55 protein-coding genes (2 of these 55 running past the window's edge) are annotated in these 57,671 nt (G+C 47.0%); 23 read left to right on the top strand and 32 right to left on the bottom strand.

Annotated features, from left to right (window positions below):
• Both nifJ and BM114_RS02695 read left to right on the top strand, forming a co-directional pair.
• On the top strand, positions 1 to 156 hold the 3' portion of the coding sequence (nifJ, locus tag BM114_RS02700; protein ID WP_092110136.1) for a pyruvate:ferredoxin (flavodoxin) oxidoreductase. The gene continues 3,450 nt to the left of window position 1, outside the view; the window shows 156 of its 3,606 coding nt (coding positions 3,451–3,606); its start codon lies off the left edge, out of view; the stop codon is at positions 154 to 156.
• A 155-nt stretch (positions 157 to 311) separates the two neighbouring features.
• Complete coding sequence (locus BM114_RS02695) at positions 312 to 1,031, top strand: hypothetical protein (protein WP_092110133.1); 720 nt, start codon at positions 312 to 314, stop codon at positions 1,029 to 1,031.
• A gap of 294 nt (positions 1,032 to 1,325) precedes the next feature.
• Here BM114_RS02695 and BM114_RS02690 read toward each other — a convergent pair whose 3' ends face one another.
• The 3 genes from BM114_RS02690 to BM114_RS02680 are packed head-to-tail and all read right to left on the bottom strand — an operon-like array spanning position 1,326 to position 3,016.
• Positions 1,326 to 1,781 carry a DUF4293 domain-containing protein gene (locus BM114_RS02690; RefSeq protein WP_092110132.1) on the bottom strand — a complete coding sequence of 152 codons (456 nt, stop codon included), beginning with the start codon at positions 1,779 to 1,781 and terminating at the stop codon, positions 1,326 to 1,328.
• Positions 1,778 to 2,116 carry a DNA-directed RNA polymerase subunit omega gene (locus tag BM114_RS02685; protein ID WP_092110130.1) on the bottom strand — a complete coding sequence of 113 codons (339 nt, stop codon included), beginning with the start codon at positions 2,114 to 2,116 and terminating at the stop codon, positions 1,778 to 1,780. The genes BM114_RS02690 and BM114_RS02685 overlap by 4 nt, the downstream gene beginning before the upstream one ends.
• Before the next feature lie 24 nt (positions 2,117 to 2,140).
• Entirely contained in the window at positions 2,141 to 3,016 is an 876-nt protein-coding gene (locus BM114_RS02680; RefSeq protein WP_092110127.1) for an outer membrane protein assembly factor BamD, read from the bottom strand.
• Between the two features lie 125 nt (positions 3,017 to 3,141).
• Here BM114_RS02680 and uvrB point away from each other — a divergent pair, with 125 nt between their 5' ends.
• The 8 genes from uvrB to BM114_RS02640 all read left to right on the top strand — a co-directional run bounded on the left by uvrB (position 3,142) and on the right by BM114_RS02640 (position 13,209).
• Positions 3,142 to 5,175, top strand: a complete 2,034-nt coding sequence (gene uvrB / locus BM114_RS02675) for an excinuclease ABC subunit UvrB (protein WP_092110125.1) — start codon at positions 3,142 to 3,144, stop codon at positions 5,173 to 5,175.
• Between the two features lie 83 nt (positions 5,176 to 5,258).
• On the top strand, positions 5,259 to 6,353 hold the full coding sequence (locus tag BM114_RS02670) for a DUF4468 domain-containing protein (RefSeq protein ID WP_092110123.1): 1,095 nt from the start codon (positions 5,259 to 5,261) through the stop codon (positions 6,351 to 6,353).
• Positions 6,354 to 6,355: 2 nt separating this feature from the next.
• On the top strand, positions 6,356 to 6,574 hold the full coding sequence (locus BM114_RS14580) for a hypothetical protein (RefSeq protein ID WP_092110120.1): 219 nt from the start codon (positions 6,356 to 6,358) through the stop codon (positions 6,572 to 6,574).
• Positions 6,574 to 8,913 carry a putative porin gene (locus tag BM114_RS02660; protein ID WP_092110118.1) on the top strand — a complete coding sequence of 780 codons (2,340 nt, stop codon included), beginning with the start codon at positions 6,574 to 6,576 and terminating at the stop codon, positions 8,911 to 8,913. Before BM114_RS14580 ends, BM114_RS02660 begins: the two co-directional genes overlap by 1 nt.
• Positions 8,914 to 8,963: 50 nt before the next feature.
• Positions 8,964 to 9,905, top strand: coding sequence for a 1,4-dihydroxy-2-naphthoate octaprenyltransferase (menA, locus tag BM114_RS02655; protein ID WP_092110116.1), 942 nt, complete (start codon positions 8,964 to 8,966; stop codon positions 9,903 to 9,905).
• A gap of 4 nt (positions 9,906 to 9,909) precedes the next feature.
• Entirely contained in the window at positions 9,910 to 10,548 is a 639-nt protein-coding gene (locus BM114_RS02650) for an HD domain-containing protein (RefSeq protein ID WP_092110114.1), read from the top strand.
• A 486-nt stretch (positions 10,549 to 11,034) separates the two neighbouring features.
• The gene (locus tag BM114_RS02645) at positions 11,035 to 11,640 is read left to right on the top strand and encodes a riboflavin synthase (RefSeq protein ID WP_092110112.1); all 606 of its coding nucleotides are present in this window, start codon (positions 11,035 to 11,037) and stop codon (positions 11,638 to 11,640) included.
• Positions 11,641 to 11,865: 225 nt separating this feature from the next.
• Entirely contained in the window at positions 11,866 to 13,209 is a 1,344-nt protein-coding gene (locus BM114_RS02640) for a TolC family protein (RefSeq protein ID WP_092110110.1), read from the top strand.
• A 101-nt stretch (positions 13,210 to 13,310) separates the two neighbouring features.
• On the opposite strand, the gene BM114_RS02635 is transcribed toward BM114_RS02640, so the two are convergent.
• Positions 13,311 to 13,952 (bottom strand): HAD family hydrolase, encoded by a 642-nt coding sequence (locus tag BM114_RS02635; RefSeq protein WP_092110108.1) that lies wholly within the window; start codon positions 13,950 to 13,952, stop codon positions 13,311 to 13,313.
• 107 nt (positions 13,953 to 14,059) lie between these two features.
• Here BM114_RS02635 and mltG point away from each other — a divergent pair, with 107 nt between their 5' ends.
• The 5 genes from mltG (at position 14,060) to BM114_RS02610 (ending at position 19,934) form a co-directional block, all read left to right on the top strand.
• A complete protein-coding gene (mltG, locus tag BM114_RS02630; RefSeq protein WP_092110107.1) occupies positions 14,060 to 15,106 on the top strand; it encodes an endolytic transglycosylase MltG in 1,047 nt (348 codons plus the stop codon).
• 407 nt (positions 15,107 to 15,513) lie between these two features.
• Positions 15,514 to 16,044 (top strand): contact-dependent growth inhibition system immunity protein, encoded by a 531-nt coding sequence (locus BM114_RS02625; protein WP_092110105.1) that lies wholly within the window; start codon positions 15,514 to 15,516, stop codon positions 16,042 to 16,044.
• Positions 16,045 to 16,158: 114 nt separating this feature from the next.
• Positions 16,159 to 17,877 carry a glutamine--tRNA ligase/YqeY domain fusion protein gene (locus BM114_RS02620; RefSeq protein ID WP_092110103.1) on the top strand — a complete coding sequence of 573 codons (1,719 nt, stop codon included), beginning with the start codon at positions 16,159 to 16,161 and terminating at the stop codon, positions 17,875 to 17,877.
• Positions 17,878 to 19,296 (top strand): tetratricopeptide repeat protein, encoded by a 1,419-nt coding sequence (locus tag BM114_RS02615; RefSeq protein WP_092110101.1) that lies wholly within the window; start codon positions 17,878 to 17,880, stop codon positions 19,294 to 19,296. It abuts the gene before it with no gap.
• Entirely contained in the window at positions 19,293 to 19,934 is a 642-nt protein-coding gene (locus tag BM114_RS02610) for a DedA family protein (RefSeq protein ID WP_092110099.1), read from the top strand. Before BM114_RS02615 ends, BM114_RS02610 begins: the two co-directional genes overlap by 4 nt.
• 3 nt (positions 19,935 to 19,937) lie before the next feature.
• Here BM114_RS02610 and BM114_RS02605 read toward each other — a convergent pair whose 3' ends face one another.
• The 4 genes from BM114_RS02605 to aspS form a co-directional block, all read right to left on the bottom strand.
• Positions 19,938 to 21,005, bottom strand: coding sequence for a mannose-1-phosphate guanylyltransferase (locus BM114_RS02605; protein ID WP_092110097.1), 1,068 nt, complete (start codon positions 21,003 to 21,005; stop codon positions 19,938 to 19,940).
• Between the two features lie 67 nt (positions 21,006 to 21,072).
• Entirely contained in the window at positions 21,073 to 21,408 is a 336-nt protein-coding gene (locus tag BM114_RS02600; RefSeq protein ID WP_092110095.1) for a hypothetical protein, read from the bottom strand.
• A 70-nt stretch (positions 21,409 to 21,478) separates the two neighbouring features.
• Complete coding sequence (locus BM114_RS02595) at positions 21,479 to 21,811, bottom strand: winged helix-turn-helix domain-containing protein (RefSeq protein WP_092110093.1); 333 nt, start codon at positions 21,809 to 21,811, stop codon at positions 21,479 to 21,481.
• Between the two features lie 146 nt (positions 21,812 to 21,957).
• Positions 21,958 to 23,724, bottom strand: coding sequence for an aspartate--tRNA ligase (gene aspS, locus BM114_RS02590; RefSeq protein WP_092110091.1), 1,767 nt, complete (start codon positions 23,722 to 23,724; stop codon positions 21,958 to 21,960).
• 685 nt (positions 23,725 to 24,409) lie between these two features.
• On the opposite strand from aspS, the gene BM114_RS02585 reads away from it, so the two are divergent.
• Positions 24,410 to 24,799, top strand: coding sequence for a DUF1573 domain-containing protein (locus tag BM114_RS02585; protein ID WP_092110089.1), 390 nt, complete (start codon positions 24,410 to 24,412; stop codon positions 24,797 to 24,799).
• A gap of 147 nt (positions 24,800 to 24,946) precedes the next feature.
• On the opposite strand, the gene BM114_RS02580 is transcribed toward BM114_RS02585, so the two are convergent.
• Positions 24,947 to 25,585: an HAD family hydrolase gene (locus BM114_RS02580; RefSeq protein WP_092110086.1), complete on the bottom strand. Its 639-nt coding sequence runs from the start codon at positions 25,583 to 25,585 to the stop codon at positions 24,947 to 24,949.
• A 163-nt stretch (positions 25,586 to 25,748) separates the two neighbouring features.
• On the opposite strand from BM114_RS02580, the gene rsmG reads away from it, so the two are divergent.
• From rsmG to BM114_RS02560, 4 genes are read left to right on the top strand one after another with little or no spacing between them, the layout of a single operon-like run.
• Entirely contained in the window at positions 25,749 to 26,372 is a 624-nt protein-coding gene (gene rsmG / locus BM114_RS02575; protein ID WP_092110084.1) for a 16S rRNA (guanine(527)-N(7))-methyltransferase RsmG, read from the top strand.
• Positions 26,366 to 27,010, top strand: a complete 645-nt coding sequence (locus BM114_RS02570; RefSeq protein ID WP_092110082.1) for an MBL fold metallo-hydrolase — start codon at positions 26,366 to 26,368, stop codon at positions 27,008 to 27,010. The genes rsmG and BM114_RS02570 overlap by 7 nt, the downstream gene beginning before the upstream one ends.
• The gene (ruvC, locus tag BM114_RS02565) at positions 27,007 to 27,570 is read left to right on the top strand and encodes a crossover junction endodeoxyribonuclease RuvC (protein WP_092110080.1); all 564 of its coding nucleotides are present in this window, start codon (positions 27,007 to 27,009) and stop codon (positions 27,568 to 27,570) included. The genes BM114_RS02570 and ruvC overlap by 4 nt, the downstream gene beginning before the upstream one ends.
• Positions 27,571 to 27,588: 18 nt before the next feature.
• On the top strand, positions 27,589 to 28,083 hold the full coding sequence (locus BM114_RS02560) for a hypothetical protein (protein WP_255406403.1): 495 nt from the start codon (positions 27,589 to 27,591) through the stop codon (positions 28,081 to 28,083).
• Between the two features lie 68 nt (positions 28,084 to 28,151).
• Here BM114_RS02560 and BM114_RS02555 read toward each other — a convergent pair whose 3' ends face one another.
• From BM114_RS02555 to BM114_RS02540, 4 genes are read right to left on the bottom strand one after another with little or no spacing between them, the layout of a single operon-like run.
• Entirely contained in the window at positions 28,152 to 29,294 is a 1,143-nt protein-coding gene (locus BM114_RS02555) for a DUF6057 family protein (protein ID WP_092110078.1), read from the bottom strand.
• Positions 29,295 to 29,299: 5 nt separating this feature from the next.
• On the bottom strand, positions 29,300 to 31,351 hold the full coding sequence (locus BM114_RS02550; protein ID WP_092110076.1) for an alpha amylase C-terminal domain-containing protein: 2,052 nt from the start codon (positions 31,349 to 31,351) through the stop codon (positions 29,300 to 29,302).
• Between the two features lie 5 nt (positions 31,352 to 31,356).
• The gene (locus tag BM114_RS02545) at positions 31,357 to 31,800 is read right to left on the bottom strand and encodes a NanQ anomerase/TabA/YiaL family protein (protein ID WP_092110074.1); all 444 of its coding nucleotides are present in this window, start codon (positions 31,798 to 31,800) and stop codon (positions 31,357 to 31,359) included.
• A 16-nt stretch (positions 31,801 to 31,816) separates the two neighbouring features.
• Positions 31,817 to 32,929, bottom strand: coding sequence for an MORN repeat-containing protein (locus BM114_RS02540; RefSeq protein WP_092110072.1), 1,113 nt, complete (start codon positions 32,927 to 32,929; stop codon positions 31,817 to 31,819).
• A 106-nt stretch (positions 32,930 to 33,035) separates the two neighbouring features.
• Between BM114_RS02540 and kdsB the strand changes: the two genes are divergently transcribed.
• A complete protein-coding gene (kdsB, locus tag BM114_RS02535) occupies positions 33,036 to 33,791 on the top strand; it encodes a 3-deoxy-manno-octulosonate cytidylyltransferase (protein WP_092110070.1) in 756 nt (251 codons plus the stop codon).
• Positions 33,792 to 33,888: 97 nt separating this feature from the next.
• On the opposite strand, the gene BM114_RS02530 is transcribed toward kdsB, so the two are convergent.
• The 11 genes from BM114_RS02530 to BM114_RS02480 all read right to left on the bottom strand — a co-directional run bounded on the left by BM114_RS02530 (position 33,889) and on the right by BM114_RS02480 (position 45,976).
• Complete coding sequence (locus BM114_RS02530) at positions 33,889 to 35,817, bottom strand: NAD(+) synthase (protein ID WP_092110068.1); 1,929 nt, start codon at positions 35,815 to 35,817, stop codon at positions 33,889 to 33,891.
• 18 nt (positions 35,818 to 35,835) lie between these two features.
• Positions 35,836 to 36,954 (bottom strand): DUF2027 domain-containing protein, encoded by a 1,119-nt coding sequence (locus tag BM114_RS02525; protein WP_092110066.1) that lies wholly within the window; start codon positions 36,952 to 36,954, stop codon positions 35,836 to 35,838.
• Positions 36,955 to 37,326: 372 nt separating this feature from the next.
• Entirely contained in the window at positions 37,327 to 38,508 is a 1,182-nt protein-coding gene (locus BM114_RS02520; RefSeq protein WP_092110064.1) for an iron-containing alcohol dehydrogenase, read from the bottom strand.
• Between the two features lie 150 nt (positions 38,509 to 38,658).
• A complete protein-coding gene (locus BM114_RS02515; RefSeq protein ID WP_092110062.1) occupies positions 38,659 to 39,222 on the bottom strand; it encodes an anthranilate synthase component II in 564 nt (187 codons plus the stop codon).
• A complete protein-coding gene (locus BM114_RS02510; RefSeq protein WP_092110060.1) occupies positions 39,219 to 40,619 on the bottom strand; it encodes an anthranilate synthase component I family protein in 1,401 nt (466 codons plus the stop codon). The genes BM114_RS02515 and BM114_RS02510 overlap by 4 nt, the downstream gene beginning before the upstream one ends.
• 3 nt (positions 40,620 to 40,622) lie before the next feature.
• Positions 40,623 to 41,825, bottom strand: a complete 1,203-nt coding sequence (gene trpB / locus BM114_RS02505) for a tryptophan synthase subunit beta (protein ID WP_092110058.1) — start codon at positions 41,823 to 41,825, stop codon at positions 40,623 to 40,625.
• Positions 41,822 to 42,598 (bottom strand): tryptophan synthase subunit alpha, encoded by a 777-nt coding sequence (gene trpA / locus BM114_RS02500; protein WP_092110056.1) that lies wholly within the window; start codon positions 42,596 to 42,598, stop codon positions 41,822 to 41,824. The genes trpB and trpA overlap by 4 nt, the downstream gene beginning before the upstream one ends.
• A gap of 28 nt (positions 42,599 to 42,626) precedes the next feature.
• The gene (locus BM114_RS02495) at positions 42,627 to 43,331 is read right to left on the bottom strand and encodes a phosphoribosylanthranilate isomerase (protein WP_092110188.1); all 705 of its coding nucleotides are present in this window, start codon (positions 43,329 to 43,331) and stop codon (positions 42,627 to 42,629) included.
• Positions 43,332 to 43,389: 58 nt separating this feature from the next.
• Positions 43,390 to 44,184, bottom strand: a complete 795-nt coding sequence (gene trpC, locus BM114_RS02490) for an indole-3-glycerol phosphate synthase TrpC (protein ID WP_092110054.1) — start codon at positions 44,182 to 44,184, stop codon at positions 43,390 to 43,392.
• An 11-nt stretch (positions 44,185 to 44,195) separates the two neighbouring features.
• Positions 44,196 to 45,200: an anthranilate phosphoribosyltransferase gene (gene trpD / locus BM114_RS02485; RefSeq protein WP_092110052.1), complete on the bottom strand. Its 1,005-nt coding sequence runs from the start codon at positions 45,198 to 45,200 to the stop codon at positions 44,196 to 44,198.
• 338 nt (positions 45,201 to 45,538) lie between these two features.
• On the bottom strand, positions 45,539 to 45,976 hold the full coding sequence (locus BM114_RS02480) for a hypothetical protein (RefSeq protein ID WP_092110050.1): 438 nt from the start codon (positions 45,974 to 45,976) through the stop codon (positions 45,539 to 45,541).
• A 560-nt stretch (positions 45,977 to 46,536) separates the two neighbouring features.
• Between BM114_RS02480 and rpe the strand changes: the two genes are divergently transcribed.
• Positions 46,537 to 47,187 (top strand): ribulose-phosphate 3-epimerase, encoded by a 651-nt coding sequence (gene rpe, locus BM114_RS02475; RefSeq protein WP_092110048.1) that lies wholly within the window; start codon positions 46,537 to 46,539, stop codon positions 47,185 to 47,187.
• 2 nt (positions 47,188 to 47,189) lie between these two features.
• Here the strand turns inward: rpe and BM114_RS02470 are convergent, their stop codons facing one another.
• The 7 genes from BM114_RS02470 to gap all read right to left on the bottom strand — a co-directional run bounded on the left by BM114_RS02470 (position 47,190) and on the right by gap (position 56,247).
• A complete protein-coding gene (locus BM114_RS02470) occupies positions 47,190 to 47,786 on the bottom strand; it encodes an RNA polymerase sigma factor (protein WP_092110046.1) in 597 nt (198 codons plus the stop codon).
• Between the two features lie 343 nt (positions 47,787 to 48,129).
• On the bottom strand, positions 48,130 to 49,518 hold the full coding sequence (locus tag BM114_RS02465; protein ID WP_092110044.1) for a glycoside hydrolase family 57 protein: 1,389 nt from the start codon (positions 49,516 to 49,518) through the stop codon (positions 48,130 to 48,132).
• Positions 49,519 to 49,634: 116 nt separating this feature from the next.
• On the bottom strand, positions 49,635 to 50,903 hold the full coding sequence (locus tag BM114_RS02460; RefSeq protein WP_092110041.1) for a glycosyltransferase family 4 protein: 1,269 nt from the start codon (positions 50,901 to 50,903) through the stop codon (positions 49,635 to 49,637).
• Between the two features lie 15 nt (positions 50,904 to 50,918).
• A complete protein-coding gene (locus tag BM114_RS02455) occupies positions 50,919 to 52,865 on the bottom strand; it encodes a glycogen debranching enzyme N-terminal domain-containing protein (RefSeq protein ID WP_092110039.1) in 1,947 nt (648 codons plus the stop codon).
• A 328-nt stretch (positions 52,866 to 53,193) separates the two neighbouring features.
• The gene (locus BM114_RS02450; RefSeq protein WP_092110037.1) at positions 53,194 to 54,126 is read right to left on the bottom strand and encodes a diacylglycerol/lipid kinase family protein; all 933 of its coding nucleotides are present in this window, start codon (positions 54,124 to 54,126) and stop codon (positions 53,194 to 53,196) included.
• Entirely contained in the window at positions 54,117 to 55,034 is a 918-nt protein-coding gene (miaA, locus tag BM114_RS02445; protein ID WP_092110185.1) for a tRNA (adenosine(37)-N6)-dimethylallyltransferase MiaA, read from the bottom strand. The genes BM114_RS02450 and miaA overlap by 10 nt, the downstream gene beginning before the upstream one ends.
• A gap of 145 nt (positions 55,035 to 55,179) precedes the next feature.
• The gene (gene gap / locus BM114_RS02440) at positions 55,180 to 56,247 is read right to left on the bottom strand and encodes a type I glyceraldehyde-3-phosphate dehydrogenase (RefSeq protein ID WP_092110036.1); all 1,068 of its coding nucleotides are present in this window, start codon (positions 56,245 to 56,247) and stop codon (positions 55,180 to 55,182) included.
• 237 nt (positions 56,248 to 56,484) lie between these two features.
• On the opposite strand from gap, the gene mscL reads away from it, so the two are divergent.
• Positions 56,485 to 56,874: a large conductance mechanosensitive channel protein MscL gene (gene mscL, locus BM114_RS02435; RefSeq protein WP_092110034.1), complete on the top strand. Its 390-nt coding sequence runs from the start codon at positions 56,485 to 56,487 to the stop codon at positions 56,872 to 56,874.
• Positions 56,875 to 57,403: 529 nt separating this feature from the next.
• Here the strand turns inward: mscL and BM114_RS02425 are convergent.
• Positions 57,404 to 57,671, bottom strand: the 3' portion of a protein-coding gene (locus BM114_RS02425) for a rhodanese-like domain-containing protein (RefSeq protein WP_092110031.1). 122 nt of this gene lie beyond the right edge of the window; 268 of the gene's 390 nt are visible here — the last part of the coding sequence; the start codon falls outside the window, past its right edge; it ends in the stop codon at positions 57,404 to 57,406.

Genomic DNA, 57,671 nt, shown 5'->3' with positions numbered 1-57,671 from the left:
CGCGACTTCCTGTTGGGCGAAGTGCGCTACTCTTCTGTTGCCAAGGCCTATCCTGCAGAGGCTGAAGAACTCTTCTCTGCCGCTGAGCGCATGGCCAAGCTGCGCTACCAGACCTATGTCCGCAAGAGCCAGGAGGACTGGAGCGAGGTTATCTAAGCACAAACAAATAGAATAGTCTCTTTATAGAAGATGGCTTGCAGGCTTCTGCAAACCATCTTTTTTTATTTAAAAAATCATAACAAAAAGAACAACTTACTTTAAAAGACGCTATATTTGTCCACAATTATCAATTTATTTAAAACCTAAAGAATATGAAGAAAATTATTTTCATGGTTATTGCAGCTGTTGCAATCACCTTTGCAAGTTGTGGTAACAAGACGGCAACTCCGGTGGAGACTGCTGATTCCGACAGTGTTGCAGCACTCAGCGAAGAGTCGCAGACAACATTCAACAATCTCACAGCTGAGCTGCAGAAGGCACTCAAAGCCAACAATAGTGAGGGCACCATTGCTTCACTTGCCACCTTGCAGACCATCTACAAGAACCTCGTAGACAGCGGCAAGCTCGACCAGGCCCTCAGTTATGGCACGGCAATCAAGAACTTCATCAACGAGAATGCTGAAACCATTAAGAATGTTGCCTCGGGCAATGCTACCATCGCCAGTTTGGTAGAAGGCATCAAGAAGCTCCCGACAACTGCTGCAACAACTGCAGAGGAAGCCAAGAACGCCGTTGCTGCCGATGTAGTAAACCTAGCTTCACCAGCCGTAGCAAAAGGCGCTACTGCCATTGCAACAGCAGAGGCTGCCGCAGAGGCCATCAAGAATGCCCCTGCCACAGTGAAAGAAGCTGCCGCAACAGCTGCAAACAATGCTGTTGAGAATGCTAAGACTAATGTCGAAAACAAAGTGAATGAAAAAGTTACCGAAGCTCAGACCAAGGCTAATGACGCAGTGAACAAGGCTGCAGAAAAAGCCAACGAGAATGTTAATAAAGCCAAGGAAAAGGCTTTGAAGGGCTTAGGTCTCTAATATTTCATACTCAGGAGTTGCTTTTTTAACCCCAGGAATAGTTTTCCAAAGGTCGAAAAGTAACTCTTAACAAACAAGGAAGCCGTCCTCTGTTGAACAGAGAGCGGCTTCCTTTGCACATAGCAGCATTTGCCCCACATGGCAGAATCTGTATCTATCAATATTACAAGCGGCTTGTAACGCCATTACCAACGATTGGTAATAGTATTACCAGCAACTGGTAATCATGTTACTAACTGCTGGTAATACTGCAGGAATCCATCAACGCCTCTCCCTGCCACGCCTGAAAGCTCTTTACCTGATTCTCTCAGAAGACTTGATCAATTCTTCGTCTTTCATGATTCCCCGATGCGCAAAAGCATATAAAGCCATTGCGACAAATGGCAGACAAACCGCAAAAGCGGGATGATATGTACCCATCTGCTGGAAATTATTCAATACCATGAATGCATAATAGACATACCATGCCAGGCAAAAGACGATATTCCAATAGCAGAGCTTTGCCTGCAGCCGGCGCTTTTTATAGGCCATGATGGCTGCTATTGCCAGCGGACATGTAATCAACAACAACGCGAACAGGGGCCATACGGAAAAACTCACGGTGCCCTGCCCTGCCGTTACGAAAAGATTGAAGACTTCCACCTCGACTCCCATCCCCTTAGGGGCAATGCTGCCAATCGGCAGACATAGGCAAATAATGGTCGCCAAAAGTGCCAGTAACAGATAGACGGTCTGTACACGCTGAATCATGCTCCGAATTCCTCTTTATCTTTCGCGGGATCGCGCCAATAAACATTTCCCTCCATAAACTCCTGCGTAGCCAGCAATGTCGGCTTGGGGAGCTTCTCATAATAACGAGAAATCTCTATTTGCTCACGATTCTCGAAGACTTCTTCCAAAGAGTCATTGTATGAGGCGAATTCAGCAAGCTTCTTGTTCAAGTCGGCCTTTATCTCCATCGCAATCTGATTGCTGCGCTTTCCGATGATTGCGACACTCTCATAAATGTTACCGGTCTCCTTGCAGAGATCCATAATGTTGCGGGTTACTGTGTTTACCGGTGCCTTTGACTTTTTGTAATCCATTTCAATTATTTATAGTTTAATTTTCTAATTTCTGTTCATATCCCTGATGGAGCCCATGTCCTCGACATCATGCTCATGTGCCGCAATGTAACTCTTGCACTTCTCGATGTATCGCTCGGCGGACACTCTCTCCTTAGAATCCGGGTATTCGTTGATAAACCCATAACATTCATCCTGTGCATCCTGATATCTGTCAAGCTTCTTTGACTCCACACTCATCTGCGCAAGTTCGTATTTACTTTTCATAATGAGTATTGAGAAGTTCTCGCGATACTTACTATAGGGATAGTCTTTGAGAGCATTCTGAGCTGTGATAACACAGGATTCGTAGTTATTACCCCCGCTTGAGCAATTGCCGAAGTATGTGCCAATATCATAATAAAGCCGCGCATTGTAGAGCTCTTTCTCTACAAGCTTGTCCTGAAGGGCAAAAAGGCGTTGCTGAGCAGTAGACTTCAATCCGGAATTCGGATACAGATCCAAGAACTCCTGAAAAGCGGAAATGGCCGCTACAGTCTGACTCTGGTCGAGGCGAGGCTCTGGCGTACTCATGTAAAGGCTCTGCCCCACATAATATCTCGCCTGTTCGGAATAGGCACCCCGCGGATAAGAATTAGAATATCGCCTGAATGTTTCTGAGGCATTGGTGTAGTCCTTGTCATTATATTGAGCCATCCCCAACATATAGAGGCATTCTTCCGCCTTGTCCGTGCCTTTCATAAGAGTTATCAGCTCCGAGAGCAATGTCGTTGCCCGAGTATACTTGCCATTTGCAAAACATTCCTTTGCATACTCATATTTATACTGGTAATCACTGCTCTTGTAAACATTGTTGAATTCTTTTGCACAACTCGTTACAAGCAACAGGCCCGAAAACATTATAATGGGAAGTTTCTTCATACATTTCAGTTTGAGTTGCAAAGTTACATATATTTCCTCTATTTACAAAGTAAAAACTATATTTTTTAGCAAAAAATCACGAATAACAACGCAGCAAACCATATAATTTTAGTAAATTTGCACTTATGGATTTTAAGCTTACATCAAAATACAAACCAACAGGCGACCAACCAGAGGCGATAAGAGAACTTACAGAAGGCATTAGGCGCGGAGATCCCGCCCAGGTCTTACTTGGGGTTACCGGATCAGGAAAAACCTTTACCATTGCCAATGTAATAGCCAATATCAACAAGCCAACATTAGTGTTAAGCCACAACAAGACATTGGCTGCCCAACTCTATCAGGAGATGAAAGGCTTCTTCCCTGAGAATGCGGTCGAATACTATGTTTCTTATTATGACTATTATCAACCGGAAGCATATCTTCCGGCATCAGACACTTATATAGAGAAAGATCTCGCAATCAATGAAGCTATAGATAAACTGAGGCTTGGGGCGGTAAGTTCCTTGTTGTCAGGGCGAAAAGATGTAGTCGTTGTATCTTCCGTTTCTTGCATCTACGGCATGGGCGGACCAACGGCAATGGCAAATAGTGTGATAGCCATAAGGAAAGGACAAACACTTGACAGAAATCAGTTTCTCAGAAAACTTGTTGATGCCCTTTATATCCGAAACGATATCGACCTGCAACGAGGCAATTTCCGGGTAAAAGGCGACACGGTAGATATTGCTATGGCCTACAGCGACAATGTTCTACGCGTTACCTGGTGGGACGACGAAATAGATTCTATTGAAGAAGTCGACTCCGTTACATTCCACCAATTGGCTTCATTCCAAGAATATCAGATTTATCCTGCAAACCTCTTTGTTACCTCCAAGGAACAAACGGAGCTGGCTATTCGCGAGATACAGGACGACTTGGTAAAACAGGTGGACTTCTTCACGGGGCTTGGCGACAATATCAAGGCACAGCGCATCAAAGAGCGGGTGGAATACGATATGGAGATGATAAAGGAATTGGGCCATTGCTCCGGCATAGAAAACTATTCCCGCTATTTCGACGGCCGTCAACCTGGGGAAAAACCATATTGTCTGCTTGACTTCTTCCCGGCAGACTACCTTATGGTAATTGACGAGAGTCATGTAAGCGTACCCCAGATCAATGCCATGTTTGGCGGCGACAGGGCACGCAAGCAGAACCTGGTTGAATACGGATTCCGATTGCCGGCAGCCTTCGACAACCGTCCGCTGCGATTCGAAGAATTCCATGAAATGATTAATCAGGTGATTTATGTGTCTGCCACTCCTGCCGATTACGAGTTAGAAGAATCTGGAGGTGCAGTCGTAGAACAATTGATTCGTCCCACGGGACTCCTTGATCCTGAGATTGAAGTTCGTCCGAGTGAGAACCAAATAGATGACTTACTCGATGAAATCCTGACCCGAAGCCACAGAAGGGAACGCGTGCTGGTTACCACTCTGACCAAGAGAATGGCAGAAGAACTTACAGAATATTTGCTGAATCATGATGTAAGGGCCAACTATATCCATAGCGATGTGGCCACTCTTGACCGCGTGAAGATAATGAACAATCTCCGTTCTGGTGTCTTTGATGTCCTTGTTGGCGTAAATCTCCTTCGTGAAGGGCTCGACTTACCCGAAGTTTCTCTTGTTGCCATCCTGGACGCAGACAAAGAAGGATTCCTCCGCAGCCATCGCTCTCTGACCCAGACTGCCGGACGCGCAGCCCGAAATGTGAATGGAAAGGTAATCATGTATGCGGACACCATCACAGAAAGCATGCAGAAAACCATTGATGAGACTTACCGCAGGCGCATGAAACAGCTGAAATATAACGAGGAGCACCACATTACGCCTAAGCAAATAGTCAAAGATATTACAAACGCCCTTCCTACGACCAAGGACTTTACTGCCCCTTCTGTTCAGGCTACCCCGAATGCGTATATTTATATAGAACCTGACAGTGCTGCCTTTGCTGCAGATCCTATTGTTGAGCGCATGTCAAAAGAGCAATTAGAGAAGAGCATTGCTGATACGACAGCCCTGATGAAACAGGCCGCAAAACATCTTGATTTTATCCAGGCTGCCCAGTATCGAGACGAAATCGTCAGGCTTAAAGAACAATTGGATTTGAAATAATTAATGTTAAACATCAGTTTAAGCCATCGCTAATTCAAGAGATTTGATTACTTTTGTAGAACAAATATAATAATTACAAGATTATGAAGAAGGTTCTGATTGCATTATTTGCCATTATGCCATTTGTAAGCTTTGCACAAAGTAATACAACCCTGACTCCTGAACAACAGTTAGAAAAAGCGCAGCAGCAATTGGAGGCAGCCCAGAAAGCAGTAGCCGAAGCCAAGGCCAAAGCGGAAAGAGCACAAAAAGCCGCTGCAGAAGCAAAGGCCAAAGCCAAAGCCGAGGCTGATAGAAAAGCAAAAGAAGATGCCGCCAAAAAGGCCAAGGAGATTGCAGCGAAACAAGCTGCCATTCAAGAACAAATAAGAAAAGCACAAGAAGAGGCTGCCAGGCTGAATGCAGAAGCAGAGCGACTTAACAAGGAAGCCCAACAGACTGGCGTATTCCCATCGGCGACTGTGCCTGAGACAAAGAAAGAGGCTATGGCTCCCAACGGCAAGAAAGAACCAGCAAAGACGACAGAACCTCTGAAAAACAAAGATCCAGAGGGCAAATATTCAATGACTACTTCCACTTCTAAAGGAGACTGGAGTTCGCCTGCCACAACAGCAAATAAGACCAAGAAATATGTTAAGAGCAGCAAAAAAGACGACAATGACATCTCCGAATATCTTGAAGGAGCAGTTCCCGTAGTCGATGGTTCCGTAATATTCACGCTCGACCTTGATGTTCCCGGCAAGAGTGCGGAAGACATTTACCAGATTACCTATGAGTATATGAGCGAGTTGACAGAGGACGACAATCAGAAAACAGACGAGGCTGCCAAGAGTACTATAGCCTTAGTAAACGAGACCCGGCACCAGATTGCAGCGCGCATGTGTGAATGGCTGGTCTTCAACAGCAACTTCATCTCGCTCGACCGGTCGGAATTCAACTATACACTTGTTGCAAATTGTACGGACAATCACCTGAACATGACCCTGTCTCGCATAAACTACAGCTACGAGGAAAACCGTGATAGCGGCTTCAAGACGAAGGCAGAGGACTGGATTGTCGATGAGTTTGCCCTCAATAAGAATAAAAACAAGCTGAGCCGCCCATCCGGCAAGTTCCGCCGCGCAACGATTGATCGTAAGAATGAAATCTTCAATGGCATTGAGGAAGCCTTAAGATAATTATGGAAATAGGAAGCAATAGGCCCAGACACCATCGGCAGACGGAAGAGTCTGAAGATAAATATCTTCAAATCCGCAATATCCTCAACATCATATTCATGCTGGGAGCTATTGTCGGTGTCGCCATCTATTTTCTTGCAAATACAACAGTTGGCACTATCATAATTCTGGCAGCAATGGTTTTCAAAATCGTTGAATGCTGCCTCCGATTTATTCATTAATGAAGAGATTACTTATTTTGATATCCTTGCTTTCTGCCATTGCCCTGGGCAGCAAAGCACAAATTGACACATCTTCTGATTATAATCAGATCAATGAAGATGGCACCTTTACAACAAATAGAAATCAGAGAAAACAGCAAGACACCCTGGGCACAGACAAAGAGATTCCTATAGGACTGAAAACTTGGACCATCAACCGATTCGGCGACCGGACCTTCGCTGAGCCTGATACCATCTCCCATATGTACATGAACAGCATATTCACTACGGGCATGCGTGGTGAATACAATACATTGGGAAATCTGGGCTCCCCGCGTATTGCCCGCATATTCGTTGATCGACAGCAGATGCCGGAATTTCTCTTTTCCGCCCCCTACGATTTCTTCCTCACCAATATTGAAGAATTCCACTTCACAAACACTCTTTCACCGTTTACGAACCTCTCATTCAATACTTGTGGCAACAGAACCAACGGCGAAGACCATTTCACGGCTAAGTTCGGGATTAATGCCGGCAAACGAATCGGCGTGGGATTCAAGTTTGATTACATCTATGGGCGCGGCTATTATTCGAACCAAAGCACCTCGCACTTCAACTATACCATGTACGGCTCGTATCTGGGCGACCACTATCAGGCGCATCTGCTCCTGTCAACCAATCACCAGAAAGTGGCTGAGAACGGTGGCATCACCAACGACGATTATGTGGCACGCCCCGAGATTTTCAATGAAAGCTTTGAAACCACCGAGATTCCCACGACTCTGGAATCCAACTGGAACCGCTATGACAATCACCATATATTCCTGACTCATCGCTACAGTCTCGGCTTCAAACGCAAGGTGAAGATGACCGAAGAGGAAATCAAGGCCCGTAAGTTTGCCATGGAAGCCAAGAAAGACCAGAAAGCCCGAGAGGAGAAAGAGGAGGCGATGAAAAAGGCCCGTATGAACGGCGAAGACCTGGACGAGGCAGAATATGATAAAAATGCGGCAAACACCCCAACCTTCGGGGGGCGTCCGGACGATGCCAAAATAGCAGGCATGGAACCTGCGGACACGGCAAAACTGGCAAACAACCGCATTTCAATCAGCAACAAGGAACAACTGGACAGCGTTCTTGCCGCAGAGAGAAAAGCTGCCGAAGACACGATGTGGCTGAAAAACGAATATGTTCCGGTTACCAGCTTTATCCATACGGTTGAGTTCAATACGAACCGACGCATCTATCAAGCCTACCAGACCCCTGACGGCTTCTATCAGAACACTTATGATGTGGCGGAAAGGCTTTTGCCCGACTCCATCTTTGACAAAACCCGCTTCTATAATATCAAGAACACCTTTGCTATATCCCTGTTAGAAGGATTTAACAAATGGGCAAAAGCTGGGCTTAAGGCTTTTGCCAGCCATGAGATGCGGCACTATACACTGCCCGGCCAGATGGGACCTGCTACCTATAGGGAGAATGGTATTTTTGTCGGCGGGCAGCTCTCAAAGACAGAGGGGAAGACCCTGCATTACGATGTCTTAGGTGAATTCGGCGTAGCCGGGGATGATGCGGGAGCCGTTCATATCGACGCTGCTGCCGACCTGAACTTCAAGCTTTTCGGCGATACCGTAACATTGGCTGCAAGCGGTTTTTTTTACCGGGATTCGCCAAGTTTTTACTATCGGCACTATCAGGGCCGGCATTACATGTGGAATTTAGATGCCGACAACTTCATCCATAGCCGCATACAGGGCATTCTAAGCTGGGCTAAGACCCGTACAAGTCTGCGGATTGCCATAGACGAGATCAAGAATTACACTTATCTCGGACAGAGTTATGAGATTAACGAAAACCATAACCGGCTCAACAATCAAGTGATGGCCCGTCAGTGCGATGATGCCATCAGCCTGATTACGGCGCAAATAGCCCAGAATTTCACTTTCGGCCCGTTGAATTGGGAGACCGTTCTCACCTATCAGAAATCCAGCAAGGAGGATATTCTTGCCGTGCCCCAATTCAATGTCTACACCAATCTGTTCCTGAGATTCAAGATTGCCAAGGTTCTGAAGTGCGACTTCGGAGCCGACATGAGATACTTCACCAAATACTATGCGCCCGACTATGCCCCCGGGCTCGGGCAATTCACCGTGCAGGAAGGCAATAGCCGGACCAAGGTGGGCAACTATCCGGTGGTGAATGTATATGCGAATTTCCATCTGAAGCACACCCGCTTCTTCGTGATGATGAGCCATGTGAACGAGGGACTGGGCACCGGCAACTATTTCTTCACCCCCCACTATCCCCTGAACGCCCGCATCCTGAGATTCGGACTGAGCTGGAACTTCTTCAACTAAACATCTCGAAACCTCCTTTCATAGGAGAGTTCAGGAATAGAATCTCATACATGAACGAGAACAACATTCGTACAAATTCACCCAAATCGTGGCTGCTAGCAGCACGCCCAAGGACCTTGACGGGAGCGGCTGTACCCGTAATGATCGGCACGGCACTTGCTCTGAAGGATGCCGGCCTTGCCGGATTCAGACCGGTTCCCGCCATCCTTTGCTTCCTTTTTGCGTTCGTCATGCAGATAGATGCCAACTTCGTGAACGATTACTTCGACTATAAGCACGGCAATGACGACCGGGCAACCCGCCTCGGCCCCAAACGCGCATGCACCGAAGGCTGGATTACGCCCCGCGCCATGAAGAAAGGACTCGCTGTAACCACACTTCTCGCATGTGTCATCGGCCTGCCCCTCATTGCCTACGGAGGACTGCAGATGCTGCTCGTGGGCGTTGCCTGCGTGCTCTTCTGCTTCCTCTATACCACCACCCTGTCCTATCTGGGTATGGGCGATGTACTCGTTCTTTTGTTTTTCGGAATCGTTCCGGTCTGCTGCACCTACTATGTCATCCTGCCGGAGCATTTGCAAGGCATCACCCTTGAGGTCTTCCTGGCCTCCGTTGCCTGCGGACTTGTCATCGACACCTTATTATTAATAAATAACTATCGCGACCGCGACAACGACAAGCGGGACCATAAGATTACCCTCGTCGTAAGAATCGGATACCGGAATGCCGAGCGCCTCTATCTCTGGGTAGGCTTCATCGCCGTGCTCATCATGGCCGGCATCTACCTCTATGAGTTCAATCTGCAAGGCCGTCCGTCGGCATTCGCCGCCATGGCGCTACTTCTGCCCTACCTCATCTGGCATCAAGGCACACAACGGCAGATGTGCGAAATCCACGAAGGTCGCGAACTTAACCGAATCTTGGGGCAGACTGCACGCAATATGTTCGTTTACGGCATAGGCACAGCCCTCGGCATCATACCACTCTCATAACGATATGCAACAACAAATAGACTTGGAATTGATGGAATTTGTAGAAAAGCAGATTCTCCCCCGCTATGCTGAATTCGGCAGAAGCCATGGGCTCGGGCATGTCCAGCGCGTCATCAAAAACAGCCTCGAACTGGCTCGCCTCACGGGGGCCGACATCAATATGTGCTATGCGATAGCGGCCTACCACGACCTCGGCATGAGCGGTCCTCGGGCTATCCATCACATCACGGGGGGAAAGATTCTCACCGCCGACGCCCGCCTGAAGAAGTGGTTCTCGCCCGAACAGATAAAGATCATGAAGGAGGCCATCGAGGATCACCGTGCCTCGGCCAGCCACTCTCCTCGTTCCCTGTATGGGAAAATCGTTGCCGAGGCCGACCGCGACCTCGACCCCGAGACGGTATTCCGTCGTGCGGTACAATACGGATTAGAGAAAGAGCCAGCCTTGGATCGGACGGGACAATGGAACCGGTTCCAGAACCATATGCAGGAAAAGTATTCGCGAGCCGGATACATCCGCCTCTGGGTACACAATTCCCCGAATCAGGAACGCCTCTCGGCCATCCAGTCCATCATCGAAGACGCAGAAGAACTTCACCGATGGTTCGACAGACTCTACAATGAAGAAACCGGAAATGCCTAAGGACGCACATTCCTTGCCGTTCTCCCGTATTCCTCCAAGCCTGGTCTCTTAAGGCTAAATGCCGTCAACACAATGACAAAATCGGCGATTTTGTCCCATGATTTCGGCGATTTTGTCGTATAATCTCGCCGATTTTGTCAACCGAAAGACCGCATCCTCCAGTAAAACATCTCACAAAAAGACAGGCGGCTTAATATTTTTTAGAACTATTCATTTGACAGTATTAATTTAAATTACTATCTTTGCAATCAGAAAAGGAGAACCATCTCGGGGGTTGCACAGATTCGATCGGGATAGTCATCAAAATTAAAATAAGAACCGAGACAGCTTCTTTTGCTAATGGCGGGCCATATAAAGTTCCTCGGAACCTAAGCCGCAAGGCCGGTGGATTACAAAGGCGGAGAGCTCTCAAATCATATATACTCGGACTTATCATCACATCATCGTGCAGCCCCTTTTTATTTTATCCAACCTTCACCAAGTCATATGTTTAGCGGTATCGTAGAAGAAATGGCCACCGTCGTGGCAATCAGCAAAGAGCAGGGCAACATCGATTTCACCCTGAAGTGTTCTTTTGTGGACGAACTGAAGATAGACCAGAGTATCTCTCACAACGGCGTATGCCTCACCGTGGTGAGAATCGCGGGCGGCACCTATACCGTTACAGCCATGAAAGAGACCCTCGACCGCTCTAACCTGGGACTCGTCCAGATAGGAGACGCCGTCAATGTAGAGCGCTCCATGCTGATGAACGGGCGGCTGGACGGGCATATCGTCCAAGGTCATGTTGACGAGACCGCCTGCTGCGTCGGCATGCGCGATGCCGACGGAAGCACCTACTTCAAGTTCGAATACAAGCTCGATCCCGACATGGCACGGCGCGGATACTTCACGGTGGACAAGGGGTCGGTAACCGTAAACGGCGTTTCGCTTACGGTCTGCAATCCCACCGACAACACTTTCGAGGTGGCCATCATCCCTTACACCCGTGCAAACACCAATTTCCGTGATATAAAAGTGGGCACGGTAGTCAACCTTGAGTTTGACATCCTCGGGAAATACATTGCCCGGCTACAAGATTTCAATTCCTAATCAGGAGGAAATGTTCCTCTGATAAGACGATGATAACTGCAGATTTAATTGGCCTCAAGACAGAAAGATAAGCTTATCTACTCAAACCAATACAAATCTGCAGGCTCCCTATAGCGTAACAAACTCTTTTCATAAGTATTGTTAAAATCCAGACCTACATGTAAACTTGAAGAAGTTTTTTTGCGTCTAACAAAGTAAAATATTCTAAAAGATCAGTATTACGATATGAGACATTTTTGGAAACTCTCGCTGATAGGATTAGCGTTCCTGTCTTTTTCACAACAGATGGAAGCCCGCCGGTGGACACTTAGAGACTGCATCGACTACGCACTGCAGAATAACATCTCACTCCAGAAGACCCGTGTCCAAAAGTTGAGCGCCGAAGAGGATGTCAAGCAGAGTCAGGCCGCCCTGCTGCCCTCATTGGATTTTAGCACCAATCACAATGTGAGCTACAGCCCCTGGCCGGAATCCAACCGTACGATAGTGGCCAACGACCAGATACAGACGAGCGTGGACAAGGTTTACTATAACGGCACCTATGGTCTGAATGCCAACTGGACCGTATGGAACGGCAACCAGAATCACAATCAAGTCAAACTGAACAAGCTTGCCTCACAGCAGGCGGAACTGGATTCTGCCGTTTCGGCCAACAATGTTCAAGAGCAGATAGCCCAACTCTATGTACAGATACTTTACTCCACCGAAGCCATCAAAGTGAGTAAGAACGCCCTTGAAACAAGCAAGACGAACGAGGAGCGTGGCAAGACATTCGTTGAAGTGGGCAAGATGAGCAAGGCCGACTTGGCTCAGCTGACCGCCCAGAGGGCACAGGACGAATATAACATCGTGCAGGCAGAGAGCAATCTGAAAAACTACAAGCGACAGTTGAAACAACTCCTGCAAATCACTGACGACGAAGAGTTTGACATTGCAGTTCCGGAAACGACCGATGCAATGGCACTACAGGACATCCCGGGAATGCAGGCCGTCTATGCCTCAGCCTTAGACAGTCGTCCGGAAATCAAGAATGCGCAGCTCGGGATCGAGTCAAGCGATGTGCAGGTGAAACTTGCAAAAGCCTATCGTTATCCCACCGTCAGTCTCAACGCCGGAGTGGCGACCAGCCATAATTCCATGAGTGACTATGAATGGGGAAGGCAGATGAAGAATAACTTCAACATAGGAGGGGGTATCTCATTAAGCATTCCTATCTTCGATCATCGCCAGACCAAGACGGCGGTAAACAAGGCTATGCTTCAACGACAAAGCTACATGCTCGACCTGCGCGACCGGCAGACGACCCTCTACTCTACTATTGAGAACTATTGGTTGCAAGCCGTTACCAATCAGAACATGTTCAAGGCCGCGAAGGTCAGCACGGAAAGCGCCCAGACCAGCTACGATCTCCTGAGCGAGCAGTTCCGTCTTGGACTGAAGAACATCGTAGAGCTGATGACCGGTCGCGACAACCTGCTTCTGGCACAGCAAAACGAACTGCAAAGCAAGTATCTCACCATCCTCAACATCGACATGCTCAACTTCTATAAGAATGGGGAATTGAAATAACAAACAGGAAAATCATGCTATTTGAACGCCATTACCACTTATGGATGATGGCGTTACTAACCGCAAACGAATTCACGAAAAAGCCTCTGCCTGTTTCCAGTCTATAGCCGCAGCAGCTCTTCGGGACTGCTTACGAACCGCTCGCCACCATGCTCCACAAGGAATTCCCGGCTCCGGAATCCCCACAGGACGCTGATGCACGGCATGCCGCTGTTCCTCGCCGTCATGATGTCCACATCGCTGTCGCCTATATATACGGCATTGTCTGCACCCGTCCCCAACTGCCGCAGAGCCTCCAGAACCGTGTCCGGGGCGGGCTTTCTGCGGATGTTCTCCCGCTCGCCGATGGCCACCGACACATAATCACCGAAGAAATGGCGGCAAAGACTCTGGGTTGCCGTATAGAACTTGTTGCTCACGATGGCCAGGTTCTTGCCCTGCGATTTGAGTTCCGCAAGCATTCGCAGGACGCCGGGATAAGGAGCTGTCGTATCAAGATTATGCACCAGATAATGCTCCCGGAATGTTGCGAAAGTCTCCTCGAATCTTGGATTTTCCAAACCTTTCGGGACAGCTCTCTCCATCAGCTTCTTAACCCCGTTGCCCACGAAGCACCGAATTTCATCCAAAGTCCTCTCCGGCATTTCGTGCTGACGCAGGGCGTAGTTCGTGCTGGAATACAAATCTCCTAGGGAATCAAGCAATGTCCCGTCTAAGTCAAATATATAGGTATCATATCTCATATCGCCGTCTTCTAAATACAACACAAAATTAAGAAAAATATTCCACAATATTGAACAGAAATCGAAATTTTACCGTATCTTTGTAATCGTTTTTGATATACATCATCATGAAGAAAAACCAAAAGAAAAAATACCTCATACCGGCAACAGTCTGCCTGTTTATAATCGCCGGGCTCGTCTATTATTATTTCTTTTCTGCCATCAGCACGAAGCCCGATACGCAATATATATATGTGGATGCCGACGACAATATCGACTCCGTATACAATCATCTCGAATCTGTTGCATCCGCACATGGAATGAGAGCTTTCCGCATTCTTTCTCGCCACAGTCAATACGAGGACCATATTCGTACAGGAAGATATGAGGTGTCGACCTCCACGGGGGCTTTCCAGCTTTTCCGCCACATGAAAAACGGCATGCAGAAACCCGTAAACCTGACCATACCCTCGGTGCGCACGATGGACAAGCTGGCCGCGGAGCTCTCGAAGAGGCTGATGCTGGACAGCACCACCCTGTATAAAGCCTTCACCGACGACACTCTCCTCCAACGGCTGGGGTATACGAAGGAAACCATTCCCGCACTCTTCATCCCCAATACTTACGACATTTACTGGAACATCTCGCTCGAAAAGTTCCTGGAGAGAATGCAGAACGAGAACCGGAAGTTCTGGGACGACGGCCGCACGGCAAAGGCAAAGCAGCTCAAGCTCTCGCCCGTAGAAGTAATCACGCTGGCAAGCATCGTCGATGAGGAAACCACGAACGACTCAGAAAAGCCCAAAGTGGCAGGAATGTACTACAACCGACTGAACTTCCGCGACCAGGAATACCCGCAAGGAATGCCCCTGCAGGCCGACCCCACGATCAAGTTTGCCCTGGGCGACTTCGAACTGAGGCGCATCTACCACAATATGCTCACCATCAACAGCCCGTACAACACCTATAAAAACACCGGCTTGCCTCCCGGTCCTATCCGCATACCGACCGTCGCCGGCATCGATGCCGTATTGAATCTTGAACACCATAACTATCTCTACATGTGTGCAAAGGAAGACTTCAGCGGAACGCACAACTTTGCGCGCACCTACCAAGAACACTTGCAGAATGCGGCAAGATACTCTAAGGCACTAAACAACCGGGGCATAAAATAAGTTCATGCAGGCCTTCGGATACGCCATAATCTAACAAATTGCCAAGCCTTTAAAAATAAAAAAGTCCTCCACTTCTCAGAGGAGGCTTTTTGTTTCAATGGGTATCAGCTTCTTAAGGCAAAAAGATTGTATTCAGGATAATATGAACAAATTTATATACTTTCTGCTAATGATGCAAATAAAAAGAGATGTTTTTCAACTTTTTTTTCATTAAAAGTCCTCAACACGCCTATTTCCCAGCACAAAATTGTGCAATTCTCTCCCGCCAACCCTGTACTGACTGTCCTGCGAATTAAATCCAATAGATTTATTTTTCTCCACGAAGCCATAAACTTCTCGCAAAAAATAGCTATATTTGCACAATACTAACAAACTGGGAAAAACCAACCGAAGAACATAAACAAACGATGGCAAAAAGGAAGAAAACACCTAAATACTTACGAGACGAACAGGGGTTAGTCGGGAAAAAGGCCTGTCAATCAAATACATTGGCTGAACCTGCTATTCAATACTTAGAGCCACAAAGACTGCTGTCTGCAACCTTATCTTCACTATTAAAGGAGAGATGGGAAGGCGAAACCCCGTCTCCTGAAGACTCTTACCCTGTAAGGCATCTGTATGCTTTATACAATACAAGGATTTCCGAATACACGATAGAAGACTTCCGATTCCTCATCAATCAGAACATAGCATTGGAACATATCATGCCATTGGCATTGGAAATATTGACCAAAAACATCTTCGCCTCCGGCGATTTCTATGACGGCGACTTGCTGAATGCCGCCCTCACGGTACCAGATAGCTTCTGGAAGGAAAACCCATTGATGTATGCCTCTATGAAAGAACTATTGGAAAGGCAAAAAGACAGTCTTGACAGCAACATGGAAATCAAATCAGTTAGAAGAACAATCAGCGATTTTCTAAACACGAATAAATAGTATAGTGAAATACAAAATCCCCTCCCTTGCGATAATGCGTTAAACTTTCCGGTTTCTGCAGTTATTAAAATGATTTTATGTATCTTTGCAACAGAATTAAAACTGGTGTTGAATATGACAACAAAAGAAGAAAACTCAAGCGAAGAGAAGAGAAGCCTCAGCTTTGTAGAACAATTCGTTGAAGAGGACTTGGCCGAAGGCAAGAACGGAGGACGCATACAAACACGCTTTCCGCCAGAACCTAATGGCTATCTTCATATCGGTCATGCCAAAGCCATCTGCATGGACTTCGGGGTTGCGGAAAAATACAATGGCGTCTGCAATCTTCGTTTTGATGATACCAATCCCAGCAAGGAGAACACGGAATATGTAGAGAATATCCTGGAGGATATCAAATGGTTAGGTTTCAAGTGGGGTAACATCTACTTTGCTTCCGACTATTTCCAGAAGCTCTGGGACTTTGCAATTTGGATGATAAAGCAGGGCAATGCCTATGTAGATGAGCAGACCTCAGAACAAATCGCCCAGCAAAAAGGAACTCCCACAACTCCCGGGACGGCTTCGCCCTACCGCGACCGCCCCATTGAAGAGAATCTGGAACTCTTCAAAAAGATGAATACACCCGAGGCAGTAGAAGGCAGCATGGTATTGAGAGCAAAACTTGATATGACCAATCCAAACATGCACTTTCGGGATCCTATCATATACCGCATCATCCAAACACCGCATCACCGCACGGGAACCCAATGGCACGCATACCCAATGTATGACTTCGCACATGGGCAGAGCGACTATTTCGAGGGAGTAACCCACTCGATCTGCACCCTCGAATTCGTCCCCCATCGTCCCCTCTACGATAAATTTATAGACTATCTGAAAGAGATGGACGGAACAGCTGATCAGCTACATGACAACCGTCCACGACAAATAGAGTTCAACCGCCTGAACCTTACTTATACGGTAATGTCCAAACGCAAGCTCCATACGCTTGTAGATGAGCATTTGGTAAACGGGTGGGACGACCCTCGTATGCCCACCTTGTGCGGCATGCGCCGTCGGGGATACTCACCAGAATCCATCCGTGCCTTCATCGACAGCATCGGCTATACCAAGTTCGACGCGCTGAACGATGTAGCATTGCTCGAGGCTGCGGTAAGAGACGACCTGAACAAGAAGGCCTGCCGGGTCTCCGCAGTACTCGATCCAGTAAAGTTAGTTATTACAAACTATCCTGAAAACAAGGCCGAAGAGATGGGGGCCGTTAATAATCCGGAAAACGAGGCTGACGGCACTCACACCATCACCTTCTCCAGAAACTTGTGGATTGAGCGGGCCGATTTCATGGAAGATGCTCCCAAGAAGTTCTTTCGCCTAACCCCGGGCAAGGAAGTGCGCCTGAAAAATGCATACATTATTATGTGTACGGGTTGCACAAAAGACACAGCCGGCAACATAACCGAGATACAGGCAACATACGACCCGCAAAGCAAGAGCGGTCTTGAAGGTGCAAACCGCAAGGTAAAGGGCACCTTGCATTGGGTTTCAGCCGACCATTGCGTAAAGGCTGAAGTCCGTGAATACGATCGGCTCTTCTTTGTAGAAAACCCATCCGCTGACGAAAGGGACTTCCATGAGCTTCTGAATCCCGACTCCCTGCACATACATACCAACTGCTATGTCGAAAAATATGCTGCAAACAAGGTGTCCGGAGAATATCTCCAGTTCCAGCGCATCGGATACTTTACGGCAGATCCGGACTCAACGGCAGAGCATCCTATATACAACAAAACGGTTGGACTGAAAGATACTTGGGCCAAGCAGAATAAAGAATAAATGGCGTATAACGACAATTACTTCGATAGTAAGCTTTTCAAGGATATCTTGAACAGATATGAATCATCAGCCCTCACTGGTGATTCTATCTATTTAGAACCAGATGAATTCACGCATATTGCAGAATATTATCAAGAAAATGGCAATACGGAAAAGGCGAAAGAAGTGATCGAACAGGCCCTACGGCTATTTCCCGGGGCACTCGCCCCACTCCTTCTGCGCTCGCGCATAGCGTTGATTACCGAGCAGGACATCGAAAAAGCCAAGGAATATGCTGCCCAAATTGACGACAAGAGCGATCTTGACTATTATTATCTGTACGCAGAAATCATGCTTGCTGATGACCAGATAGAAAAGGCCGACGAATATCTTGAGTCTAAATATGCCGACATAGACGAAGAAGACAAGGAAGACTATGTCTTGGATGTCGCTAATCTCTATGCTGACTACGGCTATGCCAATGAGATGGAAAAATGGTTAGAAAGGTCGGAGGACCGGAATTCTACCGACTATCTTGAACTCAAAGCCCGCTTGGTTTTATCAGAAGAAGACTTTGAAGAGGCAGAAAGAATTTATCAGGAACTGACAGAGAAGGAACCCTTCTCATCCTATTATTGGAACCAACTGGCTACCACACAATTCATGCGCGGGAACATTAGCGACTCCATACAAAGCAGCGAATTTGCCATTGCCATTAATCCCAACGATACCGATGCCATTGTAAACAAAGCAAACGGGCTCTTCAGCATCCATAATTTAGAAGGCGCTTTAGAATACTATCAACGCTATACCAAGCTGCATCCGCAAGACCCTATGGGCGAAATGTTTGTTGGAACGATTCTCTTAAACCTCGGAAAGCCGGAGGAAACAATACCCCATTTCCAGAAAGCCATAGAACTGACAGAGGGAGACAATGCCCGACAAGCCGATATGTACAAGCAGTTGGCATTTACATATTCCAATCTCAATGAAATGGATAAGGCTTTGGGAACAATAGACAAGGCACTGGAAAAAGACGGGCTCGACGCTAACGAAGCCATGGTCATCAAAGGATACATGGAACTACAACGGCAGAATGTGAAACAGGCTGTAAAATTCTTTACCAATGCAATCACTAATTCTAAAGAAGATCCGGAAATTATTTTTCGCATAGCGGTTTCTGTTTTTGAAAACGGTTACCATGTGCTGTGCTATAGGCTGCTCTCACATCTGTTCACGATGGTACCTGATGACTGGGAAGACGGCTATGCCTATATGGCCTATTGTTGCAAGTCTTTAGGAAAACAAGAGGAATATGAGCTGTATCTTAAGATTGCCTGTGATAGAAATCCGTATGAAATAAGTATTGCGTTTGAAGACTTCTTGCCTGAAGACTTAGATATAAAAGACTATTATAACTATTTAAGAGAAAAGAAATGAACTGGCTATCAACCCTCCTGGGAAATCTGAACTATGGAACCATCTTCTTTCTGATGTTATTGGAAAGTACGGTTATCCCCGTCCCTTCAGAGTTCGTAGTGTCGCCGGCAGCCTATCATGCCGCCGGTGGAAACCTCAATATTTTCCTTGTCATTTTATTTGCGACAATCGGTGCGGATTGTGGCGCGACAATCAACTATCTTGCCGGATATTATCTCGGGCGCCCTATCATCTATAAGTTTGCAAACAGCCGGTGGGGACATATGTGCCTGCTGAATCAGGAAAAGGTAGAGAAGAGCGAGAAATACTTCTATGATCATGGCATTGCAGCAACCATTACTGGCCGACTTATACCGGGAATCCGCCATTTGATTTCCATTCCTGCAGGCTTGGCAAAGATGAAATATTGGCAATTCCTGCTGTATACCACCTTGGGGGCAGGCGTCTGGAACTGCATTCTTGCTGCCCTTGGCTGGTATCTCCACGCCATAGTTCCAGAAGATCAGCTGACAGATAAGATTATGGAATACAGCGAATACATCAAGGTTATTATCATGTCCTTGGTGGCAATAGCGTTCCTTTATTTCCTTGCGAAATGGTATATCAAGCGCAAACGAAACATCCGTGGAGAAGAATAATCGTCAGCCTTCTCCACTAAACTGCTTAATTCGCTGTTCCTCCGACAGGCTACATATCAATAAGGTGCCGTCTTTCTCTGCGACAATATAATTGTCAAGCCCCTGTATAACCACATGACTCTCCTGGGTAGTATGCACGATGCAGTTATGGCTGTCATACATTTCTATATTCTCTCCTATAAGGCTATTGCCATATAAGTCTTTCTTGGTCTGCATCAAGAGGCTGCCCCAGGTACCGAGGTCGCTCCAGCCGAATTCCGCCGGGCACACGAAGATTTCCTCTGCCCGTTCCATAATGGCATAATCTACCGAGATGCTGGCACACTCTGGATATCTACGATTAATTTCCTCCTGCTCCTGAGGCGTCCCGTAAATGGGCCGCAGACTTTCAAACACCTTTGCTATAGAAGGGGCATAGACGCGGAAGGCATTCACAATGGTACTTGCACTCCAGATAAAAATCCCCGCATTCCAGAAATAGTCATTATTCTTGATATACTGAATAGCGGTTTGCAAATCGGGTTTTTCACGGAAACTGTCTACCCGGAAGATTTCTTTCTGGCGGGGAGAGCTCAAGGATAGGTCGGCTTTAATGTATCCATATCCCGTCTCCGGACGATTAGGCTTCATGCCCAAGGTTACAATGGCGTCAGTTTCCCGCGTAAAATTCAGGCACAACTGAATGATTCGCCTGAATTCATTTTCATCCATAACGATGTGATCGCTGGGGGAAACCACAATATTCGCCTTATTGTCTTGCGATTTGATTCGCCAACTGACATAGGCAATGCAGGGAGCCGTATTACGACGGCACGGCTCAAGGAGAATTTGGTTTTCGGGCACTTCTGGCAACTGTTCCTTGACTATATCAACATATCTGGCATTGGTTACCACCCACACATTTTGTGGATTACAGACACCTTGAAAGCGCTGATAGGTAAGTTGAAGCAATGACCTTCCCACCCCCAACACATCGATGAACTGCTTAGGCTTGTCCGTGGTGCTCATGGGCCAGAACCTGCTACCCACTCCACCTGCCATAATGACCAGATGACTGTTAGTATTCTCCATAACATTTCGTATTACTGGCACAAATATAGGCAAAAAAAACCAGATTCTGAAATATTCGCCTGAATATTTACTCAAACAAGGAAGGGGCACTACCATTATCAACGCCAGACTCCTCTTCCTCTCGCTGATCATCCATTGCAAAGTCCAGCATTAACTGCTGTGCCTTTCCCGATTTCATATTCAAGCGGTAGCGTCCCCTGATCTTTGCTCTTTCTATGAGCGAGTCAGGATTTTTCGAATATCTTGCAAGAAACTTTGCCACATCTTTATGGACAGTCTTAAAGTCTTCTGGCTCAAAGAGTGAATTACAAGCATTGAACACATGACGGGCAATCTTCATAATCGAGATTCCCTCATCATCAACTTCCTGCAATATGCGAATAATCTCCTTGTCGTAATTCACTTCCTTCTACTCATAAAAAAAGCCGCACTCTCATCGAATCAGAGCACGGCTTTCTTGAAATATCGTCGATTTAAGCAAGGACAACCTTTGCGCCCTCATCCTTAATCTTGCCCTCTTTAAACAACCAGCCCATGCCGAGGAGAACTTCCTCTGTGCTGATCTTTGCTGCCTTAGCGATTTCTGCTACAGTAAGAGCTTTTTCTGCCGTTGCAAGTGCCTGGTATACATCACCGGCCTTAAAACCTACATTCAAAGCGTTGAGTGCTACTGCTGCCTTTGCCACAACTGCCTTCTTGGGAGCCTCAGCCTTCTTTGCCGGAGCAGCCTTTACAGTTGCTTCCTTTTTTACGGGAGCTGCCTTCTTTACTGCTGCAGCTGCCTGTGTTGCTTTCTTTTCTGCCATAATAACTTTTAATTTTAATTTAACCGTCTCTCAAAAATAACCAACGGTTTTACCCTTAAACGCCACAAAGTTAGCTATTTATCTTCAATACCTCCAAGATATATGACTAAAAAATGCTGTTTTTATTTGTTTTTTGTCAACTATTCTTATCTTTCTTGATTCAAATCAACTTTTATCCGGAGTTCGTCAAGTTGTTTCGAATCTAATTCCGAAGGAGCGTCGAGCATTACATCGCGGCCAGAATTGTTTTTCGGGAAAGCGATGCAATCACGGATAGAGTCAAGACCTGCCATGATGGAGACGAAGCGATCAAGGCCGAAAGCCAGCCCTGCATGAGGAGGGGCACCATACTTGAAGGCGTTCATCAGGAATCCAAACTGGGCTTCTGCACGCTCTTCTGTGAAACCGAGAATCTTGAACATTTTCTCCTGAAGCTGTGTGTCGTGGATACGAATTGAGCCCCCGCCCACCTCGATGCCGTTGCAGACAAAGTCGTAAGCCTTGGCCCTTACCTGTTCCGGATGTTCTTCCAGCAACGGGATATCGTCAGGATTCGGCATGGTAAACGGATGATGAGTGGCCATCAGGCGCTGTTCCTCGTCGCTCCATTCAAAGAGTGGGAAGTCGACAATCCAGAGGCACTTGAAAATATTTTTATCGCGAAAGCCCAGACGGTCGCCCATCTCCAGACGGAGTGCGCAAAGCTGTATGCGGGTCTTATTGACATTGTCGCCGCTCAGGATAAGTACGAGGTCGCCGTCCTTGGCACCCATTGCCTGTTTGATTTCCTGAAGCACCTCCTGGGTATAGAATTTATCGACCGAGCTCTTGATGGTTCCGTCGGCATTATACTTGATATAGACAAGTCCCTTGGCACCCACCTGAGGCCGCTTTACGAAGTCCGTCAGTTGGTCGAGCTGCTTGCGGGTGTAGTCAGCACATCCAGGCACACAGATACCACCGATATACTTGGCCTCATTGAATACGGGGAAATCGCCTTTCCCGCTGAAGGCCTCCTTCAGCTCCACGAACTCCATGCCGAAGCGGAGGTCGGGTTTGTCAGACCCAAAGCGACGCATCGCCTCGTGCCAAGTCATCTGCTCGAGCTTTTCCGGCAGTTCCACGCCTCGGATTTCCTTGAACAGCATGCGTGCCATATCCTCAAAGATGTTAATGACATCGTCCTGATCCACATAGCTCATCTCACAGTCTATCTGCGTAAATTCCGGCTGTCGGTCGGCACGCAAATCCTCGTCGCGGAAGCACTTGGCTATCTGGAAATAGCGGTCGAAGCCTGCCACCATGAGCAATTGCTTCAAGGTCTGGGGACTTTGAGGCAATGCATAGAACTGTCCGGGATTCATGCGAGAGGGCACCACGAAGTCGCGAGCCCCTTCGGGAGTGCTGCCTATCAGAATCGGCGTCTCCACTTCTATGAAGTCCTTGTTGTCCAAGAAGTTGCGAATGAGGATGGTCATGCGGTGGCGCAGCTCCAGATTCTTGCGCACAGAGGGGCGGCGCAAGTCGAGGTAACGATACTTCATGCGGAGATCATCTCCTCCGTCGGTGTTATCCTCTATCGTAAAGGGGGGCGTAAGGCTGGGGCTCAGGATGTTCAGCTCCCTTGACAGTATCTCGATCTCTCCCGTATCCATCTTCGGATTCTTGCTCTGCCGTTCATTGACAACACCCTTCACCTGAATGCAATATTCGCGCCCAAGCTTGTTTGCGGCGTCGCAGAGGTCTTGATTGTCAGACTCATTGAAGACCAGCTGGGTAAGTCCATAACGGTCGCGGAGGTCAACAAAGGTCATGCCGCCCATCTTCCTCACGCGCTGAACCCATCCTGCAAGTACAACTTCCTTGCCGGCATCGGAGAGACGAAGCTCCCCACAAGTATTCGTTCTATACATATAACTCCGTATTTATTACTGACTTGCAAAATTACAATATTTTGATGAGAGTGCAAAATAAATCTTTCATTAAATCTTGGAAAAGCCCTCTTGGCAATAGGAATCATCATCTTGCACTATAAAAACGCAGAAACAGGCGAAGCAGAGACCTGATACTTTTTTATTACAAACATCTCCAAAATAAGCCCCTTGAAATCAACGAGCACACGAGTGGCTGCAAAAGCAGGCCTAAATTTCAACTTTTCACAACTCGTTAGATATCAGAATATTACGAGAATCCATGAACTTTAAAGTCCAAAAAACGGAAGCAAAAAAAGTAAAAGGCCGCCTTTTTGACCCTAAAAGGCGGCAAACTGCGTTGCTTTTAACGGCTTCCGACCCTGCAAAAGGCCGCCTCCTTGAACATAGAGAGCAACCTTTTAGCCGTTTTTGAGGAGAAAAGTATACCAGAAACCGATGTTTTCTGGCTAACCAACCGTATTTACGAGCCTAAAATGCAGATTTCGTAAGACTCTTTTTTCGTTATGTTTTCTTTACAAAACAAGCCTTTCCATGTTTGCTGGTTTCACATTTAGCCGTAAAAAGAAACCGCTCCTCAAGGATTAATATTATATAAAAAAAGGAGAGAAACGCAACATCTATAAAAAGTTTTATTATCTTTGCATCGTTTTTAAGACAACTGAATATGAAAAAGATTTTAATGATAGCTATGTTGCTCGTGGGTTGTCTCTCGATGCAGGCGCAAAACAAACAGGCAGAAATCAGGTTCGATAAGATTACGCATAACTTCGGAACCTTCAGCGAGAAGGATGCCGTACAGACCGCAACCTTCACTTTCACCAATGTGGGCAGCGCACCGCTGATTATCAATCAGGCTGTTGCGAGCTGCGGATGCACCGTACCCACATTTACCAAGCAGCCAATCAAACCGGGCGAGAAGGGTGAAATCAAGGTGAAATACAACGGTGCCGGCAAGTTTCCCGGCCATTTCAAGAAGTCTATCACCATTCGTTCCAACGGCAAGATAGAGATGACCCGCCTTTATGTGGAAGGCAACATGGAGGAGGCAAAGTAGGCCATTGCATGAAAGGGCCTGATTCCGAAATGAAAGGCAAAACATAGAAAGACCTCCCTTGAGTTATATTCTCACAGGAGGTCTTTATTTTTCCGTCGGCCAAGCCATGACTGCCCCAAGCCGCATGAGCCAAATCGGGAAATACGGTCAGAGACCGAAAAGGTGCCCAATTTCCGCTTTCCAATTTCCATAGTCTTTTATCACGATGTCGGAATAGCCGCGAATGGATTCCTCAGAATTGGTAGTTGCCAGCCCTATCGTGAGCATATTAGCCGCCCGAACGGCCTTCAAGCCGTTGAAGCTGTCCTCAAACCCGACACACTCTTGAGGCTCAAAGCCAAAATATTCTGCACCCTTGAGATAGCAGTCTGGGTCTGGTTTGCTCTTGCTGAAATCCTCTGCAGTCAACACCTTGTCGACCAGAGACCTGAATTCCGGATGCGCTTGATAGACTTTCTGCATCTTCGACAGATCGCTACTTGTAACAATAGCGATTCTCAACCCCACTCTCCTGAGTTCAGAGGCGAATTCCGGGAATCCCGGGACATATTCAAAGCGCATATGACTCTCAAACTCATTGATGTGGTCTATTAGTTGTGGAACCTCGGCTTTAAAGTCCTGAAAATAGAGGTCGATTATCTCCACGAGTGTCTGCCCTTTTATCTTATGCGCAAAATCCGGTTCATCAGGGAAATAGTGCTTGCTTTCCTCATCCCAGAATTTCGTATACTGTGGCTCCGTATCAAATACCACCCCGTCTAAATCGAAAAGAGCTGCTTTTATCATTTTTACCTTAAATAATACTATATAGATACAAAGTTACGAATTTTTATCGTAACTTTGCACGAAATATATTACTTTTGAATGAGATAAAGATATTCCGACATCAAGGTGCCGACGAAGATACAGCAACAAGGATGTCTCATGAATATAGGACGGAAATGAAGAGATTATGCAGATAATAGACAAATACTTCCCAAATCTTACCGATGTACAGAAGCAGCAATTTGAGCAATTGGGAACTTTATACGGTGATTGGAATAGCAAGATAAATGTCATCTCCCGAAAGGACATCGACAATCTCTATGAGCATCATGTGCTCCATTCGCTGGCAATTGCCGAAGCCATTCGCTTCAAGGCCGGCACCCGGGTTCTCGATATCGGGACAGGAGGAGGCTTTCCCGGTATTCCGCTTGCCATCATGTTTCCCGACTGCCAGTTCAAACTCATTGACGGAACAGGCAAGAAAGTCCGTGTCGCACAGGAAGTAGCCAATGCCATCGGCCTCAAGAATGTGGTGGCAGAACATCTGAGGGGTGAAGACGAGAAGGAAAAATTCGACTTTGTGGTCAGCCGTGCAGTAATGCCCCTGCCCGACCTCATAAAGATGGTGTGCAAGAATATCAGTAAGGAGCAACGCAACGCCCTGCCCAATGGCATCATCACCCTCAAGGGCGGTAATCTGGACGACGAACTGAAATCCTTCAGGAAAATTGCCGATGTAATGCCCATAGCGGAGTGGTTTGACGAGGAATGGTTTAAGGAAAAGAATGTCATCTATATTCCATGCTGAAAATAGAACGCTTTACATGCAACATGCTGCAGGAAAACTGCTATGTGGTAAATGACGAAAGCAATGAGTGCATCATCATCGACTGCGGAGCTTTCCTGGAAGAAGAGCGAAAGGACATCGTGGATTACATCCATGAAAACAAACTTACTCCCAAACACCTGATTGCCACCCATGGGCACATAGACCACAACTTTGGCAACAACATCATCTATCAGGAATTCGGATTAAGGCCTGAAGTGCACAAAAATGATAAATATCTGATGGAGGAACTTCCCGAACAGGCTCAGGCAATTACGGGCGTCGTCATTGAATATGACATGCCGACCGTGGGAAAATACCTGGACTCAACGGACAAAATATTATTCGGGAACCATGTCTTCACGATAATCGAGACTCCCGGACACTCTCGCGGCAGCGTGTTTTTCTATTGCAAGGAAGAAAATGTGGCCTTTTCCGGAGACACTCTCTTCAGAGGCTCTATTGGAAGAACCGACTTTGCCGGCGGCTCGATGTTCCAGATTATACAGAGCCTAAGAATCATCGGACAGCTTCCCGACGAAACCAAGATTTATCCCGGGCATGGAAATCCAACGACAATAGGACTGGAGCTTGCCACTAATCCATATATGGACAGATGATAAAAGCGGAGAAAATCATACTCGGAATCGACCCTGGAACCAATGTCATGGGATATGGAGTCATCAAGGCGATAGGCAACAAGGCGGAAATGGTGGCCATGGGCGTAATCGATATGCGGAGGATGAGCGACCCCTATCTCAGATTAGGTAAGGTTTTCGACCGCGTTACAGGCATTATAGACGAGTTCCTGCCAGACGAGATGGCCATTGAAGCTCCATTCTTTGGGAAGAATGTACAGTCTATGTTGAAATTAGGAAGGGCTCAGGGGGTTGCCATTGCGGCTGCCATACACCATGACATCCCTATCCATGAATACGCCCCTCTGAAAATCAAGATGGCCATCACTGGAAACGGAAGAGCAAGTAAGGAGCAAGTTGCGGGCATGCTGAAGCGACTCCTGAAACTCGAGGAAAAGGAAATGCCGAAGTTCATGGATGCCACCGATGCTCTGGGGGCTGCCTACTGCCATTTCCTGCAAAGCAACGCCCCTCAATCGGAACACCACTATGGCAGCTGGAAGGACTTTGCAAAAAAGAATTCCGACAGAATTAAGCAATAAATAATAAATTAGAAAAATATGAGTTATAAGAACATGAAGAAAATTATTTTATCACTGATGCTGATGTTTGCATTCACGCTCACGGCATCGTCGCAAGAGATTTACAAGGAAGTAAGGCGCATCATGCAGCAGGAGGAAGCCATCAAGAATGATGTTTCCAAGAGTCTTGACGCACGGAAGGTTGCCACTTTCAAGTGGGATGCCATCTATTACATCATCATGAAAGCGGCTGAAAGCTCCGACTTTACTGCCTATCAGCTGGGGCAGCAGACGGATGCCATGATAGACTTTGTAAACCGCTACATCAATCGTCTCTCCAACGAGAAGAAAAAATCACAGCGGGAGATTATCATGGCCAGATATAAAAGCGCCACTACCCACAACGCCCTCTTCCACGATATGGACAAGGACATTATCTATGGATATGTAGACAACGACAAGTTCCTCACTCAGTTCTCGCTTGATACCGACTGGGTGAGTGCATTACAAGAGGTGAAGGACAACAATTACTAACCTGGTTCCCTTACCGGAATCATATCACGAGCCCTTCTTTGCAAAAAACAAAGGAGGGCTCGCTGCCTTTATTTATTAAGATAATAATACCAATAAGTATTTCCAAAGGTTCTTTTAAGCGTTGCCAGCCTTGCCGCCGGCTGCTTTTCAGAACGCGAGAGCCGCACAAAGTCCTTATAGTCAGCCTCTACCACAGTATTGTGATACTCCACATAAGGATTGGAGCGCATATGATTATATAACACCAGAGCCTCACTATAATGTACGGGAAGCTCTTTCGACACATCATAATACTGGGTAATGGCATGGGCAAAATCATCCAGACGGCGGTCTAAGAGATAACCCGTAAGAAGATAGTCTGCGGCCATCCGCGTTCCTAAATGATGCTTGTTGACAAACTCAAGATAACCCATGGCAGCCTTCTTGGGCATAAGCACTACTCCAAGACTTTTATAGAACTTGTCCTCGGGATAAAGCAACAGCTTGGTAGTAACCCCGTCCGGAAGCAATACCTTTGATGTGCCTATCAGCGAGTATTTAAAAAAACGACTTCCTAACAGCCCCTGCCGACCTAACGCATAAGCACGAATCATGGTAAGCGAAGAGTCTGTGGCCTGGGATTTCTGTCCCACCGATGAGGCCTCCTTGAAATCATCATGTAACATGGCATTCTCCGCATGCATGCGATAATGGAACACATCGTTATGGTTACTGACCAATCCGACAAGGAAAAACATGAACGCCATGGCGAGAACATTTATCCACATCATTCGCGAGAACAGGCCTGAAGAATTAGTATCCGGCTCATAAGGCTGGAACCGCCTTGACAACCATATCCATACCGCGTATAAAACGAGGAGAAGGGGAAATACCCAGAGCCAGACTCCCAGAGAAAGTCCGCGATCAATATCCGTGTTAATATCCGTGATTGTGGCAAGGATGAGCAATGAGGGGAAATAGGTCAATGCGTGGGTACGGCGCTCAAACTTCGTAAAGGAGTAGACGCCCAACTGCAAGAGATACAGCACGATGGTAATGAGCACGGCACCTATCGTACGGTCGTAATGAGTCTGTCCCTCGGAGAGCACATGCTGTCCAACGGTAAGGATGTCTGCCTGATAACAATAAAGGAAGCAGAATGTGAAAATCAAAAACAGAATAGCACACACGATCTTCATGAGCATGGTGCTATTCTTCGCTATTTTTACCATTTAACTTAATTCTTTTTTAAAACCACGGCAGACCGTGCAGGGATATACAATTTTAGCCATTCCTTACGGTCCTCCACATAAAGGGGGTCAAAGTTGGTAAAATGAGTTATGCTGTCATCCGACAGGCCGTTCCCTCCAAATTCCCTGGCATCAGTATTTAAGACCACATCATACGATCCCGTAGGCACCAAAAAGCCGTAATCCGTGAATGAGCGAGTCGGCGAGAAGTTGAACACAAAAATCAGCTCACCTCGCATAAAGGCAAGGACCTGGTCACTATCATTATGCCAGATTTCCACAACCGGCGTCTTGTTGAAATTCTTTTCACCCTTAAGGACCTTCAGCATTGCACGGTCAAAATCACCAAGATATTGATAGTCCAGATCCTTATTATCTACAAGATGCCATTGCCGCCGGGCATACTTGTAACTCCAGCCATTGCCCTCACGGGGAAAGTCTATCCACTCTGGATGTCCGAATTCATTCCCCATAAAGTTCAAATAACCTCCATTGATGGCCGAAGCCGTTACGAGCCGTATCATTTTGTGTAATGCAATGCCACGGTTAGCCACATCATTCTCGTCTCCCTTCTTAAAATGCCAGTACATATCGGCATCTATCAGACGGAAAATAATGGTTTTATCACCCACAAGAGCCTGGTCGTGAGACTCGCAATAGGAAATGGTCTTCTCGTCTGCACGACGGTTCTTTACCTCCCAGAAGATGCTGCTCGGCTTCCAGTCTTCATCTCTCAATTCCTTAATGGTCTTAATCCAGAAGTCTGGGATATTCATGGCCATTCGATAGTTGAATCCGTAGCCTCCGTCTTCAAACTTGGCCGCAAGTCCCGGCATACCGCTCACTTCTTCCGCAATGGTAATGGCATCAGGATTTACTTCATGAATGAGCTTATTTGCAAGCGTCAGATAACAGATGGCATTGTCATCCTCACGCCCATTGAAATAATCACCATAGTTAGTGAAAGCCTCGCCAAGACCGTGACTATAATAGAGCATGGAAGTTACCCCGTCGAATCGGAAACCGTCGAAATGATACTCTTCAAGCCAGTATTTGCAATTGCTCAGGAGGAAATGCACAACCTCATTCTTCCCATAGTCAAAACAGAGAGAATCCCAGGCCGGATGCTCGCGGCGCTCTCCCGGATAGAAATACTGATTGGGATCACCCGCAAGATTTCCCAAGCCTTCTACCTCATTCTTCACTGCATGGGAATGCACAATATCCATAATGACGGCAATTCCATTCTGATGAGCCGTGTCGATGAGTTCCTTTAACTCCTCGGGAGTGCCGAAACGAGATGAAGGAGCGAAGAATGAACTCACATGATAGCCGAAACTACCATAATAAGGGTGCTCCTGAATAGCCATAATCTGAATGCAATTATAGCCGGCTTTGATAATCCTGGGTAATATATTGTCCTTGAATTCACGATAGGTTCCCACTTTCTCCGCATCTTGAGCCATGCCAATGTGGCATTCGTAGATGAACAGAGGATTCACCTTTGCCTTGAATTTATCTTTCTTCCACATATAGGGATGTAGCGGATTCCAGACCTGCGCAGAGAATATTTTTGTCTGTTCATCCTGGACGACGCGCTGTGCCCATGCAGGAATACGCTCTCCATTTCCACCATTCCAATACACATGCATTTTATAGAGGTCGCCATGTTTCATTGCCTTGGTCGGCAACTTAAGCTCCCAATTACCCGTACCTTGGATGCGCTTGCAACGATATGCCTCTTCTTCCTGCCAGTTATTGAAGTCTCCCATCAGATAAATATCCGTGGCATTGGGTGCCCACTCTCGAAAGACCCATCCCTTAGGTAAACGGTGCAGCCCATAGTAAGCATAGCCATTGGCAAACTCGGAGAGACTCTGCTTGCCATTCTGGGCAAACTCGTTTATCTTCCACATAGCATGCTCATACCGTCCACGGATGGCATCTTCGAACGGTTCAAGATAGGAATCGTTCTTCACCAGTCCTATATGCTTTGGAGCCTTCATAACCTGTTTGGTAACTTTGTGTGTAGCAACCATAATATTTATACTTTAATTTTGAATATTGCTTTCTTGATTTCCCTTGCTTCCGTAATCAGGGGAGCATGCACATCCTGAGGAGCAAATACGACAAACATCCCAGGTTTGCATCTTACATATTGCTGCGGCTTTATTGTCGGTGCAAAGCCAATATCACGAGCGGCGTCATAGTCCTCGTGCGGAACTTCCTCAATTGGGCTCCATCCATATTCTTCTTCGTCGAAAGGAATCTGAATATCCATCATCTTGTGATGGAACTCCAGAAATGCATCTGAACGGGTCTTGCCTTCACTCATATCTATATTTAGGAAAACCTCATCACCCTTCAGGACATAATGTCCTACCGCTAAATCTTTCAAGTCATGCGCCCTGACGAATTCCAGAACCTCTCCTATCAAAGGATTTACACCTATATACTTTTCCAGATTATCAAGCGTATCAATAATCATAGTATCTCCATCTTAATTAATCCAAAATCTTGCGCCCGCGCTCGTAATGACCACGAGCAGTAATCTGCCCATTACCATCTTTTTCTAGAAACTTGCCTACGCGCTCATCACGGTCATATGTGCCTTCGAAACGCTTACCGTCTTTATCTTCTTCAATGGCTGGTCCCTGACGCATCCCATTTCTATAAGAACCCTTGAACTTGCTGCCGTCAGCAAAATGAATAGTAACTTCACCATCTACTTTACCCGCCTTAAAGTTCCCTTCAAAGATATCGCCTGATTTCTTCACGAGCTTACCATGCCCATCCTGCATGTCTGCTTTCCAGCTGCCGGTATAGCTATCACCATTCCGCCATATATAAGTTCCCTCCCCATGTTTCTCTCCCTCAAGGAATTGTCCCTGATATTTGTCGCCGTTCGCATAGCGGAATATCCCAATCCCAGTTCGCTCGCCTTGCAGATAGTCGCCTTCATAGTAGTCGCCATTCTGGAACTTATAGATTCCCTTTCCATTTTGAATGTCATCCTTCCAGTCGCCTATATAAGTATCGCCATCGGCGTACTTAAATGTTCCTTTCCCAGAACGCTGATTGTTCGCCCACATCCCATCATAGGTAGTTCCATCTCCCCAATCAAAGAAACCTTTGCCCGATTTCTTGTCATCTTTCCACTGACCATTATAATATGCGCCATTGGCATAAGTATACTTTCCTTTACCCGAACGCTTATCATGGTCCCAGTTGCCATCATACTTGTCGCCATTATAATAATACATGACACCATGATCTTGCTGATAGTCGCGATACCAGAGACCAACATACTTATTGTTGTTCATAAAATAATAAGTACCACGCCCATGCTGTTGATCCTGATACCACTGACCCTCATATTTTTCTCCATCCGAAAAAGAGTAGACACCATATCCCTGTCGCCACCCTTTCACATATTCACCTTCGAAAGTATCACCGTTCTTAAAAACCGTAATACCCTTTCCATGAGGTTTTCCATTCATCAGCTCTCCTTTATAAGTGCCCCCGTCATGTGTAATACATGAGCCCAGGGTTATCTTCTGGGCATTGATGCCCAAAGGTAAAGAGAGAAGTATATATGCTAATATTCTAATTTTCACAAGTTCAAAATTTAATATTCAATGGTCAAAATTAGCAAAAAACATCGATAATTCAAAATGTATTAGTAAATTTTAGTATCTTTGCAGAAATTATTTATATCAAATCATGACAAAATTCATAGCAATTATTCCTGCGCGCTATGCATCGACACGCTTTCCCGGAAAACCTCTTGCCATACTTGGCGGCAAACCCGTAATACAAAGGGTTTACGAGCAAGTAATTGGCATGCTTGACGATGCGTATGTGGCTACTGACGATCAGAGAATATATGATACGGTAATGAACTTTAAAGGTAAGGCCGTCATGACGCGTTCTGACCATAAAAGCGGTACCGACCGCATAGAGGAAGCAATTGGAAAAATCAATGGGGATTTCGATGTCGTGGTAAATATCCAAGGCGATGAACCCTTCATCCAGCAAAGTCAGATAGAGGCTTTATGTGCATGCTTCAAAAATCCTGATACACAAATTGCTACCTTGGGAAAGCCGTTTTCCACGATAGAAGCCCTGGAGAATCCGAATTCCCCTAAAATAGTGGTGGATAACCATGGGTATGCAATGTACTTCAGCCGCTCAGTAATTCCTTTCGTCCGCGGCATAGACAAGTCTGAATGGCTGGAGAAATATCCTTTCCTAAAACACTTGGGAATTTACGCTTACCGCAGAGATGTGCTCCGCGAAATCACACAATTACCCCAATCATCCCTCGAAAAAGCAGAAAGCCTTGAGCAGCTCCGCTGGCTTCAGAATGGATACCGTATCAAAGTAGGTATTACCGATGTTGAGACCGTAGGCATTGACACGCCGGAAGACTTGCGAAAAGCAGAAGAATTCCTGAAAGGATTAGAATTGACACTTTGACGATTCAGAAGTTATCTTTAACCAACAGGGGAACCACTATTAGCTGGTTCCCTTATTGATATAATTCGTTTTGTTCCTAAACAAAAGCAATCTCTCCTCAAAGTGCATCTACCTCATTCTGCCATAATGTGTTAACAGCATCACTGGGCATACGCCAATCTCCACGAGGGCTCAGGCTCACACTTCCTACTTTCGGTCCATCCGGCAGGCAGGAACGCTTAAATTGCTGACTGAAGAATCTTCTACAGAATACTGACAGCCAATGCTTTATTACTTCGCCTTCATATTTTCCTTTAAATGCTTTCCGGGCTAATAAGAATATCTTTGCAGGCCGGAAACCATGACGCAGAAAATAATAAATGAAGAAGTCGTGAAGCTCGTATGGCCCCACAAGATCCTCCGTCTTTTGCTGAATCTGTCCATTTGCATCAGTCGGAATAAGTTCTGGAGATATCGGAGTATCCACAATATCAGACAGAGTTTTTGCAGTAGTCTCATCCGTAGTGGTTGCCACATAGCGGATGAGATGCTTTACAAGTGTCTTGGGCACACTCCCATTTACCCCATACATGCTCATATGATCTCCGTTATAAGTACACCAGCCCAAAGCCAGTTCAGAGAGGTCTCCCGTACCGATAACCAAAGCGTCTTCCTTATTGCTCAAGTCCATGAGAATCTGGGTACGCTCGCGTGCCTGTGAATTCTCGTAGGTTACATCATGGAGCGTCGGATCCTGTCCTATATCTTCAAAATGCTGCTGCACACTCTTCGCGATATTTACCTCACGAGCCGTAATACCGAGGCTTGTCATCAGGCTTATTGCATTGCTATGGGTGCGCCCCGTTGTCCCGAATCCCGGCATCGTTACGCCGATGATGCCCTTACGGCTGAGCTTCATCTTGTCGAAAGTACGAACACATACCAATAAAGCCAAGGTTGAATCCAGTCCTCCACTGATGCCTAAAACGACTTTCTTTACACGGGTATGCATCAGTCGCTTGGCAAGACCCATGACTTGGATATTAAAAATTTCTTCACAAGTAGCCTGCATCTGCGTGTCAGAAGGGATAAAAGGATGCGGATTTACATAGCGCTCCAAGACAAAGTCGCGCTCTTCAACGGAGCGTGCATGGATATGTTTCACCTCCTCTTTCAGCATACGGCGCTGTGCATTCACATAAGTGGTGTTGTTTACGCGCTCCGTACGAAGCCGCTCCACATCCACCTGATTAATCACCAATTGGCTATCCATAGAGAATCTGTCGCCTTCAGAGAGCAGCGTTCCATTCTCAAAGATAAGAGCCTTGCCGCTATAGACAAGATCCTGCGTGCTTTCCCCAAAGCCTGCACTGGAATATACATAGCCCGTAATGGTACGGGCACTCTGTTGGGCAAGCACCCCTTTAAGATAAGAGTGCTTGCCGATAAGTTCATCGCTTGCCGAGAGATTGAAGATGAGGTCGGCACCGGCCAGGGCCAAATGATTACTCGGGGGCGTCGGCGCCCACACATCCTCGCAGATTTCAATGCCGAACTTCACTCCTTGGAAGGTTTCAAATATCTGCGGAGAGGATGTGATATGCACTTGATTCCCGGCAAAATGAATGTCCTGCTCCTTCAAATCCTGACATGAAGCAAACCAACGCTTCTCGTAAAACTCACCATAGTTAGGCAAATATTCCTTGGCCACAATGCCGAGAATCTGACCTTTTTGAATCACGATGCCACAATTGAGCAAAAGGTCGCCTGCTATTACGGGAAGTCCGACGATGCTGATAATGCCCAGCGAACGGGTAAAATCGAGCAATTCCAGCACGGCATCTTCCGATGCGTCGAGCAGCAGCTTCTGCCGAAAGAGATCCTGGCAGGTATAACTGGTCAACGACAATTCCGGGAACACGACTATCTCGACACCCTTGCCTTCGGCGAGGACGATGAGTTTCTCTATTTCCTTTACATTATACTGGCAATCAGCCACCTTCACCGAAGGCACTGCCGCCGCTACCTTGATAAATCCGTACTTCATATTTTGGGCTTGTCTATATCATCTTATTACAACCTGTGTGGCTCCATAGCCGTATTCCTGAAACGAAGCATCCTGATACTGATAGCGTTTGTAGCGATAAGTGAGCTCATTGATGATGGCATGACGCAGCACTCCCTCGCCTTTTCCATGAATGAAAACTATCTTCTTGCCATGCTTGTCCTTGTTTTCCTCAAGCACTTCGCGGAACTTCTTTAACTGATACTGCAAAATATCCTGATGCGTCATGCCCGCAGTACTGTCCAAGAGTTGATCGATATGCAGGTCAACCACCGAAGTATCCTTGTTTTCGGGGTGCCTCTCAACGGGCTTTTTCTCCTCCTCCGGCTGCTTATACATCTCTTGTTTCAAGGCTTTAGCATCCACGAAGAGAGGACGAGCCTGACGATCATTCTCAACAATGGTACAAAGCAATGCCGGCGTGTCGAAGAACTGGTTGTCCTGGAAGGTATGCAGCTTATAGAACTTCACCGGATCCAGCCGCAACTGTACCCCGATGGGAGGTTTCTGGGCAAAGGGTTTATCCTTCTTATAGGCAAGCATCTGCACGGCGATGTGCATCATTTCGTTGAGGTCTTCGCGACCGATTTCCTCCATATAGAACTTGGTGTTCGGCTCCACCTCCGCCTGCGAGCGCAATGTCCACGAGGAACCTTCAGCTGTCATATAGGCATATTGCACAAAATAGTTGCTGTCATTCACGAAGTAGACCTCAAAGCGGGTGTTTGTTACCTCCTTGATATCTACGGGAACAAAGGCAAGAAAACAAGTCAGCTGGTTTCCGCCCTGCCGCTCTTCCACGGGTGGCGTAAAGGTAATGGGCTTTTCGAGGTCGACGGTATCTGCAACCGTCATGTCCACCTCCTCGTCCTGCCCCTGCTTCATCAGCTGCCGGATACTCGCACCCTTCTGCCCGCCAGGGGCATTCCCTTGCTTCTGAGCTACTATGCGACTCGTCTCATAGTCCTGACCTCCGGCTACTACTACAACCTCCGTAATGGGTGTAGGTATCTGAAATCCATCCTCGTCTTCCACGAGGACGATGTTCTTGCCCTGAAATCCGGCAATGATACCCCCACCCTTTTCTGATAGAAAACTTACTTTATCTCCAATTTTCATATTTCCGTTAATAATGTAGGCAAATTTACATAATATTTACGAGAACCACAAAGATTTCGAAACCTTTTTCGGGAAAGGGGAACATACATGGATTTCAGCCTACAGAAAGCCCTGCTACAAGGCATTTCTGCCTATAAGGCTGTCCCGGAAGATAATTGAAAGAAAAGGAGAATAGCCTTAAAACAAATTGGAAAGGCAGGAAATGAGACAAGCCAAAGGCTCTTCTACAAATGTTACAAGCTGCTTGTAATACGATTACCAGCCATTGGTAACACCATTACAAGCGGCTTGTAACATCGTTACCAACGGCTGGTAATTCTGCGAAGAGCTTCCGGCGTACTTTCTTCTATTGTACAATGGATAGAATAAGAACTACCTATACGACTGCTTCAGAATCTCCACAATTTCATCATGCCCAAGCGGTTGGCGATCGCAAGCCACCAATCCGCCCATCACTTCGAGGGCATTACTTGCCATGGTGTCAAATTCCGCCGGAGTAATGCCGTAGTCGCTCATCTTCAGACTGTCAACTCCGCAAGCCTGCTGCAGCTCTACAAGCACCGTGATAAAATCCTCCGGTCGCGTTGCATCGGCCTTGCCGAGCATCCTGGCCATGCTCACGAATCGGTCGTCGCACACATGCTTGTTCATCACGGCGGTAAAGTAAGCTTTCGAAATCATTATCAGGCCGGCTCCGTGAGGCAGCTGTTCGTGGTAAGCACTCAAGGCGTGTTCGATGCTATGCTCCGCCGTACACGAGCTTGTATCCATGGAATAGCCGCTCATGGTGTTGGCAAAAGCCACCCTGGCACGAGCCTCCATGTTCTTGCCATCCCGGCAGGCAATAGGCAGATACTTGCCGATATTGGTGATGGCAGCCTCCTGCACCATATCAGAATAGAGGTTTGAGCGATTGCTCACATAGCCCTCCAAGCTGTGAAAGAGTGCGTCAAAGCCTTGGTAGGCAGTAAATGAGGGAGGTACGCTCACCATGAGTTCCGGGTCTACGATGGCATAGACGGCAAAGGCGCGAGGATTGCCGATGGCCAACTTCTCATTGGTCTTCAGATTGGTGATGACCCCTCCGCTGTCTACTTCCGACCCCGTTCCGGCCGTGGTGGTAATGGCTATCCAGGGAAGAGGAGCATTTACGGCCGGCTTTCCCCTTCCGGTACGCCCCCGGGCATAATCCCAGAGATCGCCGGGATTGGTCGCATTGATAGCTATCACCTTGGCCGCATCCATGACAGAGCCGCCCCCAAGAGCCACGACAAAGTCGCAGCCATTATCGTTGGCTGCTTTTGCCCCCTCCTCCACGCTCTCCTTCACGGGGTTAGCCTGGATCTTATCAAACACCACAGCCTCCACGCCTGCCTCCTGTAGCTCGTTCAAGGTGCGGTCGAGATAACCGTTCACGCGTGTTGACTTGCCATTTGAAATTACGAGCAGGGCCTTCTTGCCCGGCATGGGCAGCGTATGCAGACGATTCAACTGTCCGGCACCAAACAACACCATTGTCTGTCCGGGAAATACGAAAGATAGTTTTGTCTCCATTACTATATCCTCTTTAAAGTTATGAATTGATTTTGGGTCAAAGATAACAAGTTTTCCAATATCTCATACTACCACTTTTACGGATTTTATCACCATCCTTGATTTTTCCAAAGGACATCCCCCGTGTAAGGGCTATCGGGCAATCAATGCTCACATTGACAGCCAATTCTTTATAATTTGGAAGCCTTGGGGAGTAAGCACGCTTTCCGGATGGAACTGAATCCCATGGATATCGTAGCTGCGATGGCGCAATGCCATCACCAGTCCCTCATCACTCTCGGCCGTAACCTCTAAACTTTCAGGGAGACTGTTGCGATCGACCACCCAGGAATGGTATCTGCCCATCATAAAGCGTCGGGGCAAACCTGCGAAAATGGGGTCGTTCTGAAGATTGGTTCCCTCTGTCGCCACCCCATGAAAAACCTCGGAGAGGTTAACCAGCTTAGCGCCGAACACTTCTCCGATGGCCTGATGGCCCAGGCAGATTCCCAATATCGGCTTCCTGCCGGCATAGCTGCGAACCACATCGAGCAGTAGCCCCGCCTCCTCCGGAATGCCCGGACCAGGAGAGAGCAGAATCTTGTCAAAAGACTCTAACTGCGGCAATGAGAACTGATCGTTGCGGTATACCGACACCTCTGCGCCGAGTTCACGGACGAGATGAGCCAGATTATAGGTAAAACTGTCGTAGTTGTCTATCAAAACAATATTCATATTCCCTCCGCTATTTTAATTGCCTTTACGAGAGCACCCAGTTTGTTGTCAACTTCCTGGAGTTCGTATTCATCATTACTCTTTGCAACCACTCCACTACCAGCCTGAAACCACAGTTCTCCATTGCGACTGACAAAGGTGCGGATGACAATAGCCTGATTGAGGTCGCCATTCAGCCCGATGAAACCGATGCAGCCGCCATAGGCACCTCGATTGTGGGGCTCGAGTTCTGAGATAATCTGCATGGCACGCACCTTAGGCGCCCCGGAGAGGGTCCCGGCGGGAAAAGTGTCGATAAACGCACGCAGCTTGTCGCCGACGCCCTGACCGACTAAGGTGCCCGATACACGGCTCACTAAGTGAATGACATGACTATAGAACTGCATGTCTTTATAGAAATCAACCCCCACATGCGTACAGTTCCGGGAGAGATCATTGCGGGCAAGGTCAACCAGCATGACATGTTCCGCATTCTCTTTCGGGTCATTTCGCAGATACTCGGCATTGGCCTTGTCCTCCGCAGGGTTACCGGTGCGCTTCGTCGTACCTGCTATGGGGTCTATCCAGGCCTTTGCTCCCTCTATGCGGCAATGGGTTTCGGGAGAAGAACCGAAGATGCGGAATCCGCCGAAGTCAAAGTAGAAAAGATAAGGACTCGGGTTGACACTACGCAAGGCACGGTAAAGATTGAAGTCGTCTCCATCATATTTCTGGCAGAATCGCCTCGACACAACCACCTGAAAGACATCGCCACGCAGGCAATGGGATACACACTTGCGTATGTTTTCCTTATGAGCCTCATCAGAAAGCATGCTAAACGGACTCCCCGCAGAATGAAAGTCGTAGCTCCGGGCTGGATGATTCAAGTTTTTCTCTATCTCGTCTAAGCTGCCGCCAAGCGTGATGAGCGTGATAGTATTGTTGAAATGGTCGAATACAATAAGGTCCCGATAAAGTATGTAGAGTATATCGGGGGCGTCATTTTCTTTCATCACGGAATCCTTAACATCGATGTCTTCGAAGTAACGCACCGCATTGAACGAGGCAAATCCGTATAAGCCACAATACTCACAGTCATCTCCCTTCACCTCAAAATGCTGAATGAAATCGGCAAGGGCATCTGCCAGCTGTAGCTTGGCATGTCCCTTCACACTCTGGTCAATCGCCTGAGTCTCGTGCCTTCCATCCGGATAGCTACTCTCTATGACCCCGTGATTCACTACTATCTTCGCCATCGGGTGAATTCCGATGAAAGAGCGCGCCGTATCGTGGCTGTGATAGTCGGAACTTTCCATAAGCACCGACTGCGGATAGAGGTCGCGCAAGCTCATATATACACCCACAGGAGTGTAAAGGTCGCCTAATAGTTTCTTGGTTTGTGTTGTATACTGATACATGTTTCAGAAGTTTGCATATTCTTTGGCCATGGCCTTATTCTTGAGATAAGTCTCTACATCCTTGTCCCCGCGACCACTCACGGTGAGCACTACGACATCTTCAGGATTGAAGCTGAGCTTCTTGAGTGCTGCAATGGCATGGGCACTCTCTATGGCGGGAACGATGCCCTCCATGCGGGTGAGCTCATAGCCGGCATAGATGGCCTCGTCGTCATTAATGGCAAAAACCTTTTCTCGCCCTTTCTCTGCAAGATCTGCATGCATGGGGCCGATGCCAGGATAGTCGAGTCCAGCACTGATTGTGAAGGCTTCCTTGATCTGGCCGTCGTCAGTCTGCATAACCAATGAGCGGGCTCCATGGATGATTCCCTCCGTCCCGCAATGAATCGTAGCGGCAGTATAGTCGCTGCCTATACCATGGCCGCCAGCCTCCGCCAATACAATCTTTACCCGCTCGTCATCAATATAGTGATAGATGGTGCCGGCAGCATTACTCCCACCACCTACGCAGGCAATGAGGCAGTCAGGATAATCACGGCCAATCTTCTCCTCAAGCTGCATCTTGATTTCCTCGGATATCACGCTCTGCATCTTTGCCACGATGTCCGGATAAGGATGAGGACCCATCGTCGACCCGACCAGATAGAAGGTATCACGAGGATGGCAGCACCAGTCGCGGATAGCCTCAGAGCATGCGTCGCTCAGAGTCATATTACCCGTGGTAACCGGATGCACGATTGCACCCAGCATTTTCATGCGCTCCACATTGATATGTTGCCGTTCGACATCCGTCTTGCCCATGAAAATCTCACAATGCATACCCATAAGAGCGCATACCGTTGCCGTCGCCACGCCATGCTGACCGGCTCCCGTCTCAGCGATGATGCGCGTCTTTCCCATCTTACGGGCAAGGAGAATCTGCCCGATGGTGTTATTTATCTTATGGGCACCAGTATGGTTTAGGTCTTCTCGCTTCAGATAGAGCCGACACCCATATTTCTCACTCATGCGTTTCGCGTGATAAAGCGGAGACGGACGCCCGACATAGTCTCTAAGCAACTGGCGGTACTCCGTCTTGAATTCCTCGCTCTCTATGATGGGATTATAGGCTTCCTGAAGTTCATGAACCACATTATATAATATCTCTGGCACATAAGTACCCCCATAATGCCCGAAAAAACCGTTTTCATCTACTTGATATTTCATTTCTGCAATGCTTCATAAAGTTGGTCCATGGCCTTATCTGGGTCATGGGTTTCATTCAATAAGGTTACGAATTTACTGCCGATAATGGCTCCAGCGGCGTTTTGCCATGCGCTGTCAAGCGTCTGTTTATTGCTGATGCCAAACCCAATCATGCGAGGATTCCGCAGATTCATGGAGTTGACACGCCTGAAGTATTCCTGCTTAGCTTCGTCAAAGTTATCCCGCGCGCCGGTAATGCTTGCACTCGACACCATATAGATGAAGCCGTCCGTATGCTCGTCTATAAAACGAATCCGGTCTTCGGATGTCTCCGGGGTAATCATCATGATAACACGGATGTCATATTTGTCGGCAACAGGCTTAACTCTATCGACATAGTCGGCAAAGGGAAGGTCGGGAATGATGCACCCGCTAACGCCACAGCGCACGCAGTCCATGAAGAACTTCTCGATGCCGTAGTGCATCACTACATTCAGATATCCCATCAGGACGAGCGGGATAGCAACATCATCTTTGACTGCCTCCAACTGGACAAAGAGCTTGCGGAGCGTCATGCCGTTCCCAAGTGCAACGGTGCCCGCACTCTGAATGACAGGACCATCAGCCAACGGGTCGCTAAAGGGAATGCCTACCTCTATCATATCAACACCGCGACGCTCAAGGATTCTGATAATATCACCCGTCATCTCCAATTCCGGACACCCGGCGCAGAAATACAAAGACAAAAGCTTACGATCCTTGCGATTTGCAAAGAGCTGGTTTATCTTATTCAAAATACTTGATTTTTTGTTGTAAATGATTTTATCCTTCTCTTACAGTCTGTATGAAATCTCGTAATTTCACCACATCTTTAACTCCCGGTTCAACTTCAAAACGACTGTTCAAATCAATGCCGGCGAACATCGGATGGCGTAAAGCCTTCACACGCGTAGCATCGTCAGGCCCCATTCCACCACTCAAAAGGAACGGGACTCCACCATCATATTGCCGGAGGATAGACCAATCAAACTGCTCACCACTTCCGCCTACGGTCTTACACCTGGTATCAAAGAGGAACATATCCACAGCACCGATATAAGCTGCACACTTCTTGAAGTCTTCGGCAGATGAGACACTAATAGCCTTGATAATCTTTATGCCGGGATGAATATCAGGGTCAAGGGTCAGACGCAGGTTTTCACATGTCTCCCGAGGCTCCTCGCCATGCAACTGGATATAATCGAGACTATAATTAAATACGCGTGTTACGATATTCTGGGGCATATCATCAACAAACACTCCTACCCGCTTAGGCTGACTCTCCAGGCTCCCTGTTACGACAGGGTTCCCCTGGCTCTGACGAAGGCGCTCTTCGCTATAATCTGGAATGATACCTGCCTGAGCACTGATCATCTGCACAAAGCGAGGACTCTGAGGCCAGAAAACAAACCCCATCATATCTACTCCTAATGCTGCTACCTCGCGGATATTCTCGGCTTCGCGCATGCCGCAAACTTTTATTAACATAGTTATATTCATTTATAATGTCCAAAGTTACGAAAAAAACATGATACTATCACGCAGATCAACTTGTTTTAAGTTGATGAATAAACCCTCCAAGTGCCATTCCCGGATTTTCTGCCTTCATAAGGTTTTCTCCCATCAAAAAGCCATGAAAGCCCGCCTCACGCAAAGCCTTTACCGTTTCTGCATCGTGAATACCACTCTCGCTGACCCTGCAGACATTTTCCGGAAGGTGCCCTATCAGGTTGAAACTATTTTCCACATTGGTTTCAAAGGTCCCAAGATTCCGATTATTGATGCCATACATGTCCGGCTTAAGCTCCGCATATGCAATATCCCGATCATTGTGCATTTCAAGAAGGACCTCCATGCCAAGGCTATGTGCCATCTTTAGGAGGCGCGCACACTCATCCATGGAGAGACAGGCGGCAATCAGCAACACCGCAGAGGCACCACAATAGCGGGCCTGGAGGAGCTGATACTCATCGATGATGAAGTTCTTGTATAGAATCGGAGTCTTCACTCCAGCTATACGAGCCATCCGGACGAACTCATCATAGCCTCCGAAAAAATGCTGATCAGTAAGAATGCTGAGGGCTGAAGCTCCATTCTCCTCATAAGCCTTCGTAACAACATCAGGGTCTGCAGCACGGTGAATCCAGCCCTTGGACGGGGAACGGCGCTTGAACTCCGCAATGATTCCGGTCTCAGAAGCCACCAACGCCTCCCGCATAGAGGGTACCGGAATCCGCAGAGCCTTCTCTACCATGCCGGCCAACTGCGTCTCCGGCACATACAGACGGAACTCTTCTATTTCCCTGCGCTTATAGGCCACGATCTCTTCCAGTATATCCATTGCCGATATTGTTAGCTGTTCAGTTCAACAAACTTCCTGAAAGCGGAAAGGGCCTTGCCGCTGTCAATGCTGTCGCGGGCAATCTCAATGCACTCTTCAATGCTCTTTTCGCCTCTTTCCATGACCTGAATACCAAAAGCCGCATTGGCCAGAACGATATTTTTCTGTGCAGGAAGGGCACGGTTCTCGAGTACGGAGTCGAAGATTTCAGCAGCCTCAAGCTCCGTGGCACCGGCAAGTAGCTCCTCTGGTTTGGCAGGCTCAAACCCGAGATCCTGCGGTTTGAAGACCCTCTCGTAGGTGTTGGTAGTTACCTTGAAATCACCCGTAAGCGATATCTCATCGTAGCCATCAATGCTGTTCACAATGCCGTAGTCGATGCCAATCTTCTGATAAACACTATTATAAAGCCGCATCTGGTCAAGATTGGCAACGCCCAGAAGCTGGCACTGCGGCTTTGAGGGATTGATGATTGGGCCAAGAAGATTGAAGAATGTCGGAAACGGAAGAGCCTTGCGAATAGGCCCTACAAACTTCATGGCCTTTGCGAAAAGCTGTGCATGCAAGTAGACTATGCCGGCCTCGTTGAGCGAACGATTCAACTTGTCTATATCATCCGTAAAAACCACGCCGTGCTCCTTGATGACATTCGAAGCTCCGCTCACCGATGTGGCTGCAAAATTACCATGCTTGGCCACCTTATAGCCAGCTCCTGCGATTACGAAACATGATGTTGTTGATATATTAAAAGTGTTTTTACGGTCTCCGCCCGTACCCACGACATCAATGTACCTATCGCAAGCCAAAGGAACCGGCACCCCCGTTTCGAGAATTCCTTCACGAAAACCGAGCAGTTCATCAACAGTTATCCCACGCATCTGGATGGATGCCAACAATGCGGTAATCTCTTCTGTATTAAATTCTCCCTTGGTAATGCCAATGAGAATCCGTCGGGTCTGATCAGCCGTAAGCTCTTCATGACCCAGAAGCTTGTCAAAAATCTCTTTTGCACTCATGATTCAATCTCCTATATTCCATTTTCATTGTTATTGTTCCTAATAACTAAAAGAGGCCTGTCGCAAGAACGACAGGCCTCTCAAATTCCTCTTATTTATTCTTTAGAGTATCTACATGGCTCCGTAACTCACGACCTTTTAAATCTTGAGCGACGCCACCACCACGATGTAGAAACAGTAAATCTCATAATTGACATCTATATTTTTTTCTTCTGCAAAGATAAGGTTTGTCTTTGAATTATCCAAAGTTTTGCCCCGAAAACTTTCAGAATGTCATGTTTTTAACATTTGCGCCTATCAAGGCGCACTACAAATCGAAGGGATTATCACTCCTCCACTCATAATCTAAAGACGGCGATTCCGCAATCCATGTCTTCAATCTTACTAAGGTCTATCCAGTCTACTTCCGATTCATGAAAAGAATGAAAAGTGAATACGCACGACTGTTGTTTTACGGATAATATAATCTCATATCTACAGCCGGCTTTTTGCAACGCTTTTTCTATCCGACTTACAAAAAGAAGTGCGTTGGAAACTATATTTTGACGGCAAAAGTCTTCAATATGAATACTGTTGAGAAAACATTCATACGCAGTTTTATCCTCAAACAGGCTTGGAGTTATATGAGGGTTACTGGCATAAAATCGTCTTAAGAAGAAACATTGTTCCTTCTCCATGATTCCCTCTGCCAGAAGATCCGCAAGTTTCCTGGCCAGCCTGGGCGACCCCTGCTCCCTTTTCAAGATGCGCATCATTCTCCTATTCAGTATTATCATACTCCAGAATGTTTTCTCCCGGGCAAATTTACAACAATTTTTCAATAAACCTGTCATTGGGAATTAAGAAATTGCGAAATCCTCTTAGCAGAAGGATTGACAACTTCAAAATTTGCTTTCAGGCACCTCCTTCCTGACAAAATCGCCGATTTTGTCCATCAATTTCGCCGATTTCGTCGCACAATATCGGCGATTTTGTCAGACGAATAACGGCTGTCTGTGAAATCGTTTCTATCCGGACGCTCCTCCTTTTGCCCTCTCCGTCTTCTCCTACCTCTACACCTATTATAATAAGTTATACAGTCCACAGATCCAGCTACTAAGCGATGTAGGGAGAAAAAAATGCAAGGTCTGATATAATAAAAGCCTAACATCTTCGTTTTCTAACTGTATACCAACCACAAAAGCAGATTAATTGCCTATGAAGTACTTTACCCCAGAAGAAATGGAACCGTCTGAAAAAACCTTGAGTTTTATCCGGCAGTTCGCAAGAAGCTATCATGCCCTCCATGAAAAAGGAAACAATATGCCAAGTTGCCTAAACTGAAATCTCTGCCAAAATGGAAACAATAATATCCCCCTCCCTGCTTTCCGCTGACTTTCTCAATTTACAAAAGGAGGTGGAAATGATCAACCAGAGTGATGCCGACTGGCTTCATATGGATGTAATGGACGGTGTCTTTGTCCCTAACATATCGTTTGGATTCCCCATCTTATCCGCAGTTTCAAAGATCTGCAAGAAGCCTCTTGACACTCATTTCATGATCGCACAGCCCGAAAAGTATATCAAAGAGGCCAAAGAATCCGGGGTCTACATGATGACAATTCATCAGGAAGCCTGCCTGCACCTCAATCGCACTATCCATGCCATACGCAATGCGGGCATGAAAGTGGGAGTGGCACTAAACCCCTCCACGCCAGTAAATACTCTGGAAGAGGTAATCAGCGATATCGACATGGTGCTGCTGATGAGCGTGAATCCCGGTTTCAGCGCACAGAAATTCATAGAGAACTCCCTCCATAAAATTGCCCGGCTGAAGAAACTTATCGCCGACAGCGGAAGCAAAGCTCTCATTGAGGTTGACGGCGGGGTGCAAAATGAAACAGCCCCACGCCTCATTAAGGCTGGAGTCGATGTGCTGGTGAGCGGGAGCTATGTCTTCAAATCAAGCAATCCAATAGCTACGATTCACGCCTTGAAGAATCTCTGACCCTAATCGGACATTAAGGTGATGTTGTTGGTCTTGGCCATTTTGCGAAGGTTCAGGAGAGCATAGCGCATGCGCCCAAGGGATGTGTTGATACTCACATTCGTTATTTCTGCAATCTCCTTGAAAGACAGTTCTTGATAGAAACGCATGAACACCACCTCGCGCTGTGTCTCGGGAAGCATTTCCATCATTTTCCGCACATCGCCGGAGACTTCTTCCCTGATATGCACATCCTCGATATTGCCGTCGAACAACTCCGTTCCGCGGACATTCGAAAGATCATTTTCTTCGTTGACCTCCACAACATGTCCGCTTCTCTGCGAACGGTAGAGATCCATTATCACATTATGGGCTATACGGATAAGCCATGCAGAAAACTTCCCGGTGGGTGAATATTTGCCTTCCTGCATCTTTATGATGGCCTTGACGAAAGTGTCCTGGAATATGTCATCGGCTTTTTCACGGTCTCTTACCACAAACAAAATGTATGAAAAGAGCTTCGCTTTATTGCGTTCCAACAATAAATCAAAAGCCTCGACGCTACCGCCAATATAAGAAAGAGCCAACTCTTCATCGGTCATCTTACTGAGATTATTCATTTCCTTTAACTTTTAAATTGGAGTAAAGGTTTTGCGATAGGCTTCTTTATATTTATTGTCTTAAGACTGTTAATATTAGTTGCAAATATAAAAGTTTTCTTTGATTTAGCCAAATTTTTTGTATAAAAAGTGGCATTCTTGGCAATAAAAGAGGTTGGCGCAGGATGCTACCAACCTCAAATTCAATGTTTCGAAAATGTCGAAACCCATGAAAAACATGCCTCAAATATAGATTTTAATTTTGACAAAAGCAAATTTTTAACATAAAAAGTTGCAAAAATCATAAAAAAAGCCCCGTCTTCAGATATGACGGGGCTGCTTTTCTGTGTCATTCACACGAAAATCATTCGGCTTTCTTCGGGGTTGACTTCTTGGTCGAAGCCTTCTTGGGAACGGGCTTCTTCTCTATCTGGGCACGGAGCTTGTCGCTCGCGGTTTCAATCTTCTCTATCTTCGCTTGCAAACGGGTTATTTCCTTATCTTTCATTGCAATCTCGTCGCCCTGATTTTTAATCGTGGTAAGCAAGCTTTCCAGTTCGTCGTTATCAATATCTTCCGGATAAAGATTGTTCACGCGGGTAACGAAATCGCCCAGGATATTCATGTAATTGGTGAATGCATCAAACGGAGATGTATAGATGCCACGGTCAATACCCACTCCCGAAGACTTTGTGGTCATGAACCGGAAATTGTTAGTAGCCTGCAGATAGTCCCAATCCTGATTGATACGGGAATCATTGGCGATACGAACACGGTCGGCTATGCCATAGAGTTTGTTGAATGCCTCCCGCTGCATGGGGTTGCCCAACCATGTGGAAACATCACGCTCCTCATCCATCCACGAAAGCGTATCCGGCACATCAAGCGCACCTGCGCTCTTCATTTTCAGGCAGATTTCCGTAGGAGTAGAAAATGTTATGCCCTTGGCCTTTGCACATGCCGGCAATGCCTTGAGGAATTCCAAGATGTTGCTCGACAAAGGCTGGGAGATTCCCAGCGCATACAAGTTCATGAAAATGCCATAGAACTGCTCCTCTTCCGGACAATCTGCAATCTTCTGAATATAATTGTCAGCAAACAGGGGATAGCCTTCCCAGTCGCTATTATTGAAGCGCAGTGAAATGTCATCACTCAAATTCACATCGCGAAGCAAGAGTTTGAGACTTGGAGCTAAAGCCGAATGATAGACATAATGCGGGGACTTCCACCCTAATACATGCTTTGCGCCTTCAGTAAGCATTCCCTTGAAACCCAACTGGGAAACCTGCAGGCCAATATCGTCGCTATAGATAAGACCCGAATTACGGAGAACTTTGGGAGTCTGGCCGAAATACTCCTTGACCTTTTCCATCTGACGCTTAACTTCCGTGGCAAAGCTTTCCTCGTTAATCAATGAAGCGAGCCCATGAGAATACGGCTCCGCGAGAAACTCCACACAGCCTGTGCCGTTCAGTTCCTGTAACTTCTCGAGCACCTGCGGAGCATGCATTTCCAACTGTTCCATGCCCACTCCCGAAAGCGAGAAGGCCACTTTGAATTCCTTCCCGTTTTCCTTGATCATTTCGCCGATAGCATTCAGGGCCGGCATATAGGAACGCTCTGCGATATCGGTTATGGAACGCTCATTCTCGTAATCATCATAATAATAGTGATCAGTACCGATATCAAAAAAACGATATCGCCTCAGATGAATAATCTGGTGTATCTCAAAATATAAACAAATCGTTTTCATTTTCTTATATTATAATTAATTGTTTTTTTTAAAATGACATCCTGCTCTCCTTTTCATGTGGTCTATCCGGAAAAGAAGACCTTCCATATGACTGCGTAATGCCCTTTGTCAGGACACTATGCCCAGCCGAGCGTGCGCTCATAAAGTTTGTAAATCCATGCACCCACTTTCTCCCATGTAATCTGGTCTACCTCTTTCTTTCCTTCGTCTTGCAAATAGTGGAAGAGACTCTCATTATGACAGATTGAATAGATGGCATCGGCCATTGCATGGATATCCCAGTAGTCCACCTTGATACAGTTGTTCAGGATTTCGGCGCATCCACTCTGCTTGGAGATAATAGAAGGAGTGCCGCATTGCATGGCCTCCAAAGGAGAGATACCGAAGGGCTCACTTACTGACGGCATTACATACACATCGGAGTCTTTCAGGCATTCGTAAACCTGCTTGCCGCGCATAAATCCGGGAAAATGAAACCTGTCGGCAATGCCCCGTTCGGCTGCAAGATAGATCATCTGATCCATCATATCGCCCGATCCCGCCATGCAGAAGCGGACATTGCGCGTGCGGTGAAGCACCATGTTTGCAGCCTCGACAAAATATTCCGGCCCCTTCTGCATCGTCAGGCGGCCAAGGAAGGTAACGACTTTCTCCTTTCCCGTATGATCCGGACGGGGAATATCCTGCAGTTCCTGACGGAGAGGATATACGGCATTATGTACCGTGAAGCACTTGCGCGGGTCTTGATGATACTGATTTATGACCGTCTGACGGGTCAATTCGCTCACGCACATAATGCAGTCAGCATTGTCCATTCCGTCTTTCTCTATGCTATAGACAGTCGGGTTTACATGTCCACGGCTACGATCGAAATCAGTAGCATGGACATGAATACACAGCGGCTTCCCTGAAACATGCTTGGCATGAATGCCTGCTGGATAAGTAAGCCAGTCATGGGCATGGATGATGTCATAATCAAAGGTACGCGCCACCACGCCGGCAATTACAGAGTAGTTGTTGATTTCTTCATGCAGGTTCTTTGGATAGCCGCCTGCAAACTCCATGGCACCAAGGTCATTGACATGCATATAGTTGAAATCACCATAGATATGGTCGCGAAGCCGATAGTAAAGCTCCGGCTCCATGACATTTCCTATACGGCTCCTTACATAGTCGTAGTCCACATCCCGATAGGCTACAGGCACACAGTTCATCGCCACCAGATTTGCTGCAGAGCGATCCTCATCGCCAAAGGGCCTCGGCAGACACAAAATCGTATCTACCTTGCCCAAGGCGTGCAACCCCTGTGAAATGCCATAGTTGGCTGTTGCCAGACCACCATATACATGAGGGGGATACTCCCATCCAAACATTAAAACTCTCATGGTTATGCCCTCCTTTTAATATGTATATTTTTCAAGTAGCTCGAGCGTACGAAGTACTTCAGCCACATTCATCGTATATGAGATTGCCCCACGCCCCCTGAACGGAGGATTACCATCAAAAAGCTCCGGCAAAGTGCCCAGACAATGATAGAACATCTCATCTTCGTATCCTACCATCTGACGCTCAAGGAAGCTCAGACGCGTACGCTTATAGAGTTTCAGGCAGGCTTCCATGTAGAAACCACCCAACCAAGGCCAGGCAGTACCCTGATGATAGGCAAGGTCGCGTTGATTCTGCGGCCCCACATACATGGGATTATAGCCGCCGCTCTTCGGGGAGAGCGAGCGCAGTCCCTTAGGAGTCAGTAATTCCCGAGTACAAATATCAATGATATTCTTTTTCTGTTGCTGATCCAAGGGTGAATAATCAAATGCGACAGGAAATATCATATTTGGCCGGACGCTCCAGTCTACCATCATCCCGTCTACATAATCATATAGATAGCCATATTCATTGAGGAATGTATCCACGAATGACTGCTTGCACTTTGCCGCAATTTTTTCCAGATGCTCAGCATGTTTATCGTCCTTGTGATCTCTGGCTATAGAAGCCGTAAACATCAAGGCATTATACCACAAGGCATTAAACTCGACAATGTAGCCGTTACGGGGAACAACTGGATGCCCATTTGATGCAGAGTTCATCCATGTGATCGGCGTTTCCTTGCCGCCCGAGGCATAAAGAAGTCCATTTTCCTGAAGTTCAAGATTGGGGTGCTTGCTGCTCTCTATATACTGCATGATATCCATGAGCAATCGCCCATACTTATCAAAACATTGCTGGCGACCACATTCGCGAGCATATTGTTGGATACACCATACTGCCCACAACGGCACATCGGGCTTGTCAATTTCATATATCTTCTTCGTAATAGGTTTCCCCTCCATGAATTCCCGCAGCGCAACCTCGGCTGTCTGCATGACTAATTCAAAGTAATCATCCTCTTCTATGGAGAGCGTAAGACCCGGAAGTGAAATAAAGGTATCACGGGCACGACTCTTGAACCACGGGTAACCGGCCAAGATATAGCGGTCATCATTCTTCTCATGAATACGAAATTGATGGGCCGCATTTACCAGACAATGAAAGAAGTTATCACGAGGAGTGCGCTCATCCACCTCCTCCTGAAAGAGCTTCTTTAAGCCCAGTGTCTTGATTTCCGAAATAGCAGCTGAGAAAACGATGCTTTCCCCTTTTCGGATGTGCATCTCGAAATATCCCGGAACATAAAGATCTTCGTTTGAAGCATAACCACGCTGCTGTTCCTTCGGATATTCCACGCCGCGATACCAGTCAGGCTGAAATACAAACTCGTTCTTTTTCGAGAACTGCATATACAAGTCAGGATAACCTGCATACATACAAGTCTTGATTCCATTATCAACTGGAGAATAGTTGCGCGACGCTACCGAATTCTCATGCGTAAACTGGCGAACGCTCCTAAATGCCAGGAACGGCCGGAAACGAAGTGTCGTTGCAGAATGTGCGTCCTCCAGCGTATAGCGGATGAGGATTCTGTCTTCGTAATGCTGGAACACTACTTCTTTTTTCAGAAGCACGCCTCCCACACGGTAAAGCGTAGTCGGGACTTTGTCGCAATCAAACTCCCGAATGTATTTATGTCCCTTAGGACTGAAGTTGTCGCCCTGATACTTATGAAGGCCGAGGTTGAACTCTGCTCCATGTTGGATAACGGTTACATCGAGCGAAGAAAGGAGTACATGGTTGTCATCATCCAGATTGGGTACAGGAACAACGAGCAGACCATGATATTTCCTCGTGTTGCAATCCACAATCGAAGAGCATGAGTAGGCTCCCGACCGATTGGTACGAAGCAGTTCCTTAGGCAAGGCTTCCTCCAAGTTGGTCATCAGGGCTTTTTCGAATTTAAGATAGCTCATAGGTTATATGTAAGGTTTAGTTATATAAGATAGCATTAGAATTGGTTGTATCGGCATGTTGTGCCGCTATCCCATTCTTGCTTCAAAATTACAAAAAAATAAATATAAAACAAAATAATTTCTAACTATTTTTCCCAAAATAAACATTTAATGCGGCACAGCAAAAGAATCTGCGATGGAATTGCGGTTATCAGAGACGCATTTGTAGATAGCACTTCACAGCCGGGATTCCGATGGAAACCCAGAATTATATCATTAAGAGAATTAGCAACCGAGAATGTCCCGAGCAACAGGGCGACGAGACGAACATGTAGGAGCTGAATCTCCCCTACGCCGGTATCAGAAAATTGATTACCTCCTGCTCCACCCTGATCGTGTACTCACCTAACGGAGAATTGAGGAGCCGTCCGTCAATACCGACCAAGGCCTTCTCCTCATTCCGCACCTGCACTTCTTTCGTGCGATAGGGATGCACGCTCTTGTGATTAAGGAACTTTCCTCTGACAAAAAGGTAAATTCCCTCTATCAGCTGTGCCATCTCCGGATGATAGACCACGCTCACATCAAGCAATCCGTTATAAGGGACGGCATTCGGCGTTTGTCCGTATCCGAGCGCATTTCCCACACACACCGTCATCACCTTGCGATTGATGCTCTCGCCGTTTATCTTCAGATGCATCTTGTATTCCAGCCGCTGGAATATCATCAGGATGAAAGAAATTACATAGCTGACCGTTCTCGATCCTACGATATGGCGTGTCTGCCGGCGCAGGTTCATAATCGTTGCTATCAGACCTATATTGATACAATTCAGGAAATAACGATGACAGGGCTCTCCGTGCTTGTTCTTATAGTTGATTCGCCCAAGGTCTATCTTCCTTACACGATGTTCTTTCAACCATTTGACCGACCTCTCAATTTCTCCTTCCTGAAATCCCCAGAAATGAGCAAAGTCGTTCATCATCCCATTGGGGATAACTCCCAGCGCTATCTGGTCGCGCACTTCCTTCTCCGTCTGCATCAGGCAGTTCACCGCATCATTCAACGCCGAGTCGCCACCTATTATTATCAGGGTGCGATAGCCGTTGTTAATCATCATCTTGACCAAGCGCTCCACGCTTCCCGTACTCTCGCTCTGTACATAGTCGAAATCGATGCGTTCACTGCGAAGCACCTTCTCGATGTTCTCCCATCGCTTTTGTGGGCGGAATGAATTCTTTGGGCAATACAGGATGCCCCATTTATTTTCGTTTACTGCCATAATGCTAATATTTGTTCTATCTTCGTTTCCATCGGGAGCACCGCGTCTATCCAATGAATGGTGAAGCCCCTGCGCTCCATGCCGCGGAACCATGTCATCTGCCGCTTCGCAAACTGATGGATGGCTGTCTCAAGGCTTCTGAACATTTCGTCGTAGGCGGTCTTTCCGATGACATACTCCGTAACATATTTATATTCAAGGCCGTAATATATCAAATCTTCTGCAGGTATTCCTCTGTCGAGTAAGCCCTTAACCTCTTCAACCATACCCGTTTCCAGCCTTTGCTTCAAGCGGTGGGTAATCTTATCCCGCCTTAAATCCCGGTTAATATTTACCCCGATGACAAGAGCGTCCACCGCAGGCATCTCACGCAAGGATATCGGATGCTCGAGGTTATAGGTCTCAATCTCGATGGCGCGGATTGCCCGCTGGCAGGAATCCACATCCGTCTTGTTGTGCATCTTGCTCCCGGTCTTCGCCTTCAGGTCTTTCAGCATCTCGGTCAATGCTTCCAGAGACAGTCCCTCCAAATCTTTTCTCAGAGTTGAGTTCTGGGGCACGGCCGAGAGTCGATACCCCTTCAGCACGGCTTCTATGTAAAGTCCCGTCCCGCCACACAGAATGGGGAGCTTTCCTCGTTTTCGAATATCCTCATAGACCGTATGAAAGTCCTTCTGATATTCATAAAGATTATATTTGGTTCCCGGTTCCGCGATGTCGATGAGGTGATAAGGGATATTCATTCCGCCCACCTTGTAATCATCAAGATCCTTTCCCGTGCCGATGTCCATGCCACGATAGACCTGCCTTGAGTCTGCGCTGATAATCTCTGCATCCCCTATCCGGGCAGCCAAAGCCGTGGCAAGCGAGGTCTTCCCGCTGGCAGTAGGACCGAGTATCGTTATCATCGCATTCATGTCGCAAATATAGACAAATTATCCCAAACTACCAAATCTGGAAACAGAATGAATGGGAATAAAGACATATACACCATAAAAAACCGCCCGGCAACAGCCGGACGGTCTCTATTGAACTTTTTGTTCGTCGGTCGTATTACTTCAACTCAGCGAGGTACTTGATAGTACGAACCATCTGAGAAGTGTAAGAATTCTCATTGTCATACCAAGAAACCACCTGTACCTGATAGGTATCGTCGTCCATCTTGCTCACCATTGTCTGGGTTGCATCGAAGAGAGAACCGAACTTCATACCGATGACATCGGAAGAAACAATCTGATCCTCGTTGTAGCCGAAGCTCTCGTTGGCAGCAGCCTTCATGGCAGCGTTGATGCCTTCTACAGTTACATCCTTGCCCTTAACGACAGCAATCAGGATCGTGGTAGAACCCGTAGGAGTCGGAACGCGCTGTGCAGAACCGATCAGCTTGCCGTTCAGCTCGGGGATAACCAGACCGATGGCCTTTGCTGCACCCGTTGAGTTAGGAACGATGTTGCAGGCACCTGCGCGTGAGCGACGAAGGTCTCCCTTGCGCTGCGGGCCGTCAAGAATCATCTGGTCGCCGGTGTAAGCGTGGATGGTAGACATGATACCTGACTGGATAGGAGCATACGCGTTCAGCGCAGCAGCCATGGGAGCCAGGCAGTTTGTGGTGCAAGATGCAGCAGAAATCACTGTATCAGCAGGGGTCAGGGTCTTATGGTTGGTGTTGTAGACGATGGTGGGAAGATCGTTGCCTGCAGGAGCAGAGATAACAACCTTCTTGGCACCTGCCTGAATGTGGGCGGAAGCCTTTGCCTTAGAGGTATAGAAACCTGTGCACTCGAGTACAACATCTACATTGAGCTCACCCCAAGGAAGCTCTGCAGCGTTTGGCTTTGCATAAATAGTAATCTCCTTCCCGTCAACGATGATAGAACCTGGAGTTACGACCGTCTTGCCATCCTCGGCAAGAACAGCGTCCTTATAGTCTACGGTGTGCTTACCCTCGCCGAACTTGCCGGCGAAACCACCCTGAGCGGTGTCATACTTCAAGAGGTGAGCAAGCATCTTTGGACTTGTCAGGTCGTTGATGGCAACAACCTCATAACCTTCAGCCTCGAACATCTGACGGAATGCGAGACGACCGATACGGCCAAAGCCGTTAATAGCTACATTTGTCATTTTACTTTTTTAATTTTATTAAAGGGTTAAAATATTTAATCGATTTGCTAATCTTTTTTCCTTTTGCCATGCAAAGTTACGAAAAAATTCCTATATTTGCAGTCGGTTTGAGTCTTAAATTATATAAAATGTGTGCCCTAACAACATTTTTTGCTGAAATCGGCCGCATTCTATTCCAAGTCTGATAACTCGATGTTGCAAAACTATATATTTTTAATTTTCAAATAAAAAAGACAAATGAAGAAATTTCTGAACGAATTCAAAGAATTCGCCATGCGTGGCAATGTCATGGACATGGCAGTAGGTGTAATCATCGGCGGTGCCTTCGGCAAAATCGTGAGTTCGCTGGTAGACGATGTACTGATGCCTGTCATCGGCATGCTCCTGCAGGGAGTAGACTTCAAGACGCTGGGAGTTACGCTGGGAGATGCAAAGATTACTTACGGCAACTTCCTGCAAAACATCCTTGACTTTGCGATTATCGCATTCTGCGTCTTCCTCATGGTCAAGGGCATTACCAAGCTCAACCGCAAGAAGGAAGAGCCTGAACAGCCCGCGGCAGCACCGGAACCCACGGCTGAAGAGAAGCTGCTCGCAGAAATCCGCGACTTGCTGAAAAACAAATAAGGTATATTTTTCCATACCGCTATATTAGGCGAAGAAGTCTTTTGACTTCTTCGCCTATATGGTTTAGATGTAAAATCCTTTCACGCCAACCACTTTTTGCATAATTTCGAGCGTTTTGCATATTATGCAAAAAATCATGGCCGTTTGGGTAAAAAGCGGCCTTTTGGACGGTAAACAGCGGTCTTCTACCCTCCTGTTTGCCGCTAAAAGGAGGGCCGCAAACGGCTTCCTTCTTGCCAAAAAGTGCATATTTACTCCCCGCAGAACCAGAAAATCCTATCTTTTTGCTTTTTCAGAAAATGGAGATTGCATCTAAGGCACCTTACGCCGGTTCTCAGGGACTTTCGCTTTTACCCTTCACAATTCCAGCGAAAGTAATTTTCAGGGCTCACACCCGATTTATGCAATATTCATTTCTGCAATACAACCATTGTCCTGTATTTTCATAATCCCAGTAATTCCCTTACATTAAAAAAGGCTCCAAGAAGTTTCCTCCTTGAAGCCTTGCCGCTCCGCTTTCGCGAAAACGCTATTTCTCAACGGGCTTCCCGGCATCTTTCCATGCCAGGATACCGCCATCAAGGTTCACCACCTTATATCCTTTCTTCGCCAATTGGCCAGCTGCCATGGCACTCCTGCGGCCTGAACGGCAATAGACTGCCACCGTCCGGTCTTTCCGCAACATCTGCTCACAGACCTGAATGAAGCCGGGCTTCGTAACATCAATGAGCTGCGCCTGGGCGATATGGCCTTCGAGATATTCCTCCATGCTGCGCACATCCACCAATTGAACCGTA

The organism is Prevotella sp. KH2C16, from assembly GCF_900113305.1.
Classification (GTDB): Bacteria; Bacteroidota; Bacteroidia; order Bacteroidales; family Bacteroidaceae; genus Prevotella.
Note: the sequence above shows the minus strand (reverse complement) of the source record. Positions and strands in the feature narration are given on the sequence as shown.

Excerpts from the sequence above, each read along its gene's own strand:
- BM114_RS02695 (WP_092110133.1), top strand. The coding sequence starts at position 312 with ATGAAGAAAATTATTTTCATGGTTATTGCAGCTGTTGCAATCACCTTT.
- BM114_RS02690 (WP_092110132.1), bottom strand. The coding sequence starts at position 1,781 with ATGATTCAGCGTGTACAGACCGTCTATCTGTTACTGGCACTTTTGGCG.
- BM114_RS02685 (WP_092110130.1), bottom strand. The coding sequence starts at position 2,116 with ATGGATTACAAAAAGTCAAAGGCACCGGTAAACACAGTAACCCGCAAC.
- BM114_RS02680 (WP_092110127.1), bottom strand. The coding sequence starts at position 3,016 with ATGAAGAAACTTCCCATTATAATGTTTTCGGGCCTGTTGCTTGTAACG.
- uvrB (WP_092110125.1), top strand. The coding sequence starts at position 3,142 with ATGGATTTTAAGCTTACATCAAAATACAAACCAACAGGCGACCAACCA.
- BM114_RS02670 (WP_092110123.1), top strand. The coding sequence starts at position 5,259 with ATGAAGAAGGTTCTGATTGCATTATTTGCCATTATGCCATTTGTAAGC.
- BM114_RS14580 (WP_092110120.1), top strand. The coding sequence starts at position 6,356 with ATGGAAATAGGAAGCAATAGGCCCAGACACCATCGGCAGACGGAAGAG.
- BM114_RS02660 (WP_092110118.1), top strand. The coding sequence starts at position 6,574 with ATGAAGAGATTACTTATTTTGATATCCTTGCTTTCTGCCATTGCCCTG.
- menA (WP_092110116.1), top strand. The coding sequence starts at position 8,964 with ATGAACGAGAACAACATTCGTACAAATTCACCCAAATCGTGGCTGCTA.
- BM114_RS02650 (WP_092110114.1), top strand. The coding sequence starts at position 9,910 with ATGCAACAACAAATAGACTTGGAATTGATGGAATTTGTAGAAAAGCAG.
- BM114_RS02645 (WP_092110112.1), top strand. The coding sequence starts at position 11,035 with ATGTTTAGCGGTATCGTAGAAGAAATGGCCACCGTCGTGGCAATCAGC.
- BM114_RS02640 (WP_092110110.1), top strand. The coding sequence starts at position 11,866 with ATGAGACATTTTTGGAAACTCTCGCTGATAGGATTAGCGTTCCTGTCT.
- BM114_RS02635 (WP_092110108.1), bottom strand. The coding sequence starts at position 13,952 with ATGAGATATGATACCTATATATTTGACTTAGACGGGACATTGCTTGAT.
- mltG (WP_092110107.1), top strand. The coding sequence starts at position 14,060 with ATGAAGAAAAACCAAAAGAAAAAATACCTCATACCGGCAACAGTCTGC.
- BM114_RS02625 (WP_092110105.1), top strand. The coding sequence starts at position 15,514 with ATGGCAAAAAGGAAGAAAACACCTAAATACTTACGAGACGAACAGGGG.
- BM114_RS02620 (WP_092110103.1), top strand. The coding sequence starts at position 16,159 with ATGACAACAAAAGAAGAAAACTCAAGCGAAGAGAAGAGAAGCCTCAGC.
- BM114_RS02615 (WP_092110101.1), top strand. The coding sequence starts at position 17,878 with ATGGCGTATAACGACAATTACTTCGATAGTAAGCTTTTCAAGGATATC.
- BM114_RS02610 (WP_092110099.1), top strand. The coding sequence starts at position 19,293 with ATGAACTGGCTATCAACCCTCCTGGGAAATCTGAACTATGGAACCATC.
- BM114_RS02605 (WP_092110097.1), bottom strand. The coding sequence starts at position 21,005 with ATGGAGAATACTAACAGTCATCTGGTCATTATGGCAGGTGGAGTGGGT.
- BM114_RS02595 (WP_092110093.1), bottom strand. The coding sequence starts at position 21,811 with ATGGCAGAAAAGAAAGCAACACAGGCAGCTGCAGCAGTAAAGAAGGCA.
- aspS (WP_092110091.1), bottom strand. The coding sequence starts at position 23,724 with ATGTATAGAACGAATACTTGTGGGGAGCTTCGTCTCTCCGATGCCGGC.
- BM114_RS02585 (WP_092110089.1), top strand. The coding sequence starts at position 24,410 with ATGAAAAAGATTTTAATGATAGCTATGTTGCTCGTGGGTTGTCTCTCG.
- BM114_RS02580 (WP_092110086.1), bottom strand. The coding sequence starts at position 25,585 with ATGATAAAAGCAGCTCTTTTCGATTTAGACGGGGTGGTATTTGATACG.
- BM114_RS02570 (WP_092110082.1), top strand. The coding sequence starts at position 26,366 with ATGCTGAAAATAGAACGCTTTACATGCAACATGCTGCAGGAAAACTGC.
- ruvC (WP_092110080.1), top strand. The coding sequence starts at position 27,007 with ATGATAAAAGCGGAGAAAATCATACTCGGAATCGACCCTGGAACCAAT.
- BM114_RS02560 (WP_255406403.1), top strand. The coding sequence starts at position 27,589 with ATGAGTTATAAGAACATGAAGAAAATTATTTTATCACTGATGCTGATG.
- BM114_RS02555 (WP_092110078.1), bottom strand. The coding sequence starts at position 29,294 with ATGGTAAAAATAGCGAAGAATAGCACCATGCTCATGAAGATCGTGTGT.
- BM114_RS02550 (WP_092110076.1), bottom strand. The coding sequence starts at position 31,351 with ATGGTTGCTACACACAAAGTTACCAAACAGGTTATGAAGGCTCCAAAG.
- BM114_RS02545 (WP_092110074.1), bottom strand. The coding sequence starts at position 31,800 with ATGATTATTGATACGCTTGATAATCTGGAAAAGTATATAGGTGTAAAT.
- kdsB (WP_092110070.1), top strand. The coding sequence starts at position 33,036 with ATGACAAAATTCATAGCAATTATTCCTGCGCGCTATGCATCGACACGC.
- BM114_RS02530 (WP_092110068.1), bottom strand. The coding sequence starts at position 35,817 with ATGAAGTACGGATTTATCAAGGTAGCGGCGGCAGTGCCTTCGGTGAAG.
- BM114_RS02525 (WP_092110066.1), bottom strand. The coding sequence starts at position 36,954 with ATGAAAATTGGAGATAAAGTAAGTTTTCTATCAGAAAAGGGTGGGGGT.
- BM114_RS02520 (WP_092110064.1), bottom strand. The coding sequence starts at position 38,508 with ATGGAGACAAAACTATCTTTCGTATTTCCCGGACAGACAATGGTGTTG.
- BM114_RS02515 (WP_092110062.1), bottom strand. The coding sequence starts at position 39,222 with ATGAATATTGTTTTGATAGACAACTACGACAGTTTTACCTATAATCTG.
- BM114_RS02510 (WP_092110060.1), bottom strand. The coding sequence starts at position 40,619 with ATGTATCAGTATACAACACAAACCAAGAAACTATTAGGCGACCTTTAC.
- trpB (WP_092110058.1), bottom strand. The coding sequence starts at position 41,825 with ATGAAATATCAAGTAGATGAAAACGGTTTTTTCGGGCATTATGGGGGT.
- BM114_RS02495 (WP_092110188.1), bottom strand. The coding sequence starts at position 43,331 with ATGTTAATAAAAGTTTGCGGCATGCGCGAAGCCGAGAATATCCGCGAG.
- trpC (WP_092110054.1), bottom strand. The coding sequence starts at position 44,184 with ATGGATATACTGGAAGAGATCGTGGCCTATAAGCGCAGGGAAATAGAA.
- trpD (WP_092110052.1), bottom strand. The coding sequence starts at position 45,200 with ATGAGTGCAAAAGAGATTTTTGACAAGCTTCTGGGTCATGAAGAGCTT.
- BM114_RS02480 (WP_092110050.1), bottom strand. The coding sequence starts at position 45,976 with ATGATAATACTGAATAGGAGAATGATGCGCATCTTGAAAAGGGAGCAG.
- rpe (WP_092110048.1), top strand. The coding sequence starts at position 46,537 with ATGGAAACAATAATATCCCCCTCCCTGCTTTCCGCTGACTTTCTCAAT.
- BM114_RS02470 (WP_092110046.1), bottom strand. The coding sequence starts at position 47,786 with ATGAATAATCTCAGTAAGATGACCGATGAAGAGTTGGCTCTTTCTTAT.
- BM114_RS02465 (WP_092110044.1), bottom strand. The coding sequence starts at position 49,518 with ATGAAAACGATTTGTTTATATTTTGAGATACACCAGATTATTCATCTG.
- BM114_RS02460 (WP_092110041.1), bottom strand. The coding sequence starts at position 50,903 with ATGAGAGTTTTAATGTTTGGATGGGAGTATCCCCCTCATGTATATGGT.
- BM114_RS02455 (WP_092110039.1), bottom strand. The coding sequence starts at position 52,865 with ATGAGCTATCTTAAATTCGAAAAAGCCCTGATGACCAACTTGGAGGAA.
- BM114_RS02450 (WP_092110037.1), bottom strand. The coding sequence starts at position 54,126 with ATGGCAGTAAACGAAAATAAATGGGGCATCCTGTATTGCCCAAAGAAT.
- miaA (WP_092110185.1), bottom strand. The coding sequence starts at position 55,034 with ATGATAACGATACTCGGTCCTACTGCCAGCGGGAAGACCTCGCTTGCC.
- gap (WP_092110036.1), bottom strand. The coding sequence starts at position 56,247 with ATGACAAATGTAGCTATTAACGGCTTTGGCCGTATCGGTCGTCTCGCA.
- mscL (WP_092110034.1), top strand. The coding sequence starts at position 56,485 with ATGAAGAAATTTCTGAACGAATTCAAAGAATTCGCCATGCGTGGCAAT.